60 protein-coding genes and 2 pseudogenes (1 of these 62 cut by a window edge) are annotated in these 55351 nt (G+C 70.8%); 29 read left to right on the top strand and 33 right to left on the bottom strand.

Translation table 11 applies throughout. From position 1 onward, the window contains the following. The 3 genes from QRT03_RS26855 to QRT03_RS26865 all read left to right on the top strand — a co-directional run. Positions 1–333 (top strand): CoA-transferase (locus QRT03_RS26855; protein ID WP_286056221.1); only part of this gene is annotated, 333 nt, incomplete at its 5' end. An 88-nt stretch (positions 334–421) separates the two neighbouring features. Then, positions 422–856, top strand: coding sequence for an NAD(P)-binding domain-containing protein (locus QRT03_RS26860; RefSeq protein WP_286056222.1), 435 nt, complete (start codon positions 422–424; stop codon positions 854–856). 10 nt (positions 857–866) lie between these two features. Beyond that, on the top strand, positions 867–1082 hold the full coding sequence (locus tag QRT03_RS26865; RefSeq protein WP_286056223.1) for a hypothetical protein: 216 nt from the start codon (positions 867–869) through the stop codon (positions 1080–1082). A gap of 160 nt (positions 1083–1242) precedes the next feature. Here the strand turns inward: QRT03_RS26865 and QRT03_RS32260 are convergent, their stop codons facing one another. The 3 genes from QRT03_RS32260 to QRT03_RS26875 all read right to left on the bottom strand — a co-directional run bounded on the left by QRT03_RS32260 (position 1243) and on the right by QRT03_RS26875 (position 2631). Further along, the gene (locus QRT03_RS32260) at positions 1243–1341 is read right to left on the bottom strand and encodes a VOC family protein (protein ID WP_425604924.1); all 99 of its coding nucleotides are present in this window, start codon (positions 1339–1341) and stop codon (positions 1243–1245) included. A gap of 258 nt (positions 1342–1599) precedes the next feature. Continuing rightward, positions 1600–2328, bottom strand: coding sequence for a hypothetical protein (locus tag QRT03_RS26870; protein WP_286056224.1), 729 nt, complete (start codon positions 2326–2328; stop codon positions 1600–1602). Positions 2329–2370: 42 nt separating this feature from the next. Further along, on the bottom strand, positions 2371–2631 hold the full coding sequence (locus QRT03_RS26875; protein WP_286056225.1) for a hypothetical protein: 261 nt from the start codon (positions 2629–2631) through the stop codon (positions 2371–2373). A 277-nt stretch (positions 2632–2908) separates the two neighbouring features. Here QRT03_RS26875 and QRT03_RS26880 point away from each other — a divergent pair, with 277 nt between their 5' ends. From QRT03_RS26880 to QRT03_RS26895, 4 genes are all read left to right on the top strand, one after another. Beyond that, positions 2909–3793: a hypothetical protein gene (locus QRT03_RS26880; RefSeq protein WP_286056226.1), complete on the top strand. Its 885-nt coding sequence runs from the start codon at positions 2909–2911 to the stop codon at positions 3791–3793. Positions 3794–3923: 130 nt separating this feature from the next. Continuing rightward, positions 3924–4835, top strand: coding sequence for an excalibur calcium-binding domain-containing protein (locus QRT03_RS26885; RefSeq protein WP_286056227.1), 912 nt, complete (start codon positions 3924–3926; stop codon positions 4833–4835). A 20-nt stretch (positions 4836–4855) separates the two neighbouring features. After that, complete coding sequence (locus QRT03_RS26890; RefSeq protein WP_286056228.1) at positions 4856–5389, top strand: class F sortase; 534 nt, start codon at positions 4856–4858, stop codon at positions 5387–5389. A gap of 38 nt (positions 5390–5427) precedes the next feature. Then, positions 5428–6057 (top strand): hypothetical protein, encoded by a 630-nt coding sequence (locus QRT03_RS26895; RefSeq protein WP_286056229.1) that lies wholly within the window; start codon positions 5428–5430, stop codon positions 6055–6057. Between the two features lie 533 nt (positions 6058–6590). Here QRT03_RS26895 and QRT03_RS26900 read toward each other — a convergent pair. The 15 genes and pseudogenes from QRT03_RS26900 to QRT03_RS26970 form a co-directional block, all read right to left on the bottom strand. Continuing rightward, on the bottom strand, positions 6591–7289 hold the full coding sequence (locus QRT03_RS26900) for a restriction endonuclease (RefSeq protein WP_286056230.1): 699 nt from the start codon (positions 7287–7289) through the stop codon (positions 6591–6593). A gap of 400 nt (positions 7290–7689) precedes the next feature. Further along, complete coding sequence (locus QRT03_RS26905) at positions 7690–7998, bottom strand: hypothetical protein (protein ID WP_286056231.1); 309 nt, start codon at positions 7996–7998, stop codon at positions 7690–7692. Next, the gene (locus tag QRT03_RS26910) at positions 7995–9293 is read right to left on the bottom strand and encodes a sulfite oxidase (protein WP_425604910.1); all 1299 of its coding nucleotides are present in this window, start codon (positions 9291–9293) and stop codon (positions 7995–7997) included. The genes QRT03_RS26905 and QRT03_RS26910 overlap by 4 nt, the downstream gene beginning before the upstream one ends. A 45-nt stretch (positions 9294–9338) precedes the next feature. Next, entirely contained in the window at positions 9339–9773 is a 435-nt protein-coding gene (locus QRT03_RS26915; RefSeq protein WP_286056232.1) for a PPOX class F420-dependent oxidoreductase, read from the bottom strand. 10 nt (positions 9774–9783) lie between these two features. Then, a complete protein-coding gene (locus QRT03_RS26920; RefSeq protein ID WP_286056233.1) occupies positions 9784–10194 on the bottom strand; it encodes an ester cyclase in 411 nt (136 codons plus the stop codon). Between the two features lie 93 nt (positions 10195–10287). Next, entirely contained in the window at positions 10288–11073 is a 786-nt protein-coding gene (locus QRT03_RS26925) for a SigB/SigF/SigG family RNA polymerase sigma factor (RefSeq protein WP_286056534.1), read from the bottom strand. A 58-nt stretch (positions 11074–11131) separates the two neighbouring features. Further along, a complete protein-coding gene (locus tag QRT03_RS26930; protein WP_286056234.1) occupies positions 11132–12271 on the bottom strand; it encodes a glutathione-independent formaldehyde dehydrogenase in 1140 nt (379 codons plus the stop codon). A gap of 283 nt (positions 12272–12554) precedes the next feature. Then, positions 12555–13559 (bottom strand): zinc-binding alcohol dehydrogenase family protein, encoded by a 1005-nt coding sequence (locus QRT03_RS26935; RefSeq protein ID WP_286056235.1) that lies wholly within the window; start codon positions 13557–13559, stop codon positions 12555–12557. Between the two features lie 67 nt (positions 13560–13626). Continuing rightward, positions 13627–14234: pseudogene (locus QRT03_RS26940) on the bottom strand (molybdopterin cofactor-binding domain-containing protein); the annotation flags it as partial. Beyond that, positions 14234–14377: pseudogene (locus QRT03_RS26945) on the bottom strand (2Fe-2S iron-sulfur cluster-binding protein); the annotation flags it as partial. The pseudogenes QRT03_RS26940 and QRT03_RS26945, both read right to left, overlap by 1 nt. Before the next feature lie 297 nt (positions 14378–14674). Then, complete coding sequence (locus tag QRT03_RS26950; protein ID WP_286056236.1) at positions 14675–14983, bottom strand: putative quinol monooxygenase; 309 nt, start codon at positions 14981–14983, stop codon at positions 14675–14677. 135 nt (positions 14984–15118) lie between these two features. After that, positions 15119–15532, bottom strand: a complete 414-nt coding sequence (locus tag QRT03_RS26955; protein WP_286056237.1) for a GlcG/HbpS family heme-binding protein — start codon at positions 15530–15532, stop codon at positions 15119–15121. Between the two features lie 39 nt (positions 15533–15571). After that, positions 15572–16135 carry a type 1 glutamine amidotransferase domain-containing protein gene (locus QRT03_RS26960; RefSeq protein ID WP_286056238.1) on the bottom strand — a complete coding sequence of 188 codons (564 nt, stop codon included), beginning with the start codon at positions 16133–16135 and terminating at the stop codon, positions 15572–15574. A 141-nt stretch (positions 16136–16276) separates the two neighbouring features. Next, a complete protein-coding gene (locus QRT03_RS26965) occupies positions 16277–17242 on the bottom strand; it encodes an AraC family transcriptional regulator (RefSeq protein WP_286056239.1) in 966 nt (321 codons plus the stop codon). A 165-nt stretch (positions 17243–17407) separates the two neighbouring features. Continuing rightward, positions 17408–18100: a ScbR family autoregulator-binding transcription factor gene (locus QRT03_RS26970; protein WP_286056240.1), complete on the bottom strand. Its 693-nt coding sequence runs from the start codon at positions 18098–18100 to the stop codon at positions 17408–17410. Positions 18101–18453: 353 nt separating this feature from the next. On the opposite strand from QRT03_RS26970, the gene QRT03_RS26975 reads away from it, so the two are divergent. The 3 genes from QRT03_RS26975 (at position 18454) to QRT03_RS26985 (ending at position 20946) form a co-directional block, all read left to right on the top strand. Continuing rightward, positions 18454–18732: a hypothetical protein gene (locus QRT03_RS26975; protein WP_286056241.1), complete on the top strand. Its 279-nt coding sequence runs from the start codon at positions 18454–18456 to the stop codon at positions 18730–18732. 153 nt (positions 18733–18885) lie between these two features. After that, on the top strand, positions 18886–19758 hold the full coding sequence (gene hchA, locus QRT03_RS26980) for a glyoxalase III HchA (RefSeq protein ID WP_286056242.1): 873 nt from the start codon (positions 18886–18888) through the stop codon (positions 19756–19758). An 810-nt stretch (positions 19759–20568) separates the two neighbouring features. Beyond that, complete coding sequence (locus QRT03_RS26985) at positions 20569–20946, top strand: hypothetical protein (protein ID WP_286056243.1); 378 nt, start codon at positions 20569–20571, stop codon at positions 20944–20946. A gap of 202 nt (positions 20947–21148) precedes the next feature. On the opposite strand, the gene QRT03_RS26990 is transcribed toward QRT03_RS26985, so the two are convergent. Next, the gene (locus QRT03_RS26990) at positions 21149–22264 is read right to left on the bottom strand and encodes an alkene reductase (RefSeq protein ID WP_286056244.1); all 1116 of its coding nucleotides are present in this window, start codon (positions 22262–22264) and stop codon (positions 21149–21151) included. Between the two features lie 436 nt (positions 22265–22700). Here QRT03_RS26990 and QRT03_RS26995 point away from each other — a divergent pair, with 436 nt between their 5' ends. Next, entirely contained in the window at positions 22701–23435 is a 735-nt protein-coding gene (locus QRT03_RS26995) for an alpha/beta fold hydrolase (protein ID WP_286056245.1), read from the top strand. 283 nt (positions 23436–23718) lie between these two features. On the opposite strand, the gene QRT03_RS27000 is transcribed toward QRT03_RS26995, so the two are convergent. Beyond that, positions 23719–24285: a PadR family transcriptional regulator gene (locus tag QRT03_RS27000; RefSeq protein ID WP_286056246.1), complete on the bottom strand. Its 567-nt coding sequence runs from the start codon at positions 24283–24285 to the stop codon at positions 23719–23721. Positions 24286–24395: 110 nt separating this feature from the next. On the opposite strand from QRT03_RS27000, the gene QRT03_RS27005 reads away from it, so the two are divergent. The 10 genes from QRT03_RS27005 to QRT03_RS27050 all read left to right on the top strand — a co-directional run bounded on the left by QRT03_RS27005 (position 24396) and on the right by QRT03_RS27050 (position 35562). Then, entirely contained in the window at positions 24396–25910 is a 1515-nt protein-coding gene (locus QRT03_RS27005) for a class I adenylate-forming enzyme family protein (protein ID WP_286056247.1), read from the top strand. Between the two features lies 1 nt (position 25911). Beyond that, complete coding sequence (locus QRT03_RS27010; RefSeq protein WP_286056535.1) at positions 25912–28332, top strand: xanthine dehydrogenase family protein molybdopterin-binding subunit; 2421 nt, start codon at positions 25912–25914, stop codon at positions 28330–28332. A gap of 1 nt (position 28333) precedes the next feature. After that, positions 28334–29110: an enoyl-CoA hydratase/isomerase family protein gene (locus QRT03_RS27015; RefSeq protein WP_286056248.1), complete on the top strand. Its 777-nt coding sequence runs from the start codon at positions 28334–28336 to the stop codon at positions 29108–29110. Between the two features lie 4 nt (positions 29111–29114). Next, complete coding sequence (locus tag QRT03_RS27020; protein ID WP_286056249.1) at positions 29115–29990, top strand: FAD binding domain-containing protein; 876 nt, start codon at positions 29115–29117, stop codon at positions 29988–29990. After that, positions 29987–31246, top strand: coding sequence for a xanthine dehydrogenase family Fe-S subunit (locus tag QRT03_RS27025; protein WP_286056250.1), 1260 nt, complete (start codon positions 29987–29989; stop codon positions 31244–31246). The genes QRT03_RS27020 and QRT03_RS27025 overlap by 4 nt, the downstream gene beginning before the upstream one ends. Before the next feature lie 129 nt (positions 31247–31375). Then, entirely contained in the window at positions 31376–31810 is a 435-nt protein-coding gene (locus QRT03_RS27030) for a PPOX class F420-dependent oxidoreductase (protein ID WP_286056251.1), read from the top strand. Positions 31811–31845: 35 nt separating this feature from the next. Next, on the top strand, positions 31846–33225 hold the full coding sequence (locus QRT03_RS27035) for an NAD-dependent succinate-semialdehyde dehydrogenase (RefSeq protein WP_286056252.1): 1380 nt from the start codon (positions 31846–31848) through the stop codon (positions 33223–33225). Beyond that, positions 33222–33638, top strand: coding sequence for a VOC family protein (locus QRT03_RS27040; RefSeq protein WP_286056253.1), 417 nt, complete (start codon positions 33222–33224; stop codon positions 33636–33638). Before QRT03_RS27035 ends, QRT03_RS27040 begins: the two co-directional genes overlap by 4 nt. Positions 33639–33826: 188 nt before the next feature. Then, the gene (locus QRT03_RS27045) at positions 33827–34573 is read left to right on the top strand and encodes an SDR family NAD(P)-dependent oxidoreductase (protein ID WP_286056254.1); all 747 of its coding nucleotides are present in this window, start codon (positions 33827–33829) and stop codon (positions 34571–34573) included. A gap of 521 nt (positions 34574–35094) precedes the next feature. Further along, a complete protein-coding gene (locus QRT03_RS27050; RefSeq protein ID WP_286056255.1) occupies positions 35095–35562 on the top strand; it encodes an NUDIX domain-containing protein in 468 nt (155 codons plus the stop codon). Positions 35563–35698: 136 nt separating this feature from the next. Here QRT03_RS27050 and QRT03_RS27055 read toward each other — a convergent pair whose 3' ends face one another. Continuing rightward, positions 35699–36064 (bottom strand): HD domain-containing protein, encoded by a 366-nt coding sequence (locus tag QRT03_RS27055; RefSeq protein WP_286056256.1) that lies wholly within the window; start codon positions 36062–36064, stop codon positions 35699–35701. A 219-nt stretch (positions 36065–36283) separates the two neighbouring features. Next, entirely contained in the window at positions 36284–37648 is a 1365-nt protein-coding gene (locus tag QRT03_RS27060) for an LLM class flavin-dependent oxidoreductase (RefSeq protein ID WP_286056257.1), read from the bottom strand. 121 nt (positions 37649–37769) lie between these two features. On the opposite strand from QRT03_RS27060, the gene QRT03_RS27065 reads away from it, so the two are divergent. From QRT03_RS27065 to QRT03_RS27075, 3 genes are read left to right on the top strand one after another with little or no spacing between them, the layout of a single operon-like run. Further along, positions 37770–38069 carry a YciI family protein gene (locus tag QRT03_RS27065; protein WP_286056258.1) on the top strand — a complete coding sequence of 100 codons (300 nt, stop codon included), beginning with the start codon at positions 37770–37772 and terminating at the stop codon, positions 38067–38069. Next, entirely contained in the window at positions 38066–39139 is a 1074-nt protein-coding gene (locus tag QRT03_RS27070) for a YncE family protein (RefSeq protein WP_286056259.1), read from the top strand. Before QRT03_RS27065 ends, QRT03_RS27070 begins: the two co-directional genes overlap by 4 nt. Then, positions 39136–39966 carry a sugar phosphate isomerase/epimerase family protein gene (locus QRT03_RS27075; RefSeq protein ID WP_286056261.1) on the top strand — a complete coding sequence of 277 codons (831 nt, stop codon included), beginning with the start codon at positions 39136–39138 and terminating at the stop codon, positions 39964–39966. The genes QRT03_RS27070 and QRT03_RS27075 overlap by 4 nt, the downstream gene beginning before the upstream one ends. Before the next feature lie 6 nt (positions 39967–39972). Here the strand turns inward: QRT03_RS27075 and QRT03_RS27080 are convergent, their stop codons facing one another. Then, entirely contained in the window at positions 39973–40686 is a 714-nt protein-coding gene (locus tag QRT03_RS27080) for an IclR family transcriptional regulator (RefSeq protein WP_286056536.1), read from the bottom strand. A 173-nt stretch (positions 40687–40859) separates the two neighbouring features. Here QRT03_RS27080 and QRT03_RS27085 point away from each other — a divergent pair, with 173 nt between their 5' ends. From QRT03_RS27085 to QRT03_RS27095, 3 genes are read left to right on the top strand one after another with little or no spacing between them, the layout of a single operon-like run. Next, complete coding sequence (locus tag QRT03_RS27085) at positions 40860–42074, top strand: CaiB/BaiF CoA transferase family protein (protein WP_286056262.1); 1215 nt, start codon at positions 40860–40862, stop codon at positions 42072–42074. Continuing rightward, positions 42074–42637 (top strand): carboxymuconolactone decarboxylase family protein, encoded by a 564-nt coding sequence (locus QRT03_RS27090; RefSeq protein WP_286056263.1) that lies wholly within the window; start codon positions 42074–42076, stop codon positions 42635–42637. Before QRT03_RS27085 ends, QRT03_RS27090 begins: the two co-directional genes overlap by 1 nt. Then, positions 42634–43806, top strand: coding sequence for a thiolase family protein (locus QRT03_RS27095; protein ID WP_286056264.1), 1173 nt, complete (start codon positions 42634–42636; stop codon positions 43804–43806). Before QRT03_RS27090 ends, QRT03_RS27095 begins: the two co-directional genes overlap by 4 nt. Before the next feature lie 341 nt (positions 43807–44147). Here QRT03_RS27095 and QRT03_RS27100 read toward each other — a convergent pair whose 3' ends face one another. The 4 genes from QRT03_RS27100 to QRT03_RS27115 form a co-directional block, all read right to left on the bottom strand. After that, positions 44148–44609, bottom strand: coding sequence for a carboxymuconolactone decarboxylase family protein (locus QRT03_RS27100; RefSeq protein ID WP_286056265.1), 462 nt, complete (start codon positions 44607–44609; stop codon positions 44148–44150). A gap of 168 nt (positions 44610–44777) precedes the next feature. Next, a complete protein-coding gene (locus QRT03_RS27105; protein WP_286056266.1) occupies positions 44778–45704 on the bottom strand; it encodes a fumarylacetoacetate hydrolase family protein in 927 nt (308 codons plus the stop codon). Next, the gene (locus tag QRT03_RS27110) at positions 45704–46669 is read right to left on the bottom strand and encodes an MBL fold metallo-hydrolase (RefSeq protein WP_286056267.1); all 966 of its coding nucleotides are present in this window, start codon (positions 46667–46669) and stop codon (positions 45704–45706) included. Before QRT03_RS27110 ends, QRT03_RS27105 begins: the two co-directional genes overlap by 1 nt. Then, on the bottom strand, positions 46666–47850 hold the full coding sequence (locus tag QRT03_RS27115; RefSeq protein WP_286056268.1) for a cytochrome P450: 1185 nt from the start codon (positions 47848–47850) through the stop codon (positions 46666–46668). Before QRT03_RS27115 ends, QRT03_RS27110 begins: the two co-directional genes overlap by 4 nt. Positions 47851–47966: 116 nt before the next feature. On the opposite strand from QRT03_RS27115, the gene QRT03_RS27120 reads away from it, so the two are divergent. Continuing rightward, positions 47967–48560, top strand: coding sequence for a TetR/AcrR family transcriptional regulator (locus QRT03_RS27120; RefSeq protein WP_286056269.1), 594 nt, complete (start codon positions 47967–47969; stop codon positions 48558–48560). Positions 48561–48665: 105 nt separating this feature from the next. Here QRT03_RS27120 and QRT03_RS27125 read toward each other — a convergent pair whose 3' ends face one another. Genes QRT03_RS27125 through mhpA form a run of 4 tightly spaced genes read right to left on the bottom strand, consistent with a single transcriptional unit; the run spans position 48666 to position 53402 of the window. Continuing rightward, positions 48666–49721, bottom strand: a complete 1056-nt coding sequence (locus QRT03_RS27125) for an amidohydrolase family protein (protein WP_286056270.1) — start codon at positions 49719–49721, stop codon at positions 48666–48668. A gap of 35 nt (positions 49722–49756) precedes the next feature. Beyond that, positions 49757–50878 carry a VOC family protein gene (locus QRT03_RS27130; RefSeq protein ID WP_286056271.1) on the bottom strand — a complete coding sequence of 374 codons (1122 nt, stop codon included), beginning with the start codon at positions 50876–50878 and terminating at the stop codon, positions 49757–49759. Continuing rightward, positions 50875–51768: an alpha/beta fold hydrolase gene (locus QRT03_RS27135; RefSeq protein ID WP_286056272.1), complete on the bottom strand. Its 894-nt coding sequence runs from the start codon at positions 51766–51768 to the stop codon at positions 50875–50877. The genes QRT03_RS27130 and QRT03_RS27135 overlap by 4 nt, the downstream gene beginning before the upstream one ends. A gap of 44 nt (positions 51769–51812) precedes the next feature. Further along, a complete protein-coding gene (mhpA, locus tag QRT03_RS27140; RefSeq protein WP_286056273.1) occupies positions 51813–53402 on the bottom strand; it encodes a bifunctional 3-(3-hydroxy-phenyl)propionate/3-hydroxycinnamic acid hydroxylase MhpA in 1590 nt (529 codons plus the stop codon). A gap of 91 nt (positions 53403–53493) precedes the next feature. Here mhpA and QRT03_RS27145 point away from each other — a divergent pair, with 91 nt between their 5' ends. Beyond that, complete coding sequence (locus tag QRT03_RS27145; RefSeq protein WP_286056274.1) at positions 53494–54231, top strand: TetR/AcrR family transcriptional regulator; 738 nt, start codon at positions 53494–53496, stop codon at positions 54229–54231. A gap of 109 nt (positions 54232–54340) precedes the next feature. Here QRT03_RS27145 and QRT03_RS27150 read toward each other — a convergent pair whose 3' ends face one another. Both QRT03_RS27150 and QRT03_RS27155 read right to left on the bottom strand, forming a co-directional pair. Continuing rightward, complete coding sequence (locus QRT03_RS27150) at positions 54341–55207, bottom strand: alpha/beta fold hydrolase (protein ID WP_286056275.1); 867 nt, start codon at positions 55205–55207, stop codon at positions 54341–54343. 40 nt (positions 55208–55247) lie between these two features. Continuing rightward, positions 55248–55351, bottom strand: partial view of a 3-carboxyethylcatechol 2,3-dioxygenase gene (locus tag QRT03_RS27155; protein WP_286056276.1) — the final stretch only. It continues 835 nt past the right edge of the window; only the last 104 of its 939 coding nucleotides appear in the window; its start codon lies off the right edge, out of view; the stop codon is at positions 55248–55250.

Below are 55351 nucleotides of genomic sequence, written 5' to 3' on the forward strand. Positions count from 1 at the left end.
GGCGCGATGCAGGTCTCCCAGACCGGCGACATCGCCAACTGGATGATCCCCGGCAAGATGGTCAAGGGCATGGGCGGGGCGATGGACCTCGTGCACGGCGCCAAGACCGTCATCGTGCTCATGGAGCACGTCGCCAAGGACGGCTCGCACAAGGTCGTCGAGAAGTGCGACCTGCCGCTGACCGGCCAGGGCGTCGTGCAGCGGATCATCACCGACATCGCCGTCCTCGACGTCACCGAGGCCGGGCTCGTCCTGCGCGAGCTCGCCGACGGCGTCACCGAGGACGAGGTCCGCGAGAAGACCGGGGCCGAACTGACCAGCGCCCTGGGCTGACCTTTGCAGGCTGTCTATCGAGCTCCCGGCCGAAGAGACCGTCCGCGAGTCCGGAAGTCGTAGCCACGGAATCGAGAAGGAGTCTTTGTTGACCGAAGCCATCGACCCGACCACCCTTACCGTCGGGGTCCTCGGCGGCACCGGTGCGCAGGGCAAGGGCCTCGCGCTGCGGTGGGCGAAGGCCGGGATCCGCCTGATCATCGGATCGCGCGCCGCCGAGCGCGCGGAGGCCTCGGCGGCCGAGCACTGCCAGCTCACCGGCACCGAGAACATCACCGGAGCGGACAACGCCACGTGCGCCGCGCAGGCCGACGTGGTCCTCGCCGCGGTGCCGTGGGAGTCGCACGCGGACACCCTGACGGGGCTCGTCGAGCCGCTTCGCGGCAAGATCTTCATCGACTGCGTCAACCCGCTCGGGTTCGACAAGAATCGGCCCGTACCCGCTCCCGGTCGAGGAGGGCAGCGCCGCCCAGCAGGCCGAGCAGTTGCTCCCCGAGACCCGGGTGACGGCCGCGTTCCATAACGTCTCCGCGGTGCTGCTCTCCGACCTCGACCAGGCCGAGGTCGATTGCGACGTCCTCGTGCTGGGCGACGACCGCGAGGCCACCGACGTGGTGCGCGCGCTCGCCAACGCGATCCCCGGCGTGCGCGGGGTTTCGCGGGCCGACTGCGCAACGCCTACCAGGTCGAGTGCCTCACGGCGAACCTCATCGCGATCAACCGCCGCTACAAGGTGCACGCCGGCGTGAAGATCGTCTGGCCCGAGGGGGCTGATCCTCAGCGGAAGCTCCGCTCCCTCAGCGGGGTAGATGCCTTCGGGGAAGCCGTCGCGGGCGAATCGCTCCGCGCCTCGCTGATCGCGCCCGCCTCTCGACGTACGGACGGATCGCAGCCGAGAGGCAGTAGTCGTCATGTGCGGAGGCAGAACGGATGGCCGGCGGGATCGCGCACGCCGCGCAATCGGTCTGGAGCGGTCTGCGCGCGCTGCTTGGTAACGCCCAGCGCGATCGCCCGCTATGTCAGCGGATGGCGTCCTCAACGCGATAGTGCGGCAGGACGGTGGGGCGTGCGCGTGGCCCCCCGCAGCCGTAGGCCATCGATGCCCCGGCGAGGCTCGGCGGTCCACGGGTCAGCTCTGCTGGTCGCGCAGCGACGCCGTTAGGCGCCCTTGACCGGGAGACCGGGGCGATCAAGCTCCGGGCGCACAGCACGGCCGTGCAGCGGCTCCAACGAGGTGCTCGGCCTGCCCGGCCATGAGGGCGCAGCTCAGCCGACGGGCTGGGGCTGCAACGGGTTCCCGGGGAAGGGCTGGACGTCGGGACGGCTCGAGGAACCACCGCTGCCCGACGAGCCGCCGCCGGAGCCGGCTCCCGGGATGGTCGGCGCGCGGCCCACAGAGGGCGGCGACACCCGCACCGTCGGAATCGACGACGAACCGCCACCTGACCGCGACGAGCTGGAGCCGAAGTCGGGCAGCGTGATCGGCGGTACCGGCCGGACTGTCGGCGACTGCAGCTGCGGCCCGTACTCGTTCTGCGCGCACAGCTCGGCGTGCGAGACGTCGAGGAAGGTGCGGCCCTCGTCGAAGGACATGACCTGCGGGCTCGACCCGAGCACGCGGACCACCATCTCCTCGTTGATGAACGGCCGCCCGATCATGTTGCAGGTGGCGACACCGAGGCGGGACCAGTAGTCGTCGCTGCGGCGTGCGGCGACACCGGGAGCAGCTGCATGCCATGCCGCGAGGAACCGCTCCTCCGGGGTAGCGGTGGCGCCGGAACCAGTTGAGGGCGGAGCGACTTCGACGATCGAGACGGGGCTAGGAGGCGGATCGTTGAGGACGACGAGAACGACTCCAGCGAGTGCAGCGAGTAGGACGAACACGGCGAGGCCGATGAGCAGTACGTAGCGCAGCGGCGAGACGCCAGGGACCGGCGGATCGTGCTCGTCGGAGTCCGGTGCGGTGTCGTCGGCCGGGTCGAGTGTCGCGGTCATGAGTTCCCCCAGGTAGATCCCTGTCGAGTGGTCGCGACGAGATCAGTGTCCGTTACCCATCTGACTGCCCGACTTCATGCCGTGCCGGGACAAGCACCGAGCGCCCACGAGACCGCGACGAGCTGCCGCGCCGCAGTCCTGCTGTCCAGGCGGGGGCTCAATTGCGCCGCTCCCCACGAAGGCGAGCGCGGGCAGTCCGCTCTTGATCCGCTTCGCCAGCGGCTGCTTCCCGTCCTGCGCCGCCAGCTTGAGGGTGGGCGCATCGTCGGCCGGTCCATGGCCGTACCCGTAGTCGCTGCTCATCGAACTCCGTCCCCCGAAAGCTGCTGTCGCCCAGGAGTCGCCGACCGCGACCTCGTCGTCACCGGAACGCGATCCGGCCAGACGTGCTATGCCCTGCGCGACAGAGCCGGTCCGTATCGGCCCCCGGACGCACAGAGAGGGTCCGGCTCGAAGGAGCCCACGCGACCTGTTGTCGCTCGTCCGAGTGAAGCTCGGACTCCCAACTGCCCCGGGCGCTAACGCACCGCTGCAGTCCGGCGAACTTCCCGCCGTCACTGCCGCGCTTCGGGGGAACGCCATGACCAGCACGATCACCGCTCCACGCCACGCCCACCACCAGGCGGCGCCGACGCGTTGGAGCCAGGACGCCGCCACCGAGCCGATCCCGCTCCTGGTGCGACCTCACCGACCTGAGCAGCCCCAAGCATCGCGACCGGCTACTTCGCGCTGGTTCGCCGCGGGCGTGCTCGCGATGGGGCTCCTCGTGGGGACCGGCGCCGGCGCATACGCCCTGGGCCACCACGACGCGACACCCGCACTGGTGGCAGCCGCAGCAACACCGGTCGTACTCCCCATCCCCACCACCACAATGCCCAACGCCACCACCGCCGGTCCGCAACTTCTCGACATCGCCGGGCGTGCAGTCGACGCCGAGGTCGCTGCGCAGGTCCGCATCGTCTACACCGCCATCGAGAACAATGACATCGAGGCGCTGAAGCGTTCGGAGGCCGCTGCCGGGTCCGACGACGGCCTGACCAGCTTCCCGCACCTCACCAACGCCTCCACCCGCAACCAGCTCATCGACGCCCTGCAAACGCGCCCCACCCACCGCGGGAACTCCTACCGCTACCGCACCGGCGGGTACGTCCTCGAGTTCCAGCAGGCCGACGGCTCCCTCGGAACCGGCCTGAGCAGCATCAGCGGCCCCTGGACGGCCTCGCCGACCACGCCGGCGAAGTCGACGACGAGTGCCTCGCGGGCCTCCTCCAGCACGCAGAACACCGCCACCTTCCCCTACGGAAACGGGCCCACCGGCCGCTACGGCGACGGCTGCGGACCCTACGAGCACAACCTCGACGGCTACTGCAGCCCAGACACCGACGTCCTGGACGACAACGGAAACCCCGACCCGAAGAAGGCCGTCGTCCCCGGCAACCTCAAGAATCCGACTCACGGCGATTAAAGGCAGCAGCAAGCCACCACGCTTGCACGTTCCCTCGCGACTCAGAACGTCAGGCGCGCCTGCCGACCACCGCTTCTCTCGCCACCCGCGGCAACTCAATAGCCGGCGGGCCCTCGCCACGGGGTTGGACGTGGACGAGCGGCGCAGCCCAGCGCACGCGGTCACGAGAAGGTGTGCGGCGTGTAACGATAAGGACGCTGCCGTCGAGGTCTGGGCACGTGATCAACGTGACCTGGGGGATCTCTTGTTGGCAGTGGTTCGTGAACGTGTAGCGGCTTTCTTCTGCGCGCTGGTCGTGGTGGGTGGGCTCCTGGTCGGTGGCGGCGTCGCTTCGGCGCAGGACAGCAGTGACCCCAAGTGCCAGGCCGTGGCAACCGCGGAGAAGGCGAAGAAGACCGCGGACGACGCCTACGCCGACGCGAAGACGAAGCTGACGAACGCGTCCTCGGCCGTGACAGAGGCGGAGGCAGCAGCGAACGCGGCGCCGAACGACACCGCTCTGCAGACTGCGCTGGCCGCGGCGCGCGCCGCCCACAACAAGGCGATGACCGCCGAGGCGGCCGCGGACTCGACCCGCAAGGGCGCCGCGATGAACCTGGCACAGGCCCTCGATGCCGCAGCGAAGGCCGGCCTGACCTGCACCAAGAAGACGACCACCACCACCACCACCACGACGCCGCCGAAGAAGCCGGGCAACGACCAGGCTGATGGTGGCCAGACCGGTGGAGGTAGCCAAACCGGCGGTGGCGGCGGGCCGACGAAGCCCGGTGCCCCTGGACCCGACCTCAACTGCCGCGACTTCGTGTCCCGACCCGCCGCGCAGGCCGTGCTCGACACGGACCAGTCAGACCCTCACCACCTCGACGCCGACCACGACGGCTACGCGTGCGAGGACTACTTCGGCGACCCCTCTAAGGACCCGCAGGTCTCGCAGGACAAGACCGTGAACCACACCGAGGACGACGGCAGCGAGGCTGACACCTCCGGCAACCAGGTCACCGTCGTGCCCGAAGGCTCAGCCGACACCGGCTCGGCGCTGTGAGAGGCCGGCTTCTGCTGCTCGTGGGAGTCCTCCTCCTCGCCTTGAGCGCCGGGTGCAGCCAAGCCGATGCGCCGGGTACCGCGGCCGCCGCGGTCGACCAGGGACTCTCGGTGAGCATCCCGGCGATTGGCGTGCAGTCCTCACTCGTACCCCTGGGGCTCAACCCCGACCGCACCGTCGCCACCCCGCCTGTCAGCACGCCGATGCAAGCCGGCCTCTATATCAACGGTCCCGCACCCGGCGATCCCGGCCCCGCCGTCATCCTGGGACACATCAACGGCGGTGGGCAGCCCGGGGTGTTTGCGCGTCTCGCCCAGCTCAAGCCGGGCGAGGAAGTCGACGTGTACCGCGTCGACGGGTCGGTAGCCACCTTCACCGTCCGCGAAGTGACTCGGGCCCCGAAAGACGCCTTCCCCACCGCCAAGGTCTACTCGGACACCACCAACCCTCAGCTACGTCTGATCACCTGCGGCGGAGTCCTGGACCGGACCGCCCGGTCCTACCTCGACAACGTCATCGTCTACGCAGACCTATCCAGCGTACGCGCCGCATGACCGGGCCATCAGCACTGGGACGGCTCGGGCAGTTCCAAGTGAGCCAGAACAGCACCTCGGATAGCCTGCCAGCCGGGCAGGCAGAGTCGATGGGCGGCAATCGAGGGCCGCGCGCCCAGCTACCTGCAAGCGATAAGAGATTTGACGTCGCGATCGCCGAGTTCAACGCACTACGCGCCGAGATGGTCAGCATCTCCACCGCTCAAGCAACTCTGGTTGGCGTCGGCCTGACCGCGATCGGAGTCATATACGGCTTCCTTCTAGGCGACGACCCGGACCGCCGAATAGGCTACGCCATCCCTGCCTTGAGTCTCATTCTGAGTTCGTTGTACAGCAACGAAGGCTACAAGGTAACGAAGATGGGCACCTACATCAGGAGAGAGCTGTGGCCATACCTTCAGCGGGAACTTGACCCGAAACTGCCCGCATGGGAGACGTTCATCAGCGAAGCTCGCGTCAACCCGCGTGAGCTAGCCGTCGCGGTCGTCCTCAACTCGAGCTTTTATCTCCTCCTGGTCGGCGCTGCCATCGTCGCCCTCTCCATGGCCTGGGGCCCCAACACCTGGGTCAACTGGCTCTCCATCGGAGCTATCGCGCTTACCGTTGCCATCCCAACTACCGTATCGGTGCTCATCGTCAGACTCAGCAGAAAGGCTGAAGCCTCATAGGCGATGTTTCTAGCCAAGCCGCACCAGGGCATGCAGGTCGCGACTAATTCAGACCACACTCGAGTTCGCGTGGTCATCGTGGGAGCGGATGCAGCAGTATGACGCAGGCTCACCCTTGAATTGGACCCTCAAGCTGCGACCGAATCTCACGCATCGGACGTGACGACCAGGACCGTCGGCTACCACAGCCTGCACGGATGGACGCGACGCTCGCCGACCTGAGAAGCGGTCACGAATTGCGCAAGACAAGGGACACGATCAGCGCGTCCGACGTCAAAGGGGGTGGGCGATCGTGGCCCGGCTGTTGCAGGCCGACGCCACGGTCTCCCGCGTCAGATCGGAAGACTGCCGACCAGCGGGGGTCGCGCTGCGCCCTAGCGCCGACGACGTCCCCAGGCATCGGGGCTTTCGACCCCGGCAGGCGCGATCGATTCTCGGCTCGACGTGTTCGACGACAAAGACGTCCGCAGGTGCGTCGAGGTGCTCGCGGGCCGAGGCTTGCGTGTTACGCCGAAGGCTATGCCCGCTGCCCCTTACATGGAGTGCAGCTCATCGAGACGGCGTTCAAGGTCTGCGACATGAGGCTCGAAATGTCGACTCAGTTCCATCACATTGGTGGCGGCCAAAGCCACCTCTGGAAACATTCGTGCGTCAATTGAGTTCGACCAGTCGATCGGGAAGGAGCTAGTAAGCGCCTGCACCACGCCCTCCTCAACGATACGAATAACAGAAAGGGATCGGTAGCCGACAACCTGTCCAACGTCCGGCCGCAGACCGTGCTCAATGCGAGTCGGCTTATCGAACTCCCAATAGCGCTCCTGACACGCGCGGATTCGCCACCACAGCGTCTTCAGCTCCGAGCTCCCTATTGCATCGCTTAACTCGTCCGCGAGCTCTTCTAAGGAAGTGAGGCGCAGATTCGTACGTCTGGCCGCGGCTATGGCTCCTGCTTGAAAACCACTCTCACTCAGCAGAAGGCCGCGGTCCGCTCCAACGTCCGCCACAACTTGTTGGAATGTCAAGACGTGCGCCTTTGTTGCCGGGCGCTTGAGGCGCTTGCACTCAATCAGCCATTCGACCTTAACGCCCGCGAATTCGCCGACTCCAACCACATCGACATCGTGAGCAGCCCGCGCACCATGAACTTTCGTGTCCGTGGTGGCGACCATGCCGGCGGATCGAAGAACCTGCGCGGCTTCTTCTTGACAGGTCTTCCAATCGGACGTCGACACACACAGTCCCTTCTCTGTCGCACAGGTAACTGACGGTACGGACCCCGGGACACGAGCGAACGACGCTCCGCCATCGCGGGGCCGAGTCATCGAAGTCTAAGGACCGCTTCGGGCGCCCCTCCTCCCTTCTCGACCAAGCCCGCTACCCGCGAACCCGGAGCCCGCCTAGCCCGTCGGCAACGGACCACATTGGGTACCGCTTACGTCACACCACGGCGGCCGACAGGTCTGCACAGGACAAGATCGCTCTTGCTCGATCATGTCGCTGAGCAGCACAGACGAACATGGTGGGCCATCACAGCCGACGTGAATCCTGTTCACTGGGTTCGGGGTTCGAGTCCCTGACGGCGCACCCTTCGTTGCAGGTCAGCGGTTTACGTCACGGTTGGCGACGTGGTCGCTAGTCGCTCGAACGGCCGGAAACTCCTCGTGAGACTGGCGGTCGAAGATCACCGTCGGCTGGGTGGCTGACTCCTAACAGGGTTTCGCTCGCAGGCAGGTCTTCTTTCAGCTTCGGTCGACCCAGCGTGGAGCCGGGCGGCTGCGGGCTCGATGAGAACGGCGCCTCCTGCTCGCCGTCGGCGGACAGCGGCGCCGCCGCCGCACGGGTGACGAGGTCAACGAGACCCTGATGCTGACGCTCGACGGCCAGCGAATCCAGCCCCGTGCCGCGCAGGGAGGGCAGGCGGGCTCTCTCGGCTGCGATCATGGCTTGGCCGAAGCGCCGATAGGTGTCACGAGGCAGCTCCTCGCGTCCGGCGACGGGCGTTCGGCGGGGTTCGAGAAGGACCTCGGGCCGGAGTCGGCGGGTTCGGCTCGGGCCCTGGGATCGGCGGAGGTCGTCGCGGGTCGTCGGGCGGGCCGCCGTCGGTCGGTCTCATGACGGCTATGGGCCGTGAGCTCCGGCGGCGGTCGGCGTGGCGGTGACGGTGACGGAGGGCCAGGAGTTGTTGATGTAGCCCTTGGGGTTCCAGACGGTGGCGGGGTGTTCGGGCTGCACGGCCGCGGTGCTGTCCCAGGCACGCGCCGTGATCTCGACCCGTCCTGGCGGGACGTCGAAACGGGCGCGCCAGAAGCGCCAGTCCAGTGCGTGGGTTGAGCGTCGAGATCGGCCTGGACCCACGTGGCTCCACCGTTCGCGGTGACGTCGACGCGAACCACGGTGCGGTCGTCACCGGCGAAGGCGTACCCGGCCACGTGGGTCGCCCCGGCGGTCAGCTCGTCGCCGTCGTCAGGGGTGAGTATCTCGGAGTTGAGCGCGACCGGGCCCAGAGCGACTCCGTCGCCAGGGCGCGTGCGTGCGGTGTCGGTGTCGGCGGGCAGTACCCGGTAGGCGCCCTGCTGGAAGAAGTTCTCCGACGGGTGGTCCTGGGCAGTGATCCGCTGGACCCACTTGACGCTGCGGGCGCCGATGTATCCGGGAACGACGACGCGGACGGGCCCACCGTGTGCGGTGGGAAGCGGCTCGCCGTTCATCTCCCAGGCGAGCAGGACCTCCGGGGCGGTGGCCTTGTCCACGGAGATCGATCCCCCGAAGGGCTGAGGCGGGTCGGCCTCCGGGGCGACGTCGGGAGCGTCGAACGCGACGTCCGTGACCTGCCCTCCGAGACCACAGGCGGCCAGGACGTCGGACAGGCGAGCACCACGCCAGCGCGCCGTCGAGGTCGCCCCCGCTCCCCAGGGGTGCTGCCCGGGGATGTCGCGGTAGGCCATCAGCCCGGCGCGACGGTTGCCGGCGCACTGCAGGGTGGCGGTCACTTCCACGGGGGTGAACCGTTGCTGGAGCTCGGGCAACGAGAACTCCAGAGCGTGCTCGACCAGCCCGCCGACACGCAGTCGCCATGCCTGCGGGTCGATCTCGGGCATGGTGCCGTGGTTGCGGCCGTAGAACACGTCCACCGGGGTGATCAGGTGCTCGGCGAGAGCGGCGCGGGGTGGCTCCGCGTTGTAGGGCTCCTGCTCGTGCACGATCATGTTTGCGCGTTTGGTCGGCGCACTCGCCACCGACGTCTCCCTTCGTCGTGCCTCATCGATCGTCTTCGGACGTGCTCAGTCGCTGGTGTCCTTGTTCTGGTCGATGATCGTCTGGCGTTCGGGGGTGACCCAGAGGATCACGCGCTCGGACTTGATGCCCTCGGGTGGGTAGTCGGTGCCCAGGTACTGGTGGGCGACCTCGTCGATGTGGGTGCGGGCCTCGTCGCCGGTGGTGGTCCGCTCGACCCGCCCGCGGATCTCGGCGTAGCGGTAGGGGTCGGACTCGTCGCGGATCAGCACGGTGATCCGGGGATCGGACTGCAGGTTGCGGTAGCGCTTGCGGTGGGTCTCGGTGTTGATCACCAGCTGCCCGTCCTTCAACGCCACCCACAGCATCTGGGTCTGCAGCCTGCCGCTCGGCAGCACCGTCGTGACCGCGGCGAAGTTCTTGCCGCTGGCGAGTTCCTCGGTGACCGGGTGCAGCTCGGGGCCGTTCTTCGTGTCCGCCATGGCTACCGCCTCACGCCTGGATCTGGGACAGGAGGGTCGCCATGTCGGTGGCTCCCCACCGCTCGACGATCTGACCGTTCTCGAAACGGCCGAGCTGCAGACCGCGGACCTCGATACGTCGACCGGTCGCGGCGACGCCCTCGAACTCTCCCTGATGGGTCCCGGTGAGGGTGTAGGCGAACGCGACCGAGTCGTCGTCGGCCACCATCCGCTCCGGGGTGATCGTGAAGTCGGGGAATGCGGAAACCAGGTAGTGGAAGAACCGGCGGTACCCCTCGCGACCCTGCTCCTGGATCGGGGCCGGATCGTGGTCGACGGCATCCGGGGCGAACATGATGTCCACCCCGGCGTCGACGTCCCCGGCGTTGAGGCGCTCAGCGGCCTTTTCCTGCGTGGCGATGTTGTCGTCGCGGCTGCTCACGGGCTGCTCCTGAGGTCTGGGTGGATCGGGCTGGCGGCGGTGCCGCCTTCGACAGCCGGCTCGCGCTCCTCGGAGAGCCGGGGGCGCGTGGCGTCAGCTGGCGACGAGGTCCATCAGGCTGTGCTCGGGGTCGGCCGCGACCTGGCGTCTCGCCTCCTCCTGCAACTGCATGAGGGTCCGGCTCAGGAGGCGCGAGACGTGCATCTGGGAGATGCAGAGGGCCGGGCCGATCTCGGCCTGGGTCTTCTCGTGGACGAAGCGCAGCGCGAGGATCGTGCGTTCGCGCTCGGGTAGGGCCCGGACCAGGTCCCGGGTCAGCGCGCCGATCTCGACCCGCCCCATGTCGGCGTCCTCGGACCCGAGGACATCGGTGAGGGCGTCGCCGACGTCCGGGACCGCGTCCAGGGACGAGGGTCGCAGGGCGCCACCCGCGGTGAGCGCCTCGCTCACCCGGTCCCGGGGGAGACCGAGGTGCTCGGCCAGCTCCACCATGGTCGGGGCCCGACCCAGGTCCTGGGACAGGATCGTGACGCCCTTGCCGACCGCGAGGTAGTCGTCCTTCACACCACGGGGCGTGCGCACCGACCAGGTCCGGTCGCGAAAGTGTCGCCGGACCTCGCCCATGATCGTGGGGACGGCGAAGGACAGGAAGTCCCGGCCGCGGTGGGGGTCGAACCGCTCGAGAGCGGCGAGGAGCCCGATGGCGGCGACCTGCTCGAGGTCGTCCACCGGCTCACCCCGACCCCAGAACCGGCGGGCGATGTTCCGGGCCACCGGCAGGTACCCCACCACTAGGCGCTCGCGCAGCCTTGTGCGGCCGGGATCGTCCGTGTCCATCCGGGCGTAGTCCACGAGCAGCGGCGCGTAGCGCGCGTACATCGTGTCGTTCTCGGCCCGCACTGTTGGTCCTCTCGATGTTTCGGTCTCCGTGCGGAGGTCAGGCGGCGGGCTTGAGCAGGACCTTGGTCCATCCCTCGAGGCGGTCGTCGAAGTTGCGGTACGCCTCGGGCGCCTCGGCCAGCGACAGCTCGTGGCTGACGATGAACGACGGCGCGGCCTTGCCCCGGTGGATCAGCTGGGCGAGCTGACGGTTGTAGTTCTTGACGTTGGCCTGCCCGTTGCCGATGCCCTGACCCTTGAACCACGTGGTGCCGTAGTTGATCGGGTAGCGCCCGGACTGGGCGTCGGAATCCTTCCCGCCCGGGTCGCCGGGCAGGAACAGCCCGACCACGCCGATCTTGCCGGTGGGCCGCACGGCCTGGAACAGCGAGTTCAGCGTCATCGACGGGTCCTCGTTGCCCTGGGCGTCGTGGGCCTGGTAGCCGACGCACTCGCAGCCGCGGTCGGCGCCTCTGCCGTCGGTCTGGTCGAGGACCTGCTGGGCGGGGTCATCGGCCGAGTCGTCGATCGGCGTCGCTCCGGCCCGCTCGGCGAGCGTGAGCCGGTCGGGGTGGCGGTCGACGACGAACACCTGGCTCGCGCCGCGGATCACCGCGGAGTAGGCGGCCATGATCCCGACCGGGCCGCCGCCGTAGACCACGACGGACTCGCCCGGGCGCATTCCGGCGAGCTCGGTGGCGTGCCAGCCGGTCGGGAAGATGTCCGAGAGCATCGTGTAGTCGTTCTGCTTGTCCCGGGCGTCTTCGGGCAGGACGAGGCAGTTGAAGTCGGCGTAGGGCACGCGCAGCAGTTCGGCCTGGCCACCTGCGTAGGGGCCCATGCCGTAGAAGCCGTAGGCGCCGCCGGCGGTGCCGGGGTTGACCGTGAGGCAGAAGCCGGTGTTGCCGCGCTCGCAGTTCTCGCAGAACCCGCAGCCGATGTTGAACGGCAGGCTGACCTGGTCGCCGACCTTGACGCGGTCGACGCCGGAGCCGACCTCGACGACCTCGCCCATGTTCTCGTGACCGAGGATCTTCCCGGCCTCGAGCCCGGTGCGGCCCTCGTACATGTGCAGGTCCGACCCGCAGATGTTCGTGGTCGTGATGCGCACCAGGACATCGGTCGGCTTCTCAACCATCGCGTCCGGCACGTTCTTCACCGACACCGACTTCGGGCCCTCGTAAACCAGCGCCTTCACAGCAGGTCCTCCACACCTCGAGAGTCGATACGCCCGCCCACACCCCGGTGCGACGGCGGAGGGGCAGCGCAGAACCCTCCCGACGGTAGGAGGCGTCCCGGCGTCCACCGAGCCGTTCTCGGCTCCGCCGGGAGCCGGAATCGGCACGTCCCCACGGGTCCACGGGGCCGCTCGCGAGAGAGCCTTGTCGGTGATCGGCCACCAGGGTGGCGGTCGACCCGACCGATACCGCGAGTTCCTGGCGCGGCTGCGTGACGCGGTGCTCGTGCTGATCGCGGCCGGGTCAGCTCTCGACGGTGAGTACCACCTTGCCGACCATGTGCCCGGCCTCCACCAGCTCGTGCGCCTGCCGCAGGGTGGTGGCGTCGAGGGGGCCGAGCTCGCGGGTGAGGGTGGTACGCACCGTGCCGGCGTCGACGAGAACGGCCACGGTCTCGAGGAGGTCGTGCTGCGCGACCATGTCGTCGGTGCCGTAGAGCGGCCTCGTGAACATGAGCTCCCAGTGGAACGTGATGCTCTTGTTCTTCAGCGGCAGCAGTTCCAGCCCCTGGGGCCCGTCGATCGCGCAGATCGCGCCTCCCGGGCGCAGCATCCGCTCGTAGGTCTCGATCATCCCGCCCGTCCGCGAGGAGAAGATGAGGTCGACACCGTCGGGCGCGACGGCGGCGACGGCCTCGCCGAGGTCGCCGGAGTGGTCGACGACGTGGTGGGCGCCGAGGTCGCGCGCCCAGCGCTGCGACTCCTCGCGCGACGCGGTCCCGATCACGGTGAGCCCCGTCAGCGCGCGGGCGAGCTGGATGACCATCGAGCCGGCGCCGCCGGCCGCACCGACCACGACGAGCGTGCCGGTGGAGTCGGTGCCGACGCCGAAGCGGTCGACGAGGGTCTCCCAGGCCACGATGGTGGTGAGCGGGAGCGCGGCCGCCTCGGCGAAGGACAGGGTGCGCGGCTTGAGCCCGACGATCCGCTCGTCGACCACGTGGACCTGGGCGTCGGTCCCCGCGCGGGCGGTCGAGCCGGAGTAGTAGACCTCGTCGCCCGGGACGAACAGCTCGACCTCCGCGCCGACGCCCGTGACGACCCCCGCCGCGTCGTAACCCAGGACGTGGGCCTCGCCCTCGGGGTCGTTCCCCCCGCGGAGCTCGATGTCGACCGGGTTGACCGACACGGCCCGGACGGAGACGACGAGGTCCTTCGGGCCGGGCGCGGGAACGGGTAGCTCGACGTCCTCGAAGACCTCCGCACCTCCGGGACGACGGTGGGCCACGGCACGCATCGTTGGGGTCATCCGCCCATCGTCGACTCTCAGTGAAAGCTTGGCCCCGCTGGTCAGTCCCGCCACTCGCGCCGACCGCTCACCCGATGAACTCGTCCACGGTCAGCGGCAGTGACCGCACGCGCCGACCCGTGGCGTGGTGTGCGGCGTTGGCGATGGCTGCGGCCGACCCGACGATCCCGATCTCGCCGATGCCCTTGGTGCCCATCGGGTTGACGTGGGGGTCCTGCTCGTCGATCCAGTCGATCTCCATGGTGTTGACGTCGGCGTTGGAGACGATGTGGTAGTTCGCCAGGTCACGGTTGACGACGTGGCCGGTGCGCGGGTCGAGCACGCTCTGCTCGTGAAGGGCCATCGACAGACCCATCGTCATGCCCCCAGGAACTGCGACCGCCCCAACGTCGGATTGACGATGCGTCCTGCCGCGAACACGCCGAGCATCCGTGGCACTCGGATTTCGCCGGTATCGGCGTGGACCGCGATCTCGGCGAAATGCGCTCCGTACGCCGACATCGCGTACTGGTCGCCGTAGGGGTTGTCGGGCATGGCCCCGTCGGCCTCGGCGCCGTCCTCGGGGTCGGAGCCCCACTTGTCGCGGAAGCGGTCGGCGGCGTCGGCGATGGTCGCGCCCCACGAGCCGGTGCCCGAGGACCCACCGGCCAGTGACGCGGTCGGTAGCGCCGTGTCGAGAGACACGCCAGAGTGCGCCGACCGTCGAGCAGGACCGTGCACGAACCGCACTGGCCGTGATCTCAACCCTTCTTGACGCTCGTGACGTCGAGGTGTTCGCGGAGGGCGTCGAGCACAGTGGTCCGGGTATCGATCGTCAGCGACCGCTACCGACCGTCCACGCTCAGCGTGATGGAAGCGTCCATGATTCTGGTTACCCACTCTCTGTCTACGGCTAGATGCACACCCCGACCCGCACCACGACCCGCACGACCGCCTCAGCGGTAGGCGAGGGGATCGAGGTCGCAGAGACCCGAGTCAGTGGGTTCCGCGCGTCGGCAGTGACGGTGACCGGATGAGGCCGTCAAGCGGTCGCGGCTCGGTGGGGACCGAGCGGGTGTCCGGCGGCTTCGGCAGGCAGCCGGGTGGCCAGGCCACCCGGCGCCGTGGTGGGTCGGTCAGATCGGTGACTTCTCGGCGATGACGTGCACGGGCTCGATGGTGGGCTGCTCGAACAAGGTGCCGGTGTTCTCGGCGAGGGCTTGCCCGACTGGACCGTTGAGGTGCCTCTGGCGCCCCGCGTCGTCGGGGAACGCGTCGTAGATACCGAACGACGAGGGCCCGAACCGGAAGGCGACCCACCGGACCGTGGCGGGTTCGTCCTGCACGAGGGTCAGCCCGTGCTGCAGGAAGTCCTCGACGTCCGTCTCTCGACCCGGCAGCGCCTCGATACGCACCAGGAACCCTACGGTCACTGGCTCAGCCATGATCGATCTCTCTCCTCAAGGACGTTGTTCGTCAGGTGCGGTCGCGGCGACGGCGGTGAACCCGTCCGCCAGGCGGAACTTCGCGAGGTAGCGTCGTCCTGAGGCCGACCTGTTGGAAGGTCGGTGGGTTCGACGTCAGAACGCGGCACCGGCAGCTTCGGCGACGGCCTGGTCCTGGTCGCCGGTACCCCCGGACACTCCCACCCCACCGACGACGTTGCCGTTGCTTCCGCGCAGCGGCACGCCGCCGGCGAAGATCATGACCCGGCCGTGGTTGGAGTCGCTGATGCCGTAGAACTGCTCACCGGGCTGGGAGTTCTTCGCGAGGTCGGCCGTCGAGGTGTCGAACGCCCGCGCGGTGAACGCCTTGTTGATCGAAATGTCGATGCTGCCCATCCAGGCGTCGTCCATCCGGATGTGGGCCACCAGGTTCCCGCCCGCGTCGACCACCGCCACGTTGCTCGGCGACCCGATCTCCCGGGCCTTGTGCTCGCCCGCGGCGATCACCCTGCGGGCGTCCTCGAGGGCCACCGTCTCGATCTGCCTCATCGTCGGTCTCCGTTCCTAGCGGCGCGAGTCTGGCCGGGGTCAGGCCTGGACCCGGTGGCGGCCCTCGGCGAACTCCTCGACGATCTTCGCGCCGAATGCGGGCAGGTCGTCGGGGTTGCGGCTGGTGACCAGACCGTTGTCGGTGACGACGTCCTGGTCGACGACGTGGCCGCCGGCGTTGCGGATGTCGGTGCGGATGCTCGGGAACGACGTCAGGGTTCGACCCCGGACCACGTCGGCCTCGACCAGCGTCCACGGGCCGTGACAGATCGATCCGACCGGCTTGCCGGAACGGACGAAGTCCCCCACGAACCGCACCGCGTCGGCGTTCACCCGCAGCCCGTCCGGGTTGACGGTGCCGCCGGGCAGGATCAGCGCGTCGAAGTCGTCGGGCGAGACCTCGGAGACCAGTCGGTCGACCGGGAACGTGTCGCCCTTGTCGATGTCGCCGTTCATCGCCTGGATCTCGCCGCTGTGGATCGAGAGCAGCGTGACCTGCGCGCCCGCGTCCTCCACGGCCTGGCGGGGCTGGGTGTATTCGACCTGTTCGACGCCGTCGGTAGCCAGGATGGCCACCCGCCGACCACGCAGTTCCTCCGCCATCAATCGTCACCTCTTCGTCGTCGACCGCCCGTGCGGACGCCACGACGCTAGGCGCCGTCACCCGCGGGCCAGAGCCGTTTCCGGACGGGACGGCGGTGCGGAATCGGCACTCGTCGTCGCAGGGGCGGCGCCTGCCGCCCGTCAGCGCAGGGTGCGGGCCAGGGTGACGGCGGGTGCTTCGCCGTAGTGGTGGCGGTAGGCGGTGGCGAAACGTCCGGGGTGGCTGAAGCCCCACCGGTGCGCGACGTCGATGACGCGGACACCGCTCCCGGTCTCGGCTGCGACCAGGTCGGAGCGGGCGCGCTCGAGGCGGACGTGCTGGAGGTACTGCTTCGGGGACCGGTCGAGCTCGCGGCGGAATCCCGCGTGCAGGGCCCGCACCGACAGACCCACCGCGCGGGCGACGCCCTCGATGGACAGCGCCTCGTCGGCGTGGATCCGCATCAGCTCCGCGGCCTCCGAGATCGTCGTGCGAGGCGCGGACTCCGGTCGGTGGCGCAGCGCCGCCATCCAGCTGTTGGGCTGCCCCAGCAGCAGGGTGCTCATCACCTGCTCGCGCAGCTGCGCCGCCACCAGAGGGTTCATCGCTCCGGTCCCGGCGTCGGCCAGCACCTGCTGCATCAACCGGACCTGCCCCAGCACCGCCATGGTCTCCGGGGCATCCATGACAGGGTCGAACTCCAGATCGGGCTGCTCGGGCGACGCGGTGACCAACCGACCGGCGAAGGACCGCAGCGCGTCGAGGTCGACGCGGATCACGAGCAGCCGCAGCGCGTCGTCCCAGTCCATCACCAGTTCCGAGGCCGGGGTGCCCACCACCGCGGACCGCCCGGCGACGGCGTCGAACCGGCGGCCCTGGTGGCTCGCGGTCATCGACCCGGCAAGCGGCACGGACACCGACACGTAGCCCGGCAGGGGATCAGCGCTCAACCGCACCGCCATCCCGTAGTCCATCTCCAGCAGCGACAGATCCGGAAGGTGGAAGCCGAAGACCTCCGCGCTGAACCCGCCGGCGCGGGCCGGAGCCACCGTGTGGGTGGACATGAGGTCGGTGACCCGCGAGACCAGCTCGTTGAGATCGTCGGTGTGGACCAGCGGCGGACCCATGAATCTGGACGATTCGTCGCTCATCGGCTCCCCCCACGAAGGGACGGACAGCCGGCGGGCCACCACTGACGGAGCGAGCCGGGACGGACCACGCACGGGGTCGTACAGGTGCGGTCCGTGAAACTACACGAGCGGGGCGCCCGGTATGGAACCGCAGGAGCCGGGTCAGGTGCTCACGCGGTACTCGGCGAGCCAGTCGTCAGCGGCGATCAAGGGCAGCAGCACGTCCCACATGTCGGCGACCCGGGCGGGGAGCTCGTCGAGGGTGCCGCTGCGATCGCAGATCAGGTGGTGCCCGGCCATCAGGGTCGCGACCTGACGGGCCAGCACCGCCACGTCGACCGCCGGGCGCAGCACTCCGGCCTCGGCCGCCTCCCGCAAGCGGATGACGACGGCCTCCTCGGCGAACCCGTAGTGCGCGGCGCCGTGCTGGACCGTCACGGCGGCGTCGTTGAGCAGCCGGACCCCGCCGCGGACGACCGGATCGTGGCGCACCGCGTCCACGATCCGCTCGGTCATCACGACCACGGTGCGCAGGGGGTCCCAGCCCCGTGCCTCGAGCTCGACGAGCAGCTCGGTCCAGATCGCGTCGGTCGCGGCGATCACCGCCTCGGCCATGGCCTCCTTGTGCGGGAAGTGGAAGTACATCGCCCCCTTGGTCACGCCGCTGCGAGACAGGATCTCGCTGAGCGTGGCCCCGTGGTAGCCGACCTCCGCGAATCGCTGCGCCGCAGCCGCCACGATCGCGTTGCGCGTCGCCACCGACTGCTCGTGGCGCTCCTCCTGCCGACGACGGCGGCGAAGACCCGATCCAGGTCCGGCCGAGGGGCTCATCTCGCACGCCTCCCGATCCGTCACGCCTGCTCTCCCTTCGACCACCCGAACGAGGACGAGACGACGGAGCGACGTGACCCGCTCGAGGGCCCTCCGGTGAGGACGCTAGGACCCGCCCCTCGCTTCGCCGAGCCGGTTCCGGCGCCGGTCTCGATGCGAAATCGGCACGACGGCGGCGCTCGGCCCGGCCCTCCCCGACAACGCCCGCACCTGATTCACAGAGCGAGGCCGATTCCGCACCGCCTCGATGACCGGTTACGGCTCGGCTCCACCTCCACGGGCTGCCTAGCGTCGTCCCTCCGCACGCCGAATCCGGAGAACAACCACCCATGGCCACTCATCTCGGCCCGACAGCCATCGTCGCCGAACCTCGCCCCATGGCCGGCACCACGCGGGTCCCCTGCGCGACCGAGTCGCTGCGAACCGCCGTCGATGCAGGCCTGGTCTGTCTGCGTAACCTCGCCCTCGTGACGTCCGTCATCGAAGCCGCCACCGTCGGATACCGGCTTCGTGCTGCACTGAAGGCCGGGCACCCCGATGCGCGCGGGCGCGCCGCCGCCCGGATCGCCTGCGCCCATCTCGCCGCCGGCGACCTCACCGAGGCCTACTTCGCCCTGCTCCACGCCCGTGACCACATACTCGGCCCGGCTCGATGAAGCGATGGCTTAGCAGACCACCGCTGTCCCCTCCATCGGTCCACCCCGTCGGCGGGACGCCGGCGCGGTTCATCGGTGCTGCGGGTCGGGCACACGCCACCGATCAGCGAACCCCTGCGGCCGTGCGGCGCGGCCAGAGACGGAGCCCCTGACATGACCGACGGCACCATCCCCCGCAGCGGCGACTCCACCGATCCCACCCCCGACCCGGCGGAACGGGACGCCTACTTCCCCTCGCCCTCGTCCCTGAGCCAGTACGTCCCACCCCGCACCGACTACGACGGCACCGAGCACGACGGCGAGGCGGTGGGCGGCTGGAAGATCCTCGTCATCGGGGCCGACGAGCGGTACCTGCCCATGGACAACGGCCGCCTGTTCTCCACCGGTAACCACCCGGTCGAGACCCTGCTCCCGCTGGTCCACCTCGAGGCCGCCGGCTTCGGTATCGACGTCGCCACCGTCTCGGGCAACCCGGTCAAGCTCGAGTGGTGGGCCACGCCCGCCGAGGACACGACCGTCCACGACGCCCTCGATCGCGTCCTCCCCCGGTTCCGCGCGCCCCGATCGCTCGCCCAGGTGCTCGAGGACGGCCTCGACGACTACCTCGCCGTGTTCATCCCCGGCGGGCACGGCGCGATGCAGGGGCTGCACGACAGCCACAACGTCCGCGCCGTCCTCGACTGGGCCCTCGGCGCCGACCGCTTCATCATCACCCTGTGCCACGGTCCCGCCGCGCTGCTCGCCGCCGGACTCGACCGCGACACCTCCCCGTTCGCTGGCTACGAGTCCTGCGCCTTCCCCGACGCCCTCGACACCGGCGCCAACCTCGACCTCGGCTACATCCCCGGCCCGATGCCCTGGCTGCTCGCCGAGGGCCTGCGCGCCCAGGGACTGGTCGTGGTCAACGAGGACATGGCCGGCCACGTTCACCGCGACCGTGGCCTGCTCACCGGCGACAGCCCCCTGGCCGCCAACGCCCTCGGCAAGCTCGCCGCCGCGACCCTGGTCGAGCGCGCCAAGAGCTGACGGCCATCCGCAGCGCCTCCTCGTGAGGGGAAGGAGAGTGCCCGCCGGACCGAGCGGGAGAGCGCGCCCCGCGACGCGAATAGCGGCCCGCTTACACCACGTCCTCGGCCACCACGGCGCTGCACAACTGATGATCGACACCGTCGAGCATCACTTGTGACCAGCATGAACGTCCATAGGCCGTCACCAGGGCGGGCGTGAACCCTGTCCACTGGGTTCGGGGTTCGAGTCCCTGACGGCGCACCATCTTCGCTGGTCAGCGGTTCACGTCGTCGTTGGCGACGTGGTCGGTGGCCGCTCGAGGGGCCGGAAGCTCGGCACGTGTCAGTTGGCGACTATCGGAAGCAGTCTTCGGTCCTGTGGGAGACATCGGCGCCCACACCGATGCAGAGAGTGCTTCTCTCCGACCCCGGGCTCTGCACGACGAGCTTCCTAAGATCGTCGGCGTCCTCGGCCTGACCCTGATCGGCCACCACGCCGACCCCGAGAGCCCGACCGAAGAGGCCCTACGGCTGCTCTTCGGCGCAGACGCGGCCAGCTCCGACTCCCCCGCCCCGGAGACGCACACCACGGTCACGTCAGGTCACGCCCCAGCTCGGGCGCGCGCCGGCCGACACCAACTCCCCAAGGCGGTGCCTGGTCGGCGAGTCGAGAGGGCAGCGACTCACGCACCCGGGAGAAGCTGCGCATCTCGACGTGGATAGCGATACTGTCGATAGTTCAGACAGTATCGCTATCCAGCCGGGCCGGTCACGTGCCGCGAGCCAGGCGCGACGTCTCACCGCGCGAACTCGATCCGGGGAGGCCGACATGGCTCGCAGAATGGCGGTCCCGGAGCGGGTGCGGGCGATGCGGCTGATCGACCGTGTCGACTACGGCGACGCCTTCGCCGCCGACTGCCCGCCGGACGTCCTGGCTCACTACACCCCGGACGAGCTCGGTGAGCTCGCCATGGGTCGAGCCCCGCGATGGCTGCAGCTCTTCGTGCGTCTCGCTCATCGTCGAATGCTGGGACTACGACTGACCCCGTCACGGCTCCACCGGACCCTGGGGTGGGACCTGCTGTCGGGCACGGACGATGAAGCGCTCTACGGATCAACGGGCCGACTGGTCACGGTGCGGCTGCTGGTCCTCAAGGCTCCCGGACAGGTCGTCGTCGTCTTCCTCCTCCGCCGAGACCGACCATAGGCGACCCCCTCCGTCGCCCTCGTGAAGCCGATTCACCGCGCGGTCACCCGCTACCTGCTCGACCGGGGAACTCGTGTCGCCGCCGAGGAGAAACCGGCTCTTCCGGTTCTGGGGCGCGGAGATCTCCATCGCCGTTGGAAGTGGATGCTGGAGCTGACCGGGGCGCGGCACGAGCCGGCACGCCCCGGGCCGAGGCGGTAGCTCAGGCCGCGTCGTGGAGAAAGGCGTAGTCGGTGTAGCCGCGGTGGTCCCCGCCGTAGAGGGATCCCTGGTCGGGCTCGTTCTCGGCGGCGCCCTCCCGCCAGCGGCGCACCAGGTCCGGGTTGGCGATCCACGGTCGCCCCACCGTCACGGCGTCGGCGACACCGTCGGCGATCAGCCCTGCCATGTCCTCACGGGTGGAGTACTCCTCGAAGTTGGTGTTGAGGACATAGATCCCCGGCCATGCCTTGCGCAGGCGCAGCACGAAGTCCTGGTTCCGGGTGCCGACGACGTGCAGGTAGGCCAGTCCCATCGGGGCCAGGGCGTCGACGAGCACGTCGTAGACCTCGTCGTCGTTCTCGACGATGCCGTTGAACGGGTTGAGCGGTGAGACACGGATCCCGAGGCGGTCGGCCCCGATCTCCTCGGCGCACGCCCGCGCGACCTCGACGGCGAAGCGGGCCCGGTTCGCTGCGGTGCCGCCGTAGCGGTCGGTGCGACGGTTGATGCCATCGGCGAGGAACTGGTGGATGAGGTAGCCGTTCGCCCCGTGCAACTCGACGCCGTCGGCGCCCGCGTCGACGGCGAGGCGCGCCGCGTGGGCGTACCCGGCGACGACGTCGGGGATCTCGGCGAGCTCCAGCGCGCGAGGGGTCACGTAGTCGAGGGTCGTCAGCTCCCGCTCCGTGTCGGGATCGGGCGAGGACCAGGTGACGATCGAGCCCTCCGGACGAACGGCTGAGGATGCGACGGGGGTGGCGCCGTCGAGGGTGTGCGGGTGCGAGATCCGCCCGGAGTGCATGAGCTGCACGAACAGGTGCCCCTGGCCGTCGTGGACGCGGCGGGCGATCCGCGCCCAGCCCGCCTTCTGCTCGACCGAGTGGACGCCCGGGACGTTGGGGTAGGCCTGGCCCATCCGCTGCGGCTGGCTGCCCTCGGAGAAGATCAGTCCGGCCGACGCGCGCTGGGCGTAGTACTCGGCCTGCATCTCGTTGGGGACGTCACCGTCGGCGCGGTTGCGGGTCAGCGGAGCCATCAGCGCGCGGTGCGGGAGCTCCAGGCGCCCGACCCGCAGGGGCGCGAGCAGCGGGCTGTCATCGGGCAGCGGGGTGGACATGAGAACGCCTCTCTCGTCGGCAGGAACGAGCAATGATTGTTGCTTCAACTACAGGGTTGCCGTCCCGAGCCCGCCCGCAAACGTCCTCGTCGGGCTCGCCGACGGCTGACGGTGGTCCCTTGTCGCTCCTCGCGAGCAGGCAGGAAGTCGTGTGGCCGCCGACTCGACGAGGCGAGCCGGCGCCTCCTGTTCGCTCACTCGGTCCTCGCATGTTCTTCGTCATCACGCGACGTCGCCCCTGATGGCCGGTGGGGGCATCGGCGTCCTGAATTCCCGCCCCACTGCCGTCGACACGTCCGGCAGACGCGACTGTGGGAGGAGATCGGAATCCGATCAAGCCGCATGCAATGAGCAAACTTCGGAGCTCCGGGTGAGTTAGTGTCGTGAGATGGCGTTGAATCATGTGAGACGAGGGAGCGGCAGCCCACTCCTGCTCGTGCACGGTCTCGGCGCCGGGTGGCGATCCTGGGCCCCGATCCTCGACGACCTGGCCGAACACCACGAAGTCATCGCAGTCGACCTACCGGGGTTCGGCGAAACACCGCCGCTGAACGGCGACATCTCCATCGCCACCTTGACCGACTCCGTCGCGAACTTCATCCACGAACAAGGTCTGGACAGGGTCTCGACCGTCGGCCAGTCGATGGGCGCTCGGATCGTGCTCGAGCTCGCACGGCGAGGCGTCGGCGGCGACACGGTGGCGTTGGACCCGGGCGGCTTCTGGAGCGACGGCGAGGTCGCCCTGTTCGGCGCCACGCTGCGACCATCGATCGCGCTGGTCCGAGCGCTGCGGAACAGGCTGCCGGCGCTCCTCGACAGCCCCGCGGCGAGGACCTTGCTGCTGGCGCAGTTCTCGGCACGACCCTGGGCGCTCTCGCGCGAGACCGTCCTGCCGGACGTGTGCGGGCTGGCCGACTCCCCGTCGACCGGCGCTGCCATGGACGCCCTGACCAAGGGACCCAAGCAACAGGGAGCCAGGGCGGGCACGGTGCCCGGACGGGTCACGATCGGTTGGGGGCGTCGAGACCTGGTGACCATTCCGAAACAGGCGGCTCGGGCGACGGACCTCTTCCCCGACGCCGTCCTGCACTGGTTCGAGCGGTGCGGTCACTTCCCACAATGGGACGCCCCGCGAGAAGCGACCCGGCTGATTCTCGACCGCACCGACTGACGAATCATCGACCGAGCGACTGTCCGTCGGAGGATCGCCGGATTCTCCGACCGGTCGCGTCGATTCCCGATATCGCCCACAGGGTCTCCGAGGAGGAACGCAGCACACCTCCGGGGTTGATACACGATCACACCGAGCCGCCAGGGTCTGTGTGGCGGCGACATCGGGAGCGGGCACACCACTCCGTTTCCACCATGGGAGCGTATGCGGCCGGCGTCCGTCCCCGAGTTCTTCGTGACGTCGTCGTGAGCCACACCGAACGCGCCAGGGACGCGGCGTCCGATCAGCGTGGGTCGCGCTCGTCGCGCTCGCGGCGCAGGTCGTCGATGGTGCCGGCGGCGAGTGCGGTCCAGAAGCGCAGGGCGGCGTGTTCCATCTCGAGCCCGAGTTCGAGGGTGATCATGCGGGGGCGGGCCCAGTCCTCGTCGCCGTGCCGGGAGACCATGTCCTCGTAGACGGCGATCCGCTCCTCGTGCTGACGGATCTGCTCCTGGGCGAGCTTGGGGACGTCGTCGTCGGGCGCGCCCGCCTCGTTGAAGAAGAGCTTGAGCTCGGCGACGTCGCGCATCTCGAAGTGCTCGGGCGTGGGGGCGGCCAGCCACTCCTGCAGGGCGGCCCGACCCTCGGGAGTGAGTGAGTAGGTCTTGCGTCGGCGGCCGCTGTCCTCGAGGTCGACGGCGAGCATGCCGGACGCGGCGAGGCGCTCCGGCTCCGAGTACAGCTGCGTGTGGGGGAAGTTCCAGAAGTAGCCGACCGACCGGCTCGTTGCCCGCTTGAGGTCGTAGGGGGTGGAGGGTCCGCGCAGCGCCACCATCCCCAGGACCAGGTACGACGTGGTCGACAGACGCATCGGTCCTCCGTGCTCCGCGCGAGATCAGCATCCCGACTCTAGCCAGGTCCATCCTTGCCCTCGCACCATACGAAACGTACGGTGCGTTTCATACCAAGGGAAGGCCGCTCATGGACCTCGCATCGATGCTTCGCTGGGCCGCCGAACGCCACCCGCACCGTCGGGCGGTGTCCGGGCAGGGCCGCCGGCTGACCTACCGCGAGTGGGACGAGCGCACGGACCGCCTCGCGGCGGCGTTGAGCGGCTGGGGCGTGCGGGCCGGGGATCGCCTGGCGCTGGTGATGCACGGCGGCGAGCCGCTCGCGAGCCTGCACCTGGCCGCGCAGAAGCTCGGCGCGGTCTCGGTGCCGCTGTCGACGCGGTTCGGCGTCGACGAGCTCGCCTACTGCCTCGGGGACGCGGGCGCGGTCATGGTCCTCACCGATCCGGCGCACGCCTCGCGGGTGGAGGCCGCCGCGGGCGCGGTCCCGATCCATGACGTCGCCGAGGTCGACGCGGCCGCGGAGGTCGCCGACACCACGGCCGTACCGCCGGCGCCGGACGAGTCCGCCGTGAGCGTGATGCTCTACACCTCCGGGACCACCGGGAAGCCGAAAGGCGTGCCCCGGACCCATCGCGCCGAGCACGCCGCCGCCGTCGCGCACGTGATGCAGACCGGGCAGCGGGCGGGCGTCGCCACGCTCGGGGTGATGCCGCTGTTCCACACGATGGGCCTGCGCACGCTGCTGGCCTCGATCGTGCTCGGTGGGACGTGGGTCGCCCAGCCCTCCTTCGACGCCGACGAGTCGATGGCGCTGATCCGCGACGAGGGGATCGGATCGCTGTACCTGGTGCCGACGATCTACTGGTCGCTCCTGCGCACCGGGCGCCTCGGCGAGGCCCACCGGCTCGACAACCTCGCCTACGCCGGGGCGGCCATGACCCCGTCGCTGGCCGAGGCGCTGGTCGAGGCGGTGCAGCCGCGCTCGTTCGTCAACCACTTCGGGTCGACCGAGATCTATACGTTCACCATCGGCGCGGACGTCGCCGCCAAGCCCGGCTGCGTCGGACGGGCCGGCTTGTTCTCCCGCGTCCGCTTGATCGCACCCATGCAGGGTGCACCGGTCGACGAGGAGGTCGCGCCCGGCGAGCAGGGCCAGGTCATCGTGTCGATGGCCTCGGCGGAGGCGTTCGGCGGCTACTGGAACCGCCCCGACGCGAACGCGAAGGCGATCCGCGACGGCTGGTACCACACCGGGGACCTCGCGATCGCCGACGAGGACGGGGACCTCTGGGTGTCCGGCCGCACCGACGACATGATCAACTCGGGCGGGGAGAACATCTACCCGGACGAGATCGAGGCGGCGCTCATCCGCTGCGCGGCGATCGACGACGTCTGCGTGGTCGGGCTGCCCGACGACCGGTGGGGCCACGCGGTGAGCGCCTTCGTCGTGCCCGTCGCCGGGATCGAGCCGGAGCTGGCCGCCGCCGCGACGCTCGCCCATGCCCGCGAGCACCTGCCATCGCTCAAGCGGCCCAAGCAGGCGATCGCCGTCGACGCGATCCCGCGCTCCGGGGTCGGCAAGACCCTTCGCCGGATGCTCGTCGCCGGCGAGTACACCCCCCGAGGAGAGGCCCGTGCCTGACATGACCGCAGAGGCCGCACCGCCGCGGTGGACCCCTTCGCGCGACGAGGACGCGGCCCTGGTCGCGGGCCGCGGCCGGTTCCTCGACGACCTCGACCCGCTGCCGGGGACGCTGGTGGCCGCCGTCGTGCGCTCCACCCGGCCGCACGCCCGGCTCCTCGCGGTGGACCTGTCGAGGGCGCGCCGCCACCCCGGGGTCGCCGCGGTGATCGGACCCGAGGAGGTTCGGACCGCTCTGCGTCCGTTCCCGCTGTCGACCGGCGCGGCGATGCCCTACCTCCCGACCGGCGTCGACAAGGTCCGCTTCGTCGGCGAGCCGATCGCCGTCGTCGTCGCGACCGACCGCTACGTCGCCGAGGACGCCGCCGAGCTCGTCGACGTGACCTACGAGGACCTGCCCGCCGTCAGCGACGCCCGGTCCGGGCTGGCCGACGATGCGCCCCGCCTGCACGAGGACGCCGAGTCCAACGTCGCGACGGACCGCACCTTCTCCTTCGGCGGACCGGACGACCGCTTCGCGGCCGCTGCGCACGTGGTGACCCGCCGCTACGAGTTCCCGCGCTACTCGTCCGTGCCGATGGAGTGCTACTCGGTCGTCGCGCACTGGACCGAGCAGGACGGCGGGCCGTCCGTCGAGGCCTGGGCGAACTTCCACGGGCCGTTCTCGATGGTGCCGGTCATGGCGGGCGCGCTGCGCATCCCGACCTCGCGGGTGCGCCTGCACGTCCCGGCCGACATCGGCGGCAGCTTCGGGATCAAAGCCGGCATCTATCCCTACGTGGTGCTCCTCGCGCTGGCGTCGAAGCACGCGGGGACACCGGTGCGATGGACCGAGGACCGCGTCGAGCACCTCACGGCGAGCTCGTCCGGCGCCGACCGGTCGATGGAGTTCTCGGCGGCGCTCGACGGCGAGGGCACGATCACCGCACTGCGCGCCGACCTCGTCGACAACGTCGGCGCCTACCTTCGGCCCCCGGAACCCTCGACGCTGTACCGCTGCTTCGGCAACATCACCGGGCCCTACCGCATCGACGCCGTCGGCATCCGGGCCCGGGCGGTCGTCACCAACACCATGCCGACCGGCCTCAACCGCGGCTTCGGCGGCCAGCAGCTCTACTTCGGGCTGGAGCGGCTCCTGGACGACATCGCCGCCGAGCTCGACGTCGACGCCCTCGAGCTGCGCCGTCGCAACCTCATCACCTCCTTCCCGCACGAGACCGCGACCGGAGGGGTGTACGACTCCGGCGACTACCTCGCCGCGCTCGACCTCGCGACGAAGAACGCCGACCTCCCCGAGCTGGAGAGGCGGCGCGACGAGGCTCGCGCGGCCGGCGCCCACTACGGCATCGGGACCGCCCTCGTGGTCGATCCGTCCGGGACCAACATCGGCTACGTCGGGCTCGCCACCCCGGCCGAGCAGCGGACCCCGGGGCGGGACAAGTCGGGGTCGACCGAGCACGTGCGGATGTCGGTCGATCCGCAGGGCGTCGTCACGGTGCTGCTCGGCTCGGTCCCCCAGGGACAGGGGCACGCCACGGTCGCCCGCAAGATCGCCGCGCAGCGCCTCGGGCTGCCCCCCGAGCAGGTCCGCGCCGTGATCGACATGGACACGGCGACCACCCCGTGGACGGTCACCTCCGGCAGCTACTCCTCCCGGTTCGCGCCGTTGGTCACCAGCGCCGTCGTCGCCGCGGCCGACACCATCGCCGTCACGGTGCGGGCCGCCGCGTCGACGCTGCTCGACGGCGTCGACCCCGCCACGCTCGTCCTCGAGGGCGGCGAGGTCCGCACCCCCGACGGGCGGGCGGTGAAGTTCCGCCACGCCGCCGGTGTCGTGCACTGGGACCCCGCCGCGCTGCCCGCGGGAGTCCCGGCGCGGCTCTACGCCGAGGCCGAGTTCTCCCCGCGCGAGACCCGGGCCGCCTCGGCGGACGACCGGATCAACTCGTCGCTCTGCTACGGATTCGTGGCCGAGATCGTCGCGGTGCGGATCGACCCGGACACCCTCGAGATCGAGGTCGACCGGGTGTCGTCGGTCCACGACGCCGGCACGGTCCTCGACCAGACGTTGCTCGACGGCCAGGTGTACGGCGCCCTCGTGCACGGGCTCGGCGGCGCCGCCTACGAGGAGTTCACCCACGCTCCGTCGAGTCAGCCGACCGCGGCCACGTTCCTCGACTACCTGTGCCCCACCTCCGCCGAGGCGGGCTTCGAGTTGCGCACCGACCACGTGGTGTCGCCTTCGCCGCTCACCCCGCTCGGTGCCAAGGGCTGCGGCGAGGGCTCCTCGATGAGCTTCCCCGTGGCCTACGCCAACGCCGTCGCCGACGCCCTCGCGCCGCTCGGCATCGACGTCACCTCCCTGCCCCTGCACGGCGAGGTGCTCCACCAGCTGTTGACCGACGATCGGAAGGACGCCTGACATGTCACTGACCGGCGGCGACGTCACCCTCGAGCGCGACGGCCACGTCGCCTACGTGACGCTCTCCCACGGCAGGTACACCGTCGTGACGATGGAGATGCGCCGGCTGGTGGCCGAGCGCTTCGCCGAGATCGACGCCGACCCCGAGGTACGGGTCGTGGTCGTGCGCAGCGACGGCGAGCACTTCACCTCCGGCGGCGACATCGCCGGGTTCATGGAGGTCGACCCGATCGACCTCACCGACCTCGGGCACGACGTGACCGCCGCCGCGCGCAGCCCCAAGCCGGTCATCGCGGCGATCGACGGGTACTGCTTCGGCGTCGGGCTGGAGATGGTGCTCTCGTGCGACATCCGGTTCGGCACCGGGCGCACCCAGCTGGCGCTTCCCGAGATGAATCTCGGCATGATTCCCGGCTCCGGCGGCACGCAGCGCCTCGCCCGCCTGATCGGCCAGTCGCGGGCGAAGTTCCACATCCTCTCCGCCACCCGGATCCAGGCCCAGCAGGCGCTGGACTGGGGGATCCTCTCCGGCGAGCTCCATGCCGACCGCGACGCCCTGGGCGAGGCCGTCGACGCGCTCGCGCAGAAGATGGCGAGCCTCTCCCCCGCCGCGCTGCGCACGGCGAAGGAGGTCCTCGACCGCGGCGTCGACGGGCCGCTGTACACCGGCATCGAGCTGGAGCGGAAGGCCTACTCGATGCTGCGGGCCACCCAGGATTTCGCCGAGGGTGTGAAGGCGTTCGGCGAGAAGCGCAGCCCCGTCTTCACGGGGCGGTGACCCGATGAAGGCAGCACCCTTCGCCTACGTCCGGCCCCCGACCCTCGACGACGTGCTGGCCGAGCTCGGCGGCGGGGACGGCAAGGTCCTGGCCGGCGGCCAGTCCCTGGTCCCCGTGCTCGCGATGCGGCTGGGCCGCCCCGCCACCCTGGTCGACGTCACCGCCGTTCCCGAGCTCACCGAGTACGGGCCGGACGCGCGCTCCGGCTACCGGGTCGCCGCGGCCGTCCGGCAGCGGGTCGTGGAGCACGATCCGGCCGCGCGGGACGTGCCCCTGATCGCGATGGCGATGCCGTTCGTCGGGCACCGGGAGCTGCGCAGCCGCGGCACGGTGTGCGGCAGCCTCGCCCACGCCGACCCGGCCGCGGAGCTGCCCGCCGTGGCCTGCTGCCTCGACGCGCAGGTCGAGGTGTCCGGGCCCGGTGGGGCCCGCACCGTCCCGGCGAAGGAGTTCGTCACCGGCGCCATGACGACGGCGGCCGGGCCCGAGGACGTCGTCACCGCGGTCACGTTCCCGGCCGCCCGTCCCGGGGACGGGTTCGGGTTCGCCGAGATCGCCCGCCGGCACGGCGACTTCGCCCTCGCCGGCGTGGTGTGCCGGGTGCAGGTCGCCGACTCGGGGGCGGTGCGCTCCGCCGTCCTCACGGGGTTCGGCATCTCCGACCGGGCGGTCACCCGCGACGTCACCGCGCTGCTCGCCACCGGCGAGAGCGAGGAGGACCTCCGGCCCGCCACCACCGAGCTGGCCGCCGCGCTCGTCGACACCGGTGGGGACACGCACGGCTCCACCGGCTACCGGCGGCGGCTCTTCGCCGTCCTCGCCGCCCGCGAGCTGTCCCGGGCGCTGCGCCGTGCCCGCGAGGGAAGGACCACTGCATGACCGCCGCCCCCGAGCGCCACGACACCGGCTCCCGCCGCGTGCCCGCGCCCGTTGCCCGGGTCGCAGCACACGAGACCGCCGAGGTGACCTTCGTCGTCAACGGCACCGAGACCACCGTCGAGGTGCCGCCCCGGGCCCACCTCGGGGACGTCCTGCGCGAGCGCCTCGGCCTCACCGGCACGCACCTCGGCTGCGAGCACGGGGTCTGCGGCATGTGCACCGTGCTCCTCGACGGCGAGGCCGCCCGGGCGTGCCTGCTGTTCGCCGTGCAGTGCGAGGGTGCGGAGATCGTCACCGTGGAGGGGCTCGGCTCCCCCGACGACCAGCACCCGCTGCAGCAGGCGTTCTCCGCCCACCACGCCCTGCAGTGCGGGTTCTGCACGCCCGGGATGCTGATGAGCAGCTACGACCTGCTCGCCAACGAACCGGAGACCGCCGAGGAGGACCTGCCCGAGGCGATGTCGGGCGTGCTGTGCCGCTGCACCGGCTACCGCGGCATCCTGGCGGCCGTCTCCGACGTCGCCGGGACCTACCCCGACGGCGTGCCGGAGCCCCGGGGATGTGCGCCACGGATGCTGGTCGGCCGGTCCGCGGCCAGCCGTCCCGGCGATGCTCCCGAGGACACCGCGGCGGCGGCTCCGCAGCTCAGTGAGGTGCGGCTGCCCTCCGGCCCGCCCTCCGCGGTCGTCGACGTGACCTCGCAGCTGACCTCCCCGGTGGACCGCGTCTGGGCCGTGCTCACCGATTTCGACCTGCTGGCGCGCTGCCTGCCCGGGGCCCAGCTCGTCGAGTCCTACGACGAGGACCGCCACCGCGGGCGGGCCACCGTCGCGCTCGGCCCCGTGAAGCTGTCGTTCGAGGGACTCGCCCAGGTCGTCGAGCGGGACCCGGACACCCACCGGCTCCGCTTCCACGGCCAGGGGAAGGACACCGGCGGCAGCGCGACCTCCGCCGACGTCGTCCTGGCCGCGACGCCGACCGCCGACGGCGGCACCGAGCTCACCGCGCACGCCGACGTGCACCTGTCCGGACGGGTCGCCCAGTTCGGCCGGGCCCTGGCCGGGGACGTGTCCCGCCGACTGTTCGAGCAGTTCGCCGCCGGGGTGGACGAGGCCGCCGAGACCGGTTCGGTCTCCGAGGTCTCCCTCGCGCGCAGGCTACGACTCGCGGCCGGGGCGGCCCGCGACGCCGCTGTCGGCGCCTTGCGCCGAACTGCACACCGCGTCCGTGACCGCATCCGGCACGGGAACGCCTGACCATCGGCGCACGTCGGCGCTGGTCGCGTTCTGGGTCCACGACGACGCCAGCTGGAGCACCGGGGCGACGCCGGTTTCATGCGCATGCCGCATCGGTCATCCGGCCGCCCCACGACGAGAGGACCGCTGATGGCGGACACGAAGAACGGCCCCGAGCTGCATCCGGTCACCGAGGAACTCGCGAGTGGGAAGAACTTCGCTGCGGTGACCACGGTGCTGCCCAGCGGCAGGCTGCAGACCCAGATGCTGTGGGTCGCGATCAAGGACGGGCAGCTGGTCCTCAACACCGAGACCCACCGCAAGCGCTACCGCAACCTGCAGTCCGACCCCCGGATCACCGTGCTGATCCGCGACGAGTCCGACCCCTACCGCTACGCCGAGATCCGCGGCCGGGTCGAGCGGACCACCACCGGCGACGAGGCCCGCACCCACATCGACGAGGTCGCCCACCAGTACCTGGGCACCGACTACCCACCCGAGGGCATCAAGTCCGAGCGCGTGATCCTCTGGGTCACCCCCGAACGCCAGACGATCATCGACCAGAACAAGGACACCAGCGACTGACCTCGCTTCGTCCTGTCGAAGGGATCACCACCACCATGGCCATCGCGACCATCAACCCCGCCACCGGCGAGACCGTCCGCGAGTTCGAGGCGCTGACCGAGGCGCAGCTGGAGGAGAAGCTCCAGCGCTCGTGGGACACCTTCCGGACCTACCGGGACACGACCTTCTCCCAGCGCGCCGACTGGCTGCGGCGCGCCGCGGACATCTTCGACGAGGACAACGAGCGGCTCGCCCAGCTCGCCACCCTCGAGATGGGCAAGACCCTCGTGGCCGCCCGCGCCGAGGTCACCAAGTGCGCCTACGGCTGCCGCTGGTACGCCGACCACGCGGCCGAGGCCCTCGCGGACGTCGAGTGGCCGCACCCGTCGAACGCCCCGGAGCACGCCCGCATCATCACGCGCTACCAGCCGCTGGGCCCCGTGCTCGCGGTCATGCCGTGGAACTTCCCCTACTGGCAGGTGCTGCGCTTCGCCGCGCCGGCGCTGATGACGGGCAACACCGGACTCCTCAAGCACGCCTCGAACGTCCCCCAGGTGGCGATGGCCATCGAGGACGTCCTGACCCGGGCCGGGTTCCCCGAGGGCGCTTTCCAGACCTTGTTGGTCCCGAGCTCGCAGATCGAGGGGATCATCGACGACGACCGCGTCCGCGCCGTGACCCTCACCGGCAGCGAGCCCGCCGGCCGCGAGGTCGGCGCCCGCGCCGGCCGGAACGTCAAGACGAGTGTGCTCGAGCTCGGCGGCAGCGACCCGTTCATCGTCATGCCCTCCGCCGACCTCGAGGCCACCGCGGACGCGGCGGTCTCGAGCCGGACCCTCAACAACGGGCAGTCCTGCATCAACGCCAAGCGCTTCATCGTCCACGAGCAGATCGCCGACGAGTTCCAGCGGCTGCTGGTCGAGAAGATGGACGCCCTCACCGTCGGCGACCCGTCCGACGAGAACACCGAGCTCGGCCCGATGTCCGGCCCACAGGGACTCGAGGAGCTCGACCAGCAGGTCCAGGACTCCGTGGCCAAGGGCGCCACGCTCCTCACCGGCGGCAAGCCCCTGGGCGGGCCCGGCAACTACTACCCCGCGACGGTGCTGGCCGACATCCCGAAGAACGCCCCCGCGTACTACGAGGAGCTCTTCGGACCGGTCGCCCTCGTCTTCCGCGCCCGGGACATCGACGATGCCATCGACATCGCCAACGACTCGTCGTTCGGCCTCGGTGGCAGCGCCTGGACCGAGGACGAGGACGAGAAGGAGCGCTTCGCCAACGAGGTCGAGAGCGGCATGGTCTACATCAACAAGATCACCGAGTCGACGCCCGAAGTGCCGTTCGGCGGGGCGAAGAACTCCGGCTACGGCCGCGAGCTCGCCTCCTTCGGCCCGCAGTCGTTCGTCAACGCCAAGACGATCTGGATCCAGTGAGCACCGCGACCTTCTCCGGCATCGCCCACGTCGCGCTGGTCGTGCGGGACATGACGACCAGCGTGCATTTCTACGAGGACGTACTCGGTTTCGAGCGCGTCGGTGAGGTCACCGAGGGGCCGCCGTCCGAGGGTCACCCCCGCTGGTTGATGCGTCATCCCGGAAGCGGGATGACGCTGGGCATCCACGAGCCCCACCGACGCAGCGGGGACCGGTTCGACCCGCAACGGACGGGGCTCGACCACCTCGCGGTGACCGTCCCGGACCGGGCCACGCTGGACGCCTGGTCGACGCGACTGGACGAGCACGACGTCGAGCACTCCCCGACCCGCGACGCGGGCTACGCCGAGTTCGTGTCGTTCTGCGACCCGGACGGCATCGCCTGGGAGATCTGGCTGCCTACAGGGGACTGACGGCGGCGACAGCATCCGGGCACTCGCGGGACGACCGTTCCCGCGTCGCTCACCCGAGGTGGCTCCACCCGTCCGAGGCGAGGTGCGAGTTGCCGCGCCGTGGCACGGCATACGCGACGACCACCAGTGAGTCGAGTCAGCCGAGCGGGCTTCCCGTCTCGGGCGAGGATCGACGGGCAGGAGTGCAGGTGAACGAGCGGGTGTGTCTGATCACCGGAGCGAGCCGGGGCATCGGAGCGGCGACGGCGCGCGAACTCGCGGCGCGCGGTCACGCCGTGGTGGTCAACCACCGCGACAGCGCGACCGCGGCCGAGGCTGTCGCCCACGACGTGCGGGCGGCCGGTGGGGACGCCCTGGTGGTGCAGGGCGACGTGACCGACCCGGCCGACGTGACGCGAGTGGTCGAGGCGGCCCGCGAGCGCTGGGGCCGGCTCGACGTTCTGGTGCACAACGCCATGACCCCGTTCCCGGTCACCTCGTTCGCCGACCTCGACTGGGAGCAGCTCTCGGCGAAACTCGACCAGGAGATGCACGCGGCACACCTGCTCACCAAGGCCGTGCTGCCCGGGATGATCGACCGCCGGCGGGGACGGCTGATCTACCTGTCCACCGGCCTGTCCCGACGTCCCCGGGATGGGATGATCGCCCTCGGGGTTGCCAAGGCCGCCCTGGACTCCTTCGTGCGCTACGTCGCCGCTGAGGTGGCACCGCACAACATCACGGCCAACGTCGTCGCCCCGTCCACGGTGGAGGACACCGCCGTGAGCGACCGACTCCCCGAGGAGCTCAGGTCGCAGCTCGCTGATGCGACCCCGATGCGCCGGCTCGCCCGACCCGAGGACGTCGCCCGCGCGGTGGCGCACTTCGCCGGCGACGACGCCGCGTTCACCACCGGCAGCTGGGCGCCAGTCAACGGCGGCCTGATCATGCCCTGAATCCGCAGGCGGGCCGGACAGCCGCTCCTCTCGCCGGGCGGCGGGTGCTGTCGTGCCATCCGTATCGCCCGGCCAGGGCTGGAACGACGTCAGCCTTCGACACCCGACCCTGACTGACGAGGCCCGCTTTCGGTACCGCTTACGTCACACCCACGGCCGTCTACGGGCACCCATGGCACAAGATCGCTATCTCTTGATCATGTCGCTGAGCAGCACAGATGCAGACAGCAAGCCACCACAGCCGACGTGAACCTTGTCCACTGGGTTCGGGGTTCGAGTCCCTGACGGCGCACCCTTCGTGGAGGCCCTGACCGGATCGGTCGGGGCCTTCGTCGTGTGCGGCCAGCCCAGGGCTTCTCCCTCCGACTTCAGCGGCATCGCGACCCCCTATAGGCACTTCTTGCCACTGACATCCGGTGCGAGCCCTGCCTGACGACCCGCGCAGCGTCTGCTGTCAGCTTCTGCAGCTTCGACCGCGGTCCGAAAGGGCGGCACGCCCCCGCAGTGGTAGGTCTATTGGCGTGCCCAAGACCGACTACTACGACGATCCCGACGCCCCGGCGACCAACAGCCTCGTGGTGGCAGTCGCCGTCGTGGTCGTCGACGAGCAGGGCCGAGTGCTCATGATCGAGCGCACCGACAACGGCACGGGGGCGCTGCCGGGCGGCGCGCAGGAGCTCGGCGAGTCCGTCCGCGAGGCCGCCGTCCGCGAGACCCGCGAGGAGACCGGGCTCGAGATCGAGGTCTCCGGCGTGGTCGGCATCTACTCGGATCCCCGGCACGTCATCGCCTACGACGACGGCGAGGTCCGGCAGGGGTTCACGATCTGCCTGCGTGCCCGGGCAGAGGCGGGCACCCCGCGGTCGAGCAGCGAAAGCCGAACCGTCCGATGGGTGAACGCGGCAGAGCTGGAGCAGCTCCCGATCGACGGGCGCATGCGACGGCGAATAGACGACGGCGTGCGCGACGCCCCTCCCCACGTCGACTAGGTCGGGATGCCCGCGGTCGACATCCTCTCGAGGGTTCGGTCGACCGCGGCCCGCAGCTCGGGTCCGACTCGGTCGAGGAACCTCGTGACCACGTTCCCCCGGGCCATACCGACGACGAATCTCAGCCCACCGCTCATCAGCGGTGAGGCGCTGTCCCTGCGGTCCCGTCGGAGTACCAGAGCGCGTCGCGGGTCGGGCTGGCCTCGTCGGTGTAATCCTCGACGCCGTCGATCTGGCGTAGCTCCGCCTCGACGACAGCGCCGGAGTGGCGCGCGACGAGCGCGACCATTCGGTCCCAATAGTCCACACCTGCAAGGAAGCGAGCGCCGTCGAGCGGGTAGAACCGCTCGGGGGCGATCGTCGGGGCGTAGCCGATGTCGTGCAGGATCGCCGCGACGCGCAGGTCCTCGGCGTCGACGTCCTCGATGTCGCCAAGCCGGGAGGCCTGGTCGGCGACCGCCTGGACGTGTCGCCAACGGTCGGGCAATGGTTCCGCGAGCAACGACTCGGACAGCGCGAATGGGTCATCGAACTCGACCGTCGGGTCAGGCTAGTGAGCAGCGTCGACAACTCGCACTGGGTGCCGGTGGCCGGCCCGGCGGAGAGCCGGCCGGCCAGGAGCTCGATCAGAATGGCTCCTCCTGCCCGCCGTCGCCCATCGACACCTCGGCCCGGGAGTCGCGTCCAGCGTCCGGCCGATCCGTTCAGGCCGGTCGCCGGCTCACCGGCGGTACGTGCCTGCGGTGTGGGTCTCCGGGATGCGGCTGATGCCGAACAGCTTCTCCCGGAAGGTGCCCGGGGCGTACTCGGTCTTGTACCGACCGCGTTCCTGCAGGATCGGGACGACGAGATCGATGAACTTCTCGTAGGTCTCGTGGGCGACGATCCGGGCGATGTTGAACCCGTCGAGGTCGGTCTCGTCCATCCACCGGATCAGCTCGTCGGCGACGTGGGTGGGGCTGCCGACCAGCGCCATGTTGGTGCCGCAGAGCGCCTTCTCCTCGAGCACCTGGCGGAGGGTCCACGCGTTGTTGCGGGTGAACATCTCCATGGCCGAGCGGTTGGCGTCGTTCTCCGCGTAGACGATCGGCTCGTCGAGGGGGTACTGCGACAGGTCGATGCCCATGATCCCGGACATGGTGGAGAGCAGGCCCTCGAGGCTGGACCAGCGCAGGTAGTCGTCGTAGGTGGCGCGAGCGAGCTCGTCGGTCTCGTCGACGAACACCGAGACCCCGGCGAAGAACTTGACCGAGTCGCGCGAGCGCCCGACGGCCTCGAGCTCCTTGGTCATCGTCGCGATCTTGTCCCGCACGATCTCGATCGTCGTGCCGTTGAGGTAGATGCCCTCGGCGTGGGTGGCGGCGAAGAGCCGACCGCGCGACGAGCCGCCGGCCTGGAAGAGCAGCGGGGTGCGCTGGGGGGAGGGCTCGGTGGCGTGGATGGCGTGGAAGCGGTGGAACTCGCCCTCGAGGTCGATCCGCTCGATCTTCGACGGGTCCGCGTAGACACGCGTCTCCTTGTCCTTCACGAGCGCGCCCTCGCCCCAGCTCTGCTCCCAGAGCCGGTAGACGCCCTCGAGGAACTCGTCGGCCATGTCGTAGCGGCGGTCGTGCGGGATGAGCCCGTCGAGCCCCATGGCCCGCGCGCCGCTCTCCAGGTAGCTCGTGACGATGTTCCAGCCGATCCGGCCATCGGCCATATGGTCGAGCGTGGAGAGGCGCCGGGCGAAGCTGTACGGGCGCTCGTACGTGGCACTGCCGGTCATGGTGAAGCAGAGGTTGCTGGTGGCGCCGGCCATCCCGGCCAGCAGCACGCTCGGGTCGAGGCTCGGAGCCTGCGAGCCGTTCCGCAGCGCCCCGTCGGCGTTGCCGCGGAACACGTCCGGGAACCCGTAGACGTCGGCCAGGAAGAGGTTGTCGAACAGGCCGCGCTCGAGCAGCTGCGCGTACTCGGTCCAGTAGGAGAGCTTCGTGTAGTCCACTGCGCGGTCGCGCGGGTGCGCCCAGAGCCCGAACGACTGGAAGCTGGGGTTGCCCTGCTCCAGTGCGTTGAAGCGGATCTCCTTCGCGGTGCCCCTGTCGGCCATGCCATTCCTCCTCGCGACGCTGCGACGCGCCTCACCGTATCTCGCTTGGTGACCGTAACTCCTACGTGGTGGTCGTAGGAAGTGGCAGAAGGTCTGGACTCGGAGGCGTACCTCCCCGAAGATGCCTCCCGTGTTCGTGTGCCTACTGAGCTATCACCAGGAGATCGACCGGGAGAGCGCGCTCTTCGCCGCGCACCGCGGGTTCGTGGAGCAGCAGATCGCCGACGGGCGGTTCCTCTGCTCCGGTCCGCGCGTCGGTGTCCGTGGCGGGCTGGTGGTGGCCTACGGCGACGACGAGGCCGAGGCCCGCGCCCTGTTCGATCGGGACCCGTTCGTGGTGGAGGGCGTCGCCGGATACGAGCTCCACCAGTTCCGCGTCGGCCTGGCCGACCCCGCGAGCCACCTCACGGCGGCGTCGTGAGCGCGCCGGTGCTCATGGTGAGCAGCCAGTTCGCCCAGCACCTCGACTTCTTCGACACCGCGTCGTTCGAGCATCTCGCCCGTGTCGAGGGCCTGCTCGCCCAGCCGCACGAGATGGCGTGGGACGACGGGCGGCGCCTCGCGTACCTGACCCACACCTACCGGGCGGGCGCGTACGGCGAGGGCAAGCCGAAGGCCCACGAGCTCTCGGTCGTCGACCCCGACGCGCGCGCGGTCGTCGACGTCATCGACATCGCCCCCTACCTCGCCCCGCACGACGTCGAGTTCGACCCGGTCGCCGACCGCATCTACACGGGTGTCGAACTCGAGGACGGCCGCAACGGCATCGTCGTCATCGACGCCGCCCGCCGGGAGGTCGTCGGCAACATCCCCCTCGATGCACCCAACGCCCACTGGCTGTGCCTCACTCCCGACGGCGCCAGGGCGTACGTGGCGCACAAGGAGGCGCCGGTGATCTCCGTGGTGGACCTGCGCGCCGGCCGCCAGGTCGCGGAGATCCCCTCGCCCGGCGGCGCGGAGGAGATCGACTGCTCCCCCGACGGCCGGTTCGTCTACGCCGCGACCCCGATGATGTCGCTGACGGTCAACGTCTCGCAGGGCCGCCTGACCAAGCGCACGCCCCCGCCCGGCACGCCGACCCCGCGACTCCTGAAGATCGACACGGAGCGGGAGGAGGTCGTGGGGCGCTTCGAGACCCACGAGTACCTCTCCGCGCTCCGGGTGGCCCCCGACGGCCGCGTCCTGGTGACCGAGTTCTGGTTCCCGGCCCCGGACGCGGTGACGCCCGGCCCCGTGCCGGGCCGCCTCGACGTCGTCGATCCGGAGACGATGACGCTGTCGGCCGCGATCGAGCTGGACGAGCTCCCCTTCACGGTGCGGGTGTCGCCGGATTCGACGACGGCCTACGTCGCGAACCTCAAGACCGGGTCCGTCAGCGTCGTCGACCTCGTGGAGAACACGGTGCGCGCCCGCCTGGACAACAACATCGGGCCGGCCTTCGGCGGGTCGCACGGGATGTGTCTGGTCCCCGCGGGCGAGGCGGGCCGATGAGCCTGCTCGCCGGGCACGACCTCGTGGCCAGCTACTTCACCCTCACCGGCGCCCACCTGAGCCGACCTCCGCGGCACGACCTCGCCGCCCGGGCCACGGCGGCCGCGGCGGCCGGGTTCACGGGGCTCGCCCTCGCCCCGGCCGAGCTCCCCGCGGACGGCGATCCGTCCGCGGTGGTCGCGGCCGTGGCGTCGGCGGGCCTCGCCGTACCCGAGCTCGAGCCGCTGCGCGGGTGGGACTCCGGGGACCACGGCCAGGAGGCGGCGGTCTTCGCGCTCGCCGACGCGTTCGGGTCGCGGCAGGTCACGACGATCCGCCTCGTCGGCGACGAGGTCCCCGACGACCTGCTCGCCGAGCGCTTCGCCGGCCTGGCCGCCCGCGCCGCCGAGCACGGCCTCACCGTCGGCCTCGAACCACGCGCGCACTCGCCGATGGCGACACCCGACGAAGCGGCGGCGCTCATCGTCGCGTCGGGCGCCGCGAACGCCGGGATCGTCCTGGACGCCTACCACGTGCACCGCGCCGGTGTGGGGCTCGACGACCTCGCCCGGGTCACGGACCGCATCGCGAGCATCCAGCTCAACGACATGCTCGCGGTCCCGCGCGAGGACCCAGCGCAGGACGCACTCGAGTACCGCCTCGTCCCGGGCGCGGGCGTCATCGACCTCACCGGCTGGCTGGCCGGACTCGACGGCCTGGGCGTCCGGGCGCCGCTCGCCGTGGAGGCGCTGTCCCGCGAGCTCAACGACCTCCCGGTCCACGAGGCCGCCCACCGGGCCGCCGAGGGAGCCCGGTCGGCCCTCGCCGCGGCGCGCCGCCCCGTCTGAGCCCGCTCAGCCGGTCCCCAGCCACGGCGCGATCCGGGCCGCGGCGTCCTCGAGGTCGGGCAACAGCTTCCCGACGGCGGCCTCGGGCAGCCGGGTGGTGGGCCCGGACAGGGTCAGCGCCGCGACCAGCTCGTTCCCGGCGCGTACCGGGACCGCGACCCCGGTCACCCCGGCGACCAGACCGTCGCTCTGCACCGACCACCCACGTCCGGCGGTCTGCTCCAGGCGCGCGAGCAGGTCGACCCGGGAACCGACACCGCGGCCGGCCCGGTCGATCAGCGCCGTCTGCTCGGCGGGCGGGAGATCCGCCATGAGCACGTCGCCCGTCGCCGTACCGACCATGGGGATGGCGTCGCCGACCGGCACCACCCGGCGCAGCTCCTGGCGGCTGTCGGCCGAGGCGATGCAGACGCGGTTGTCACCACGCCGCACGTTCAGCGACGCCGTCTCCCCCGTCCGGTCCCGCAACTCGCCGAGCGCCCGGTGCACCACGGCCATGGGCTCCCCGCCCTCCCGGGCACGACGCACCAACCGGAACATCCGCGCCCCGAGCAGGTAGGACCCCTCGTCGGTCCGGTCGAGCATCCGCTCGTCGGCGAGCTCACGCATGATCCGCGAGACCGTCGACAGCGACAGCTCGATGTCCTCACTGACCCGCGCCGCCGTGGCGGGGGTCGGCGAGGCGGCGACGCTCTCGAGGATGGCGACCACCCGCTGCATCGACCTCACGGATCTCCCCCTCCTCCGTCAGCGCGTCCCACGGCACCGGTGATCGTACGAGTTCCCCGCACGGCTCCGGAGGGTTGACGCGCGTCGGTGCCGCTCCTTACGGTCATCTCATCAGATGCACTGCACGCTCACCCAGTGAGCGCTGCGACATTCGGGAGGGACACGTGGGCGAGCTCGCCCTGTCCGGTGTCACCGTCGTCGACCTGACACAGATCGTGAGCGGCGCGGTCACCAGCATGATGCTGGCCGACTTCGGTGCCGAGGTGATCAAGGTCGAGCCGGTCGGCGGCGAGACGTACCGGCACGCCGGCTACGAGCTGCACGGTCCGGGCGGCAGCACGAACCTGAACATCCTGCGCTTCTCGCGCGGCAAGAAGAGCGTCGAGATCGACCTCAAGACCGAGCGCGGCAAGGAGCTGCTCACCGGGCTCGTGGCGCAGGCCGACGTACTCGTGGAGAACTTCCGGCCCGGTGTGCTCGCCCGACTCGGCTTCTCCTGGGACCGGCTGCACGAGATCAACTCGCGCCTGGTCTACACCTCCATCAGCGGGTTCGGGCACGACGACGTCCTGCCCAGCCCGTACCGGGACCGGCCGGCCTACGCCATCATCGCCGAGGCCATGGCAGGGCTGACCCACCTCGCGGGCGAGGCGGACCGCCCCCCGGCGTGGATGGGCTTCGCGATGTCGGACATCTTCACGGGCACCTGCGCCTTCGCCGGCACCCTCGTGGCGCTGCGCGACCGCGACCGCACCGGTCAGGGCACCCGCGTCGACCTCGGTATGTTCGACGCGTCGGTGCTCATGAACGACCTGCCGATGGCCTACCAGGAGCACGTCGGCGAGACGATGGGCCGCGGGCAGTACGCCCTGCAGTCCCCCTGGGGACCGTTCGCGACCAACGACGGCTACGTCATCATCGCGGTCCTCAACGCCCGGGAGTGGGCGAACCTGTGCGCCGTGATCGACCGGCCCGACCTCGCGACCCACCCCGACCTGATCACCGGCCACCAGCGCTCGCAGGCCCACGAGGCCCTCGTCCGCCCGGCCGTCGAGGCGTGGACCTCCGCCCGCTCCCGGACCGAGGCGGTCGGCGCGCTGCAGTCCGCGGGCGTGCCGTCGGCCCCGGTGAACACCACCGCGGACCTGGCCTCCGACCCGCAGGTCGCCGCCCGGGGGATGCAGCAACCGACCGTCACCCGCGAGCTGGGCGAGATCCGCACCGTCGGCAACCCCATCAAGGTCGCCAGCTCCCTGGTCGGGCAGGGCCCCGCCACCCTCCCGGGGCTGGGAGAGCACACCGACGAGGTGCTGCGCGACCGACTCGGTCTCGACGAGCAGGCGATCGCGGGCTTGCGCGAGGAGAAGGTGGTCGGCTGATGTCCCTGCCGCACTCCGAGACCCCGCGGGTCGCCCCCGTCGACGACCCGACGCCGGAGGTCGCCGACCTGCTCGGACGCACCCTGTCCGACGCCGGCGGCACCCCGTTGACGATCTTCCGCACGCTCGCGCGGCACCCGCGGATGCTGAAGCGGTTCAACGTCCTCGGCGGTTTCTTCCTCACCCGGGGGACGCTGCCCTCCCGCGACCGCGAACTGGCGATCCTGCGCACCGCGTGGAACACCGGGTGCGAGTACGAGTGGGGACAGCACGTCCTCATCGGCCGCGACGTCGGTCTGACCGATACCGAGATCGAGGCGGTCACGACGCCGTCCGCCTCGACACCGGAACCCGCCCTGCTCGCCATCGTCGACGAGTTGATCGACCACGACGACCTCGGCGACGAGGCCTGGCGGACGCTCGTGGAGCGCTACGACACCGACCAGGCCCTCGAATTCGTCCTGCTCGTCGGCTTCTACCGCATGACCGCCGGGTTCCTCAACGCCACCGGCGTGCAGCGCGAGGACCACCTCCCCCGATTCCCCGCCCCGGAGCACCGATGACCGCGCCCGCCCTGCGTCCCGTCCACGTCGTCGGGGTCGCCACCACGCGCTTCGGCAAGCACCTCGACCGCACGCTGGGGTCGCTGACCGAGGAGGCCGTCGCCGGGGCGCTCGCCGACGCGGGTCTGTCCGTCGACGCCGTCGGCACCGCCGTGTTCTCCAATGCCGCCGCCGGCGTGCTCTGCGGCCAGGAGATGATCCGCGGTCAGGTCGCGCTCAAGGGCACCGGACTCGCCGGGATCCCCGTCGTGAACACCGAGAACGCCTGTGCCTCCGGAGGTTCGGCGGTCCACCTCGCGTGGCTCGCCGTCGCCTCCGGCCAGGTCGACACCGCGATCTCCGTCGGCGCCGAGAAGCTCTTCCACCCCGACAAGGCGCGGTCGTTCGCGGCGATCGAGTCGGGAACCGACCTGTCCCTGCAGCGGGAGGGCGAGACGGTGACCGGCGGCTCGGTGATGATGGGCGCCTACGCCGCGCAGGCCCGCGCCTACGCCGCCGAGCACGGCGACATCGCCGACGCCCTCGCCGCGGTCGCGGTCAAGAACCGCACGTTCGCCTCGGGGAACCCCGACGCACAGTTCCGCGACCCGGTCTCGATCGACGATGTCGCCGCCAGCCGTCCGGTCGCAGACCCGTTGCGCCTCCTGACGTGCTCGCCCCTGACCGACGGTGCCGCCGCCGTCGTTCTGACCGCGCGTGACGGGGCATCGACCGGCGACGTCTCGATCGCGACCACCACGATGGTGAGCCACCGCTCCGGTTCCTCGGTCGTGCGCCGCGCGGCCGACCAGGCCTACTCCGCCACCGGGCTCACCGCGGCCGACATCGACGTCTTCGCGCTGCACGACGCCTGCGCGTTCGCGGAGCTGGTCCAGTACGAGCAGGTCGGCCTCGTGCCCGTCGGGCAGGGCGCCGACGCCGCTCGCGACGGCCGCACCGGGCCCGGCGGGACCGCGCCGGTGAACACCGACGGCGGGCTGCTCAGCCGCGGGCACGCGCTGGGCGCCACCGGGGTCGCCCAGATCGTGGAGCTCACCCGCCAGCTGCGTGGCAGCGCCGGGCAGCGCCAGGTCCCCGACGCGCGGCGGGCCCTCGCGGTCAACTCCGGAGGCTGGATGGGCGACGACTACGCGACCTCGGTGGCGACCCTGCTCACCGGCGTCGCCTGACCACCACCCCCTACGAGCCGGGGCCGGATTGGGGACCACTCACGTCACACCACAGCAGCTGACGGGCACTCACAACACAAGATCGCTTCTGCTCGATCAGGTCGCCGAGCAGCACAGATGACGATGGTGGACCACCACAGCCGACGTGAACCCTGTTCATTGGGTTCGGGGTTCGAGTCCCTGACGGCGCACACCCCATGAAGGCCCTGACCCGTTGGTCGGGGCCTTCTTCGTGCCGACTACGTCGCTCCTGGTCGGGTGCCGGGCGTCGAGCAAATCACCGAGTCCGGCCTGTCCGGTGCGGCTCCTGGACGTCCTCGACCACGTTTCCGCGAGCCCCATCATGTCGAACCCGGACGGAGCGCTGCCAGGGCGAGCGCGAGCATGGCGTAATACCCGACCAGCCACACCAGCTCTGCGACGCACGCGGTGCCCAGCGTCGCCACGGCCCTGTCGTAGTCGTCGTCGGGGAGCGTCTGCAGCGTGACGAGGGTCCGAGCGGTTCGGGCGACGCAGGTCTCCACCTCGGGCAGACCGTCCGGCACGGCACCGTCGAGCACCGCCTGGAGCTGCGCGGAGTCGGCGCCGGCCTGACGCGCGGCGTGCTCGTGGGCCTCCCACTCGAACGCCGACCGCTGATGCGCGGCGACGGTGAGGATCGCGAGCTCCCGGCCCAGCGACGAGAGCTCGGTGCCGGTGCGCAGTGTCGCGCCCACCTGTTGCACGGCCGACCCCACGCCCGGCGCCAAGAGCATGAGGGCGAACGGGCCCAGCAGCCTGCCCTCGGCGTCGACCAGCGGCATGGAGGTCTGTGCTGCTCGCGGTCCGGTGGCGATCGCGGTGTACAGGGCGTGCTGCTCGGGCGTCAGTTCGTCGGGTCGCCGCAGCGGAGAGCGAGGAGGACCGGTCGCCCCCGGCACACCTCGCAGGCCGTCTCGGTGGTTCGCGCCGTCCGGAGAGGTCATCGGTCGTCAGTACCCGGTGCGGAGCGGATTGAGCGCTTGGCCGGCGACGACACGGTGTCGGAGTTCGCCGAGTTCCTCGACGGCCAGGACCACCTCGTCGCCGGGCCGGAGCCAGCCGCGGAAGTGGTCCGGGTCCATCGCGAAGTGCTCGAAGAGGCACCCGGTCGGCACGGTGCCCGAGCCGATGACGTCTCCCGGACGGAGCCGGGCACCCCGGGAGGCGTAGGCGACGATGTCGGCGAAGCCCCAGTCGACGGTGCTCCACCGACCCTCGGACACGAGGTCCCCGTTGACGTGGGCGGTCATCCGGAGGTCGAAGCCCTCGCCGGACCGGCGGTGGCTGATCTCGTCCGGGGTGACGAGCATCGGCCCCAGCGAGTTGGCGCCGTCCTTGCCCTTGGCCGGGCCGAGCTGGAGCGCGCGTTCCTCGATCTGGAGGTCGCGGGCACTCCAGTCGCAGTAGACGAGGTAGCCCGCGATGTGGTCCTCGGCCTTCTCCCTGGGGATGGAGACCCCGGGGGTGCCGATGACGGCGGCGACCTCGAGCTCGAAGTCGAACTGCTGCGAGCCCGGGGGCACGGGAATGTCGTCGCGGGGTCCGGTCACGGCGCCGGCGTTGGAGAAGTAGAAGCCAGGCACCTCGGCGTGGCGGGGGCTCAGGGGCATGTCGACCCCGCCCTGGCAGTTGCGCAGGTGCTGGAGGAAGCCGATGCAGTCGCGCAGCGCGCGGGGCTGCAGCGGAGCGCGGAGCACGAGGTCGTCGAGTGGGAGCGGCGCCGACGTCCGGGCGCGGGAGGCCGCGGTGGCGAGGGCGTCCGTCCCGTCGTCGAGCAGGTCGAGCAGCGTGATGTCCGGTTCGAGCGGGTGGACGCCGTCGTCGCCGACCAGGCCGACCCGGTCCCCGGCGGCGTCGGCGAAGGTGATCCAGCGCATCAGGCGACTCCTCGCGGTGCGGTCGGGGTGAATCCCTCGAGGGCGGCGATGCGCCCGAGGACGTCGAGCCGGTCGGGGCGGGGAACCGACGCGTCGAGTTCCTGGTAGACGTTGAGGACGTTCTGGGCGAGCCGGCCGTGCTCCGGGAGCCCCGCGAACCGGCCGAGGTCGATCGAGGCGACGGCCTGCTCGACGTCGAGACCGTCCTCGAAGCGCTTGACCGCCTCGTCCTGCACGAACTGCAGGTAGGCACGGACGGGCTCGACCCCGCGCTTGTCGGTCACGGGTCCGTGGCCGGGGACGATCGTGACGACGTCCATGTCGAGGATGCGTTCGCAGGCGGCGATCCACCGCGAGGTGGGTCCGGCCCAGACGACGGGGGTGCCGCCGACGAACAGGATGTCGCCGGCGAAGAGCAGACGGGCGTCGGGCACGTGGACCAACGTGTCGCCGGGCGTGTGCGCGGGCCCGACCTGGACGAGCCGCACCTCGCGCCCGCCGACGTCGAGGGTCTCCTCGCCCTCGAAGGTGCGGTCCGGTCCGGTCGCCACGATCCCGTCGAAGTCGAAGGGGCCGAAGATGTGGCGGGTGAACTCGCCGACCGGGCCGTCGAGGCGCTTCACGGCCGCCAGGGCGTCGACCTGGTCCTGGGTCATGAGGTCGGCTGCCGCCCGCGAGGAGACGATCTCGACGCCGCGCTCGGCCACGAGCTGGTTGCCGAAGACGTGGTCGCCGTCGGAGTGGGTGTTGACCAGGGTGCCGAGCGGGTGGGCGTCGGTGACCGGGCGGAAGCCCTCGAGCATCTCGGCGGTGAGCGCCAGGTCGAACAGCGTGTCGACCAGGAGCGAGGTGCCCGAGCCGGTGATCAGACCGGAGTTGCTCCACCCCCAGCTGCCGTCGGGGAGCAGCCAGGCGTGGCAGCCGTCGCCGAGATCATGGAGGCCGCGGCGGTAGTCGGGGCTCACGCCGTCACCAGCCGGACCGGCAGCGACGTGAAGTTGCGGATCTCCCGGTTCGGATTGCGGACCGGGGTGCCGACGAGTTCGAACGCACGGACCCGGGAAGCGAGGGCGCCGAGGAACTCGGCGGCTTCCAGTCGGGCCACCGGGGCGCCGATGCACAGGTGGATCGACGCGCCGAACGCGACGTGTTGCCGGGCGTCGGGACGCGCGATGTCGAGGGTGTCCGGATCGGCGAAGCGCGCGGGGTCCCGGTTGGCCGCGGGGAGGATCGCGCAGACGTCGGCGTCGGCCGGGATGACGACGCCGCCGATCTCGACCTCCTCCACGGTGCGACGGAAGAACTGCCGGAAGGGCGAGTCCCACCGCAGCACCTCCTCGACCGCGTTGGGGATGAGCGTCGGGTCGTCGCGGACGGCCTCCCACGCCTCGGGGAAGTGCGCGAAGGCGTGGACGGCGTTGGCGAGCAGGCTGTTGGTCGAGTCGATGCCGGCGAGCCAGATCGACGCGAGGGTCATGAGGCGTTCCTCGCCATCCTCGAGGTCCGCGGTGTCGCCGCCCTGCTCCATGATCAACCGGCCGAGGCAGTGGGCGGGCATCCCGGCCAGGCCCTGCTCGGCGAGCCAGCCGACGGCCTCGAGGACCCGCTCCATGTGCACGGGGTCCGCGTCGGGTCCGACCATGTGCATCACCGAGTCGGCCCATGACGTGATCGTCTCGGTGTTCGGCGGGGTGATGCCGGTGAGGCGTCGGATGGCGAGGTCCGGCAGCGGCTGGGTCAGCGCGGTCACCACGTCGACCTCGCCCTGCGCGACCGCCGCCTCCACGAGCCGCTCGGTCGGTTCCCGGACGTCGGGTCGCATCTCCTCGATCGCGCTGCGCGCGAAACGCTGCTGCACCGAGCGACGGATGCGGGTGTGTGCCGGCGGGTCGTTGTCGATGAACGGGGCCCGGAACCCGGACGCGGCGACCCGGACGTAGCTGGAGCCGCGCCCCGACACGAACTGCCGGTACTTGCGCAGCACGGTCGAGACGGAGTCGTAGCGCGCGACCACCCACAGGTCCCGGTCCGCGAGGTGCACCACCGGACCGGCGTCGCGGAGGCGCTCGTAGACCGGATACGGATCGTCGAGGTGCTCGAGGAGGAACGGGTCGAGGGGGAGGTCCACGGGCGGGCTGGCGGTCATCACGGCGAGCGCTCCTTCGCGATCTTTCTGCATCTCGGTGCATCTTGTGGTCGCCGACACTTTTGCATCGAGATGCAACAATGTCCAGGCACCCGACGCCGGACCGAGGAGCGCGCGTGGTCGAGACGCTCGACGGACGGACCCGCCGTCGGCTCGCCACGCGGGAACGGCTGTACGAGGCCGCCGTCGCACTGATCACCGAGCGCGGATACGAGGTGGCGACCTTCGACGACATCGCCGCCCGGGCCGGCACGTCCCGGCGCAGCTGCTTCAACCACTTCGCGTCGAAGAGCGACATCTCCCTCGAGTGGGCCCGTCGACGACGGGCCCGCGCGGCCGAGGCGGTCCGGGCCGCGAGCCCGCAGGGTCCGCTCGACGGGCTGCGCGTGTACTTCCACGAGCTCGCGGTGGTCACCGAGGACCGGCCGGTGGAGACGCGTGAGATGCTGCTCGGCTTCCTCTACGCCGGCGGTCCGGTCTTCCACCGCACTCCCATGGCCCAGGAGCTCCGGGCCTGGCTCGCCGACGAGTCCCCGGAGACGGTCACGCGGCTCGACGTCGCCGCGGAGATTCTCTACGACGTCTACCTCGGGGTCCTGTGGCGCTGGATCCGCGACGACAGCCCACCGCCCGGGGCGTTCCTCCGCGAGCTGGACGTCGCCGTCGATCTCGTCATCCGAGGACTCGCCGGCTCCTTCGTCGATCACTGAGTCGACGACGACACCCCGACGAGCACCTGGCGACCGCGACGTCGCGGGCGAGGGCGACGGCTTGGCCTGCAACGCTCGGCGTGGGCTCGGGGTTCATCGCGACAGTCACTGCCGGGCGGGGTCGATGAGGCCGACGGCGGTCCGCACGATGCTGCTCTTGACGGTGTCGCGCAGGCGAGCGAGTCGGTTGTCAGCCACGGTGACGCGTGCTGCGAGGCCGAGGCGCGGGAAGAGCGGGGCGGCGTTGTCGTGGTCGATCGTGGCGGAGATCGATTGCCCGAACGGGCTGTGGGTGAGGTGCTCGTCGAGGCCGCCGGTGAAGTACGTGACCGCGCTGGCGGGAGCGAACGGCCAGTCGCTGCCGTAGAGGACGTGGTCGGGGCGGGCGAACGCGAGCAGTGAGGGCAGCGCGGCGGGGCTGCCGGAGAGAGCGGTGTCGTAGTAGAAGGCGCGGAAGTCGTCGAGGACGTCGCGGGGGCTGCGTCCGGTGTCCCCGGCGATGGCGACGGCCATGCGGTGCGAGGCGTAGGGCACGAAGCCCCCGGCGTGGGAAAGGATCATCCGAAGGTCGGGGTGTCGGTCGACGACGCCGTTGCGCACGAGCAGGTAGGCGGCGCGGGTGGTGTCGAGCAGGAAGTCCGCGGCGAAGGGCGGGATGCCGTCGACCGCGGGGGCCGGCAATTCGGCGGGGTGGATGAACACGACCATGTTGCGGCGGGCGAGTTCGTCGATGACGGGGTCGAAGGCGTGGTCGCCGAGATAGGTGCCCTGGTGGTTGGCCAGGAGCACGACGCCGTCGGCGTGCAGGTCGTCGTCGGCGTGCGCGATGGCTTCGAGGGCGAGGTCGACGTCGGGCAGCGGGACCGCGGCGAACATGCCGAAGCGGTCGGGGTGTTCCTTGACCAGTTCGGCGTGGTGGTCGTTGAGTCGCGTAGTGAGGTCGCGGGCCTCGGCGCGGTCCCCGAGGTGGGTGCCGGGGGTGGACAGCGAGAGGATGCCGGTGGCGATGTGGTGGTCGTCCATCATCGCCAGTGCGCTCTGCGGGCTCCAGTCGGGCAGGGCCCGGCCGCCGGCCTCGGCGATCCCGTGCCGCTCGAGGGCCGCGACGTAGTCGCGGGGCAGCAGGTGTTGGTGGACGTCGATGCGCCCGGTGTCGGCCATGGGGTGGACCTCCTCGTCCGGTGCAGTGATGGTGGTCAGCCGAGGCCGGTGAAGCCGGGGCGACCGGGCTGGGCGCGCCCGGCGGAGGGGGCGACCTCGCGGACGTAGTCCTCGATCCCGGCGCCGGCCAGGGGCAGGACGACCTCCTCCTCGCGGATCAGCGAGCCGAGGCCCAGCCGGAACTGGTTCAATTTGTCGATCACTGTCTGCCCCACCGGGGTGTGCCCCCACACGCTGATGCCCCGGTGGGTCACGGGCTCCCAGGTCTTCTCGTCGACGACGAGGGGGTTCCAGCCGACCTCCCATTCGAAGCCCGAGGGGGTCTGGGCGTAGAAGGACAGCTCCCGGTCGTTGGTGTGCTGGCCGACGGCCAGTGCCACGCCGAAGCCGAGTTCCTTGATCCGCTGGTAGGCGCCGACCATGTCGTCGAGCTCGGCGACCTGGACGTTGAGGTGCTGGACGCGGGTGCGGATGGGATCGAGGCGCACGCCCTGGGTGGAGGCCACTGCGATCGAGTGGTGACGTTCGTTGACCCGCAGAAATCGGATCTTCAGTATGACCCCGCTGATGGTCTCGTCGATGTAGTCCGAGAGCCGTGCGTCGAACAGGGTGTCGTAGTAGCCGCGCAGTCCGGCGGGATTGGTTGAGGTCAGAGCGACGTGGCCCATGCCGCCTTCTCCGGTGACGAAGCGGCTGGTCCGCATGACCGGCGGGGCCTCGTCGAGCACCGGGCGGGTGAACACCTCCTGGGTGATGCCCTTGGGTCCGGGGAAGCGCAGCAGACGCTCGACGCCGCGCCGGGCGGCCTGCTCGGCGGTGCCCTCGGCAGTTGGGACGCCGGCGCCGCGAACGCGGTCGATGACGCGGTCGAAGGTGTCGTGATCGTCGAGTTGCCAGCCGATGGTGGTGACGTCCTCGGCGGGCCCGCGCTCGAGCAGGAACCGGCAGGCGTGCTCGTCCATCCGGAAGCGGAGGGTGTCGCGGTCGAGTTCGTCGGCGTGCATCCCGACGGCGTCGACCCCGAAGCGCCGCCAGTCGGTCATGCGCTGGGTTTCGATGACGAGGTAGCCGAGGTGGACCCGGCCGAACACCGACGCCGGTGGCGTGGGGAGCCCGTCGGGTTCGACGTCGTGGCCGGGCAGGGACGTCGTGCTCACCGGTCCTGCCCTTCGTCGAGGAAGCCGCGCACGACGTGGTTGAACATGGCGGCCTGTTCGAACTGGACCCAGTGCCCGGTGCGGGCGAACTGCAGCAGGGTCGCCTGCGGCATCGTGTCCGCCAGCGTGGTGCCCCCGGAGGGCCGGTTGACGCGGTCCTCGGCGCCCCAGACGACCAGGGTCGGGGTGTGCAGCTCGGCCAGACGACGGTCGCGGGTGAGATCCATGCGCCACAAAGTGCGCAGCGCACCGGGACCCGACGGTCGACGAAGCGGCGGGTCGGCGACGACCTCGGGATCGATGCTGGCCTGGTAGCGGGCCTCGATGGCTTCGGCGGGCACCGTGGAGGGATCGAACACGAGGTGTTCGCGGATGAACTCCTCGAGCTTGGCCCGGGAGGGTCCGGTGCCCCGGTAGTAGTTGAGCAGGGCGTTGAGGCCGGGCGTCGGGAGGGCGCGGGTGGTGCCGATCCCGCCGGGTCCCATGAGCACGAGACGGTCGACCCGCTGCGGGGTGTCGAGGGCCAGGCGCAGCGCGGCCGACCCGCCGTAGGAGTTGCCGACCAGATGGGCCCGTTCGAGGCCGAGGGCGTCGAGGACGCCGCGGACGGCGTCGGCGAGGTAGCCGAAGGGGTCGGACTGGTCGATGTGCTTGCGGGACCGGCCGTAGCCGGGCAGGTCCGGCACGATCACGCGGTGCCCGGCCGCGAGGGCCTCGATGTTGCGGACGTAGTTCGACACGCCGGAGGCCCCGGGACCGCCGCCGTGCAGCAGCAGCACCGGCGGCCCGTCGCCGGTCTCGGCGACGAAGACCTCGGTCTCGCCACGGCCGCCGCCGGGACCGCGCACGGTCAGCGACAGGGTCTTCTCCGACATCGTCGGCGTGCTCATCGGATGGTCCTCTCGGGAACGGGTGAGTGCTCGGCGGTGCGTGCTCAGGCGGCGCGCCGTGCCCAGGGCGGGGCAGGGAGCGCATGCCCGGCGGGCGCGGCGCTGTGGACGAAGCCGTCCGGCCGCAGCACGAGCGAGGCCGCACGGTGCTCATGCATCCAGGCCACGAGCTGGTTGTCGATGTCGACGACCGCGCCGGGACGCGGTTCGCTGCCCGCGGGCAGCAGGACGACCGGGCGGGCGCCGGCGTCCTGCCAGGCGCTCTCGTCGCGGCGGGTGTTCTCCGACGGCGGGCGCAGCAGAACCCAGCCGCGTCCCAGGGCATCGTCGAGACGCGCGCGGCGTCCCTCGCCGTCGAGGACCCAGGGCTGCGGCGGCAGCCAGCCGACCGCGGGGTGCGCGTCCTGCGCGAGCAGCCCCTCGCGGTAGTGCGGGTCGGGGAACCAGCTCCCCTCGCGCAGCCAGGACCCGAGGCCGGGCAGCCGCATCGCGGCCCGGAACACGTGGTTGCGCACCCAGGCGAGAGCGGCTCGGCGTTGGGTGATGAGCATGCCGGCGCGCACCGCCCAGCTGGTCATCTCGCGGACGTGCGGCTGGCGTTCGGTCTCGTAGCTCTCGAGCGCGGACTCCGGGAGCTCGCCGCGCAGCACCGCAGCGAGCTTCCAGCACAGGTTGGCCGCGTCGCGGACCCCGGAGGCCATGCCCTCCCCGATCCAGGGCGGCATGACGTGGGCGGCGTCGCCGGCGAGGAACACCCTCCCCGAGCGCCACCGGGTGGCGAAGCGGACGTGGTGGCTGTAGACCACGGCGCGCAGCAGCCGGACGTGCTCCTCGGTGATTCCGTGGCCCGCGAGCAGCGACCACACCGAGGCGTCCGTCGCGAGTTCTGCTTCGTCCTCCCCGGGAAGAACGGGGAACTCCCAGCGGTGGTGACCCAGTGGGGTGGGGCAGTCCACGGCCGGTCGTTGCGGGTCGCAGTGGAAGCGCAGCCGGTCGTGCTCGGGCCATTCGCGCAGGACTTCGGTGTCGATGACCAACCAGCGGTCCTCGTACGTGCGGCCCTCGAATCCGACCCCGAGCTGCGCGCGGGTCGGGCTCGACCCGCCGTCGGCAGCGATGACATAGCGGGCCCGCAGACGACGCAGGGCGCCACCGTCCAGGTCGGCGACCAGCAGCTCGACCGACTCCGGGCCCTGCACGATGCGGAAACACTCCTGCCCGAGCCAGACCTCGACGTTCGGGTAGCGCTTCACCCCGCGGCGCAGGGTCTCCTCCACCGCGGGCTGGTAGATGAACAGCTGCGGCGGATGTCCGTTGCCGCGGGTGCGCGGGGTGAAGTTGAGGAACGACCGCCCGTCGGAGTCCACGAAGTCGATCGGCTTCTCCGGGAGCATGTCGGCCTCGAGGGCGTCCGCGAGCCCGGTCCGTTGCCAGGCCCGCATCACCTCCTCGTCGGTGGAGATCGCGCGGGCCCGGGAGTAGATCGAGGGCTCCCGTTCGATCACGACCACCGAGAGCCCCTCGACGCCCAGCAGGTTCGCCGCGGTCGCTCCGACCGGCCCGTATCCCACGATCGCGACGTCGACCTCCCGCGTCGCCTCGCGCGCCGACCGTGTCGCGGTCTCGCTACTCATAGCCTGCTGCCTCCACTCGAAGCACCGTCCGGCACCGCTTACTGGAGTGGACGCTACACGATTACTGTAGCGTTCACTACGGGAGGCGAGTGTGAGGGCCACGACGCACGGCGGCGTCCGTACGCTCGAACGACGATCAGGCAGGAGGGAAGGCGACGTGGTGGTCAGCGAGCGCAGCAGCCGTCAGCGACGAGCCAACGGCGAGGAGTCCAGGCGCCGGATCCTCGACGCGACGGTCGAGATCGCCGGCGAGCGCGGCTACGAGGGCACCAGCATCAACCTGGTCAGCGCCCGGGCCGGGCTGCCAGCCAGCTCGATCTACTGGCACTTCGAGAACAAGGACGAACTGATCGCGGCGGTCATCGAGCGCAGCTTCGACACGTGGCTGTCTGCGATGAGCCTGCCCGAGTCCGCAGAGCCGCCAGAGGCCGCCGCCGACCCGGCGACCATCGCCGAGGACAAGGCCCTGGGCATGGCCGCCCGGGTCGCCGACGCCCTGCTCGAATCCCCCGACTTCCTGCGCCTGGGACTGATGCTCGCACTCGAACGACGACCCGAGGAACCTCGGGCCCGCACCGTGTTCCTCCGGGTCCGGCAGGTCGCTCACGAGCGACTCGTCGCCGCGGTCGAGGAACTCGCTCCCGACCTCCTACCCGACGAGGTCGCACTGCTGGTGGCCTACGCCCTCGCCGCCGCCGATGGCCTGTTCATCTCCCGCGAGGTCGGGGGCGACTCCGTCGACCTTCCAGCGATGTTCGAAATGCACGCCCATGCCCTGATCGACTCCGTGGCCCGTTTCCGCGCCCGTCGACGGCAACACCTGCCCTGATCCGTGCCAGGCGCAGTACCGGCCCGGTCGCCCGCAGACGTGGCCGCGAGCGGACCGCGGCCGAGACGTACGCACGATTCCTCGGTCGCCGGTGTGAGGGGCCGGGGGCTCAGCTCTCCGCGACGAAGCTGCTGACCAGTCGGTTGAACTCGGCGGCGTGTTCGATCTGGGCCCAGTGCCCGCAGCGGTTGAACAGGACCAGCCGCGCATCGGGAATCATCGAGAGCAGCCGCAGCGAGTGTTCGTGGTGCACGACGCGGTCGTCACGGCCGTGGACGAGCATCGTCGGGGCGGTGATGCCCCGGACCTCCGCGGGGTCCACCGGCCGGGACACCGCACCGCCGGTGGGCAGCCCCTCGAGGAAGTTCTCGAGGTGGTCGGGCCGGGCCGACGCCGCTTCCGCACGCATCGCGGCCAGTTCCTCGGTGGCGAACTCCGGGGCGAAGGTCATGATCTGGACGAGCCGCATCATGGTGGCGGGGGTCGGGTTGCGGTACCCCTCGATGAGGATCTTGAGGCCCTCGGAGGGACCGTCCCCCGGCCCGAACAGCGGGGGGACGTCGGGGAAGCTGCCGCTGCCCATGGTGATCAGGTGGGAGACGCGGTCGGGGTAGCGCGCGGCGACGGCGACGGCGACCATGCCGCCCATCGAGTTGCCGACCAGCGCTGCCTTCTCGATGCCCAGTTCGTCGAGCAGTTCGATGACGGCGGCCGGGTGGTCGTACTCGGCGGAGGGCGCTGCGTCCGACTGGCCCCACCCTGGGGCGTCCCAGGCGATGACGCGGAACCTCTCGGCGAGCGCCGGGATGTTGAGGTGGTAGTTGCTCCAGCCGGTCGCGCCGGGGCCGCTGCCGTGCAGCAGCAGTACCGGGTGGCCGCTGCCGGCCTCGTTGTAGCGCAGCCGCCAGGACTTCGTCTGCGCGAACCGGATCGTGTCCGCCTCGGTCGGGGCGTGCGTGGCGGTCGGCGTGCTCATGGTTCTCCCGGGGTCGTGGGGTGGGCGTCGGGTTGGTCGGTCAGCGGGGGACCGCCGTGGTCAGTGCGAAGCCCGCGATCCACTCGGGGATGGCCCGGTAGAACCGGGAGCGCATCTCGTACGGGCCGTGCACGGCGAGGGCGG

It is taken from the genome of Actinomycetospora termitidis, from assembly GCF_030286555.1.
Taxonomy (GTDB): Bacteria; Actinomycetota; Actinomycetes; order Mycobacteriales; family Pseudonocardiaceae; genus Actinomycetospora; species Actinomycetospora termitidis.

Bases quoted from the DNA above. Each gene is read 5' to 3' on its own strand.
- QRT03_RS27010 (WP_286056535.1), top strand. From the start codon at position 25,912: ATGACCGCAGAGGCCGCACCGCCGCGGTGGACCCCTTCGCGCGACGAG.
- QRT03_RS27095 (WP_286056264.1), top strand. From the start codon at position 42,634: ATGACCGCGCCCGCCCTGCGTCCCGTCCACGTCGTCGGGGTCGCCACC.
- QRT03_RS26925 (WP_286056534.1), bottom strand. From the start codon at position 11,073: ATGTACGCGCGCTACGCGCCGCTGCTCGTGGACTACGCCCGGATGGAC.
- QRT03_RS27090 (WP_286056263.1), top strand. From the start codon at position 42,074: ATGTCCCTGCCGCACTCCGAGACCCCGCGGGTCGCCCCCGTCGACGAC.
- QRT03_RS26905 (WP_286056231.1), bottom strand. From the start codon at position 7,998: ATGATCGCAGCCGAGAGAGCCCGCCTGCCCTCCCTGCGCGGCACGGGG.
- QRT03_RS27115 (WP_286056268.1), bottom strand. From the start codon at position 47,850: ATGACCGCCAGCCCGCCCGTGGACCTCCCCCTCGACCCGTTCCTCCTC.
- QRT03_RS26950 (WP_286056236.1), bottom strand. From the start codon at position 14,983: ATGGCTGAGCCAGTGACCGTAGGGTTCCTGGTGCGTATCGAGGCGCTG.
- QRT03_RS26960 (WP_286056238.1), bottom strand. From the start codon at position 16,135: ATGGCGGAGGAACTGCGTGGTCGGCGGGTGGCCATCCTGGCTACCGAC.
- QRT03_RS26990 (WP_286056244.1), bottom strand. From the start codon at position 22,264: ATGTCCACCCCGCTGCCCGATGACAGCCCGCTGCTCGCGCCCCTGCGG.
- QRT03_RS26915 (WP_286056232.1), bottom strand. From the start codon at position 9,773: ATGGCGGACACGAAGAACGGCCCCGAGCTGCACCCGGTCACCGAGGAA.
- QRT03_RS26880 (WP_286056226.1), top strand. From the start codon at position 2,909: ATGACCAGCACGATCACCGCTCCACGCCACGCCCACCACCAGGCGGCG.
- QRT03_RS27135 (WP_286056272.1), bottom strand. From the start codon at position 51,768: ATGAGCACGCCGACGATGTCGGAGAAGACCCTGTCGCTGACCGTGCGC.
- QRT03_RS27035 (WP_286056252.1), top strand. From the start codon at position 31,846: ATGGCCATCGCGACCATCAACCCCGCCACCGGCGAGACCGTCCGCGAG.
- QRT03_RS26870 (WP_286056224.1), bottom strand. From the start codon at position 2,328: ATGACCGCGACACTCGACCCGGCCGACGACACCGCACCGGACTCCGAC.
- QRT03_RS27080 (WP_286056536.1), bottom strand. From the start codon at position 40,686: ATGCAGCGGGTGGTCGCCATCCTCGAGAGCGTCGCCGCCTCGCCGACC.
- QRT03_RS27005 (WP_286056247.1), top strand. From the start codon at position 24,396: ATGGACCTCGCATCGATGCTTCGCTGGGCCGCCGAACGCCACCCGCAC.
- mhpA (WP_286056273.1), bottom strand. From the start codon at position 53,402: ATGAGTAGCGAGACCGCGACACGGTCGGCGCGCGAGGCGACGCGGGAG.
- QRT03_RS27150 (WP_286056275.1), bottom strand. From the start codon at position 55,207: ATGAGCACGCCGACCGCCACGCACGCCCCGACCGAGGCGGACACGATC.
- QRT03_RS27060 (WP_286056257.1), bottom strand. From the start codon at position 37,648: ATGGCCGACAGGGGCACCGCGAAGGAGATCCGCTTCAACGCACTGGAG.
- QRT03_RS27015 (WP_286056248.1), top strand. From the start codon at position 28,334: ATGTCACTGACCGGCGGCGACGTCACCCTCGAGCGCGACGGCCACGTC.
- QRT03_RS26975 (WP_286056241.1), top strand. From the start codon at position 18,454: ATGGCCGGCACCACGCGGGTCCCCTGCGCGACCGAGTCGCTGCGAACC.
- QRT03_RS27125 (WP_286056270.1), bottom strand. From the start codon at position 49,721: ATGGCCGACACCGGGCGCATCGACGTCCACCAACACCTGCTGCCCCGC.
- QRT03_RS27000 (WP_286056246.1), bottom strand. From the start codon at position 24,285: ATGCGTCTGTCGACCACGTCGTACCTGGTCCTGGGGATGGTGGCGCTG.
- QRT03_RS26955 (WP_286056237.1), bottom strand. From the start codon at position 15,532: ATGAGGCAGATCGAGACGGTGGCCCTCGAGGACGCCCGCAGGGTGATC.
- QRT03_RS26985 (WP_286056243.1), top strand. From the start codon at position 20,569: ATGGCTCGCAGAATGGCGGTCCCGGAGCGGGTGCGGGCGATGCGGCTG.
- QRT03_RS27020 (WP_286056249.1), top strand. From the start codon at position 29,115: ATGAAGGCAGCACCCTTCGCCTACGTCCGGCCCCCGACCCTCGACGAC.
- QRT03_RS27075 (WP_286056261.1), top strand. From the start codon at position 39,136: ATGAGCCTGCTCGCCGGGCACGACCTCGTGGCCAGCTACTTCACCCTC.
- QRT03_RS27065 (WP_286056258.1), top strand. From the start codon at position 37,770: ATGCCTCCCGTGTTCGTGTGCCTACTGAGCTATCACCAGGAGATCGAC.
- QRT03_RS27025 (WP_286056250.1), top strand. From the start codon at position 29,987: ATGACCGCCGCCCCCGAGCGCCACGACACCGGCTCCCGCCGCGTGCCC.
- QRT03_RS27030 (WP_286056251.1), top strand. From the start codon at position 31,376: ATGGCGGACACGAAGAACGGCCCCGAGCTGCATCCGGTCACCGAGGAA.
- hchA (WP_286056242.1), top strand. From the start codon at position 18,886: ATGACCGACGGCACCATCCCCCGCAGCGGCGACTCCACCGATCCCACC.
- QRT03_RS26965 (WP_286056239.1), bottom strand. From the start codon at position 17,242: ATGGGTCCGCCGCTGGTCCACACCGACGATCTCAACGAGCTGGTCTCG.
- QRT03_RS26875 (WP_286056225.1), bottom strand. From the start codon at position 2,631: ATGAGCAGCGACTACGGGTACGGCCATGGACCGGCCGACGATGCGCCC.
- QRT03_RS26935 (WP_286056235.1), bottom strand. From the start codon at position 13,559: ATGACCCCAACGATGCGTGCCGTGGCCCACCGTCGTCCCGGAGGTGCG.
- QRT03_RS27100 (WP_286056265.1), bottom strand. From the start codon at position 44,609: ATGCCGCTGGTCGACGCCGAGGGCAGGCTGCTGGGCCCGTTCGCCCTC.
- QRT03_RS27105 (WP_286056266.1), bottom strand. From the start codon at position 45,704: ATGCGCTGGATCACCTTCGCCGACGCCGCCGGGGACCGGGTCGGCCTG.